Below are 56,021 nucleotides of genomic sequence, written 5' to 3' on the forward strand. Positions count from 1 at the left end.
CAGGCGCCGGTCTCCTGCCCGCGCCGCTCGATGAACTGCTTGAACCTCTGCAGGTCACCCTTGGCCCGCCGGTCGACCACGCCCAGCTTGTCGCCGGCCTGTTCGATCACGCCGTGCGGGTCGAACTCCAGTTGCAGGCTGACCCGGCTGCTGTTCTCGTCCAGCCGGTGGAAGGTCACCACCCCGGCGTGCTGGGTGCCGCCGGTGGAGCGCCAGGCCACCCGCTCGTCGGGCAACTGCTCGGTGATCTCGGCGTCGAACTCGCGCTTGATTCCGGCGATCTCCACGGTCCAGTGGGTCATCGTGTCGGAGAGTTGGCGTACGGACTCCACGCCCTCCATGAAGTGGGGGAACTCCTCGAACTGAGTCCACTGGTCGTACGCCGTCCGCACCGGGACGGCCACGTCGACATGTTCGGTAACGCCACTCATCAGCATCCCTCCCTGCGCCGGCGGGGGTGGCGGGCCGGGGCGGCCCGCCTCACCAGCGCGTCGTCTCGTTCTTGTGACCCAGCGCCGCCCACACCTCGGACACCGTCTGGTACCGGGTGCCGTCCGGCAGGCGCTCCAACGCGGCGAGCACGTCGTCGGGTGCCTCGTTCTCCCGCGCGTTGGCGAGCAACGCCTCCCGGTCGCCGGGCAGGGCGGTCATCGTGATGAAGCGCCCGAGCCGGCTACGCGCCTCGACGTCCTCGGAGGTCATTCCCTGTGGGGTGCCGCTGCGCAGGTCCCCGGCCGGAGCGGTGGTGGCCTCCGGCTGGTCCTCGCCCGCGGGTTCGGGCACCCGGAACTCGTCGACTCGCGAGCCACCGGTCCCCGGGCCCTGTACCAGGCCGTTGACCTCCTGGCTCATCTGCTCGTCGACTCTCGGTGCGTGCTTGCTGCTGCCGCGATCCATGCCTTCTGCGCTACCCGGCGGGGCGGGTGGTAAACCCGGCAACCAGTCACGAACCGGCTGGTGACCTCGGTGGCAGCACCGGCTCCTCGGGGTCGCCCGCGCCGGACTGGAGCACCCGGCCGCGTTGGAGTTCGGCGTTGATCTGGACCCCGAGCATCAGCGCCGAGTTGGACAGGTAGAGCCAGACCAGGAACGCGATGACCGCGCCGAGGCTGCCGTAGGTGGCGTCGTACGAGCCGAAGTTCGCCACGTACAGGCCGAAGCCGAAGGAGGAGAGCATCCAGACGAGCAGGGCCACCGCGCCACCGGGAGTGAGCCAGCGGAACCGGGGTTGACGCACGTTCGGCGCCGCCCAGAACAACAGGGACAGCAGCAGCATCGCGATCACCGCCAGGGCCGGCCACTTGGCCACCGCCCACGCCGTGCGCGCCGCGCCGCCGGCACCGAGCAGGTCACCGACCGCGTCCGCGACCGGGCCGCTGACGATCAGACCGGCGGCGACCGTGGCGAGCAGCACCAGCGACAGGGCGGCGAGCCCGATCTGCATCGGACGTAACCGCCACACCGGCCGGCCCTCGGCCACACCGTAGATCGCGTTCGAGGCGCGGGTGAACGACGCGATGAAGTTCGAGGCCGACCAGAGGGCGCCGAGCAGGCCGAAGCTCAGCAGCACCCCAGCCGAGCTGTTCTGCTCCACCACCGCCCGCACCACGCCGACGAAGCCCTCGTTGCCCACCACCGCCCCGGCACCGACGCCCCGGGCCAGGTCCAGCACGGTGTCGACGGTGCGTTCGCCGTCGGAGACGAGCCCGACCAGGGCGACCACCACGACGGTGGACGGAAAGAGTGCGAGTACCCCGTAGTAGGTGAGTGCGGCGGCCCAGTCCGTGCAGTTGTCCCGCAGGTAGTTGCGGCCGCTGCGGATCAACACACCCCGCCAGGTCGACCAGTGCAACTGCCGGATCCGGCGGGGCAGCGGCGACACCGGTGCGTCGGCGGACGGGGCGTCGGGGTTCGTCGTCGTCATCACCGCTCCCTCACGAAGCGACCCGGCACCGGCGGCACGGTTGGCCCGGCCGGTACCCCACCTCGCGCGCCGGCAAACCGGCGGCCGGTTTACCGCCGGCGCCAGGGGGAACGTCATCCGGAACGCTCGCAGACGGAGGAGGACGAGATGCCCGGGCGCGAGGTACTGCCCAGCACGCTGCGGCGCTCCCCGGAGAAGGCCCAGCGCACCTGGGAGAAGACGCACGATTCCGCGGTGGAGACCTACGGCGAGGGGGAGCGGGCGCACCGTACCGCCTTCGCCGCCGTGAAGCACCAGTTCGAGAAGGTGGGCGACCACTGGGAACCGAAGGGCCGCAAGGGTCCCAGCGACCAGCAGGCCGCCGGCGGCGGTCCGGCCCGCCGGGCACCCACCGCCGGTGGGGTGGACGCGAACGCCCTTAAGGAACACCTCATGGAGGTGGCCCGGAAGCTGGACGTGCGGGGACGGTCGAGCATGACCAAGCCGGAACTGGTCAAGGCCATCCAGAAGGCCAACGACCGGCAGACCCGCAAGGCGCGCGGCGACTGAGCCGTGGCGAGGGTCCCGGTCGGCTTTCCGACCGGGACCCTCGCGTCCGCGCTCACCAGTGCCCGCCGCCGGGCGCCTCGATGTGTACGGCCTTCGTGGCGGTGAACTCGTCGAGCAACTCCGGTCCGTAGCCGAAGCCCTGACCGCTGCCCCGGCGCGGATGGGCGGCACCGGCCGGGGCACCACCGAAGACCGCGTTCACCTTCACCGTGCCCACCGGCAACTCCCGCCAGGCCCGCTGGGCGTGGCTCATCGACCCGGTCAACACCGTGGCGGCCAGCCCGTACGGCGAGTCCGCGGCACACCGCAGCGCCTCGCTGAACGAGTCGACCACCACCACCGGCGCGACCGGCCCGAAGGTCTCCTCGCGGACCAGCGTCATGTCGTGCCGGCAGTCGTCCACCACGGTCGCCGGGTAGAAGGCGCCGGGGCCGTCGGGCAGCGTGCCGCCGGTGCGGATCCGCGCCCCGTCGGCCGCCGCCGCGGTGACCTGCCCGTGCACCTGGTCACGGTGGCGCCGGTCGACCAGCGGGCCGAGTTCGGTGCCCGGCTGGCGTCCCGGCCCGATCCGCAGCGCCACAGCTCGCTCGACCAGCGCGGCGACGAAGTCCTCGGCGATGTCCCGGTGCGCGTAGATCCGTTCCACCGCCACGCAGATCTGTCCCGCGTTGGCGAACGCACCCTGGGCAGCCTGGCCGGCCGCCCAGATCGGGTCGACGTCGGCGTCGACGATCATCGGGTCACTTCCACCGTTCTCCAGCAGTACCTTGGCGCCACCGGCGGCCGCGGCCGTGGCGATCGCCCGGCCGGCGGCGGTGGAGCCGACGTGCGCCACCACGTCCACCTCGGCGGCGGCCAGCGCCGCGCCGGTCTCCGGGCCGCCGGAGAGCAGCGACAGCACCCCGGCGGGCAGCGCGGCGTCGAACGCGCGGGCCAGCAACCATCCGGTGGCCGGGGTGCGTTCGCTCGGCTTGTGCAGCACCACGTTCCCGGTGACCAGGGCCGCGCCGAGCAGTCCGCAGGAGACGGCCACCGGATCGTTCCACGGGGTGATCACGGCGACCACTCCGCGCGGTTCCGGGGTCATGAAGTCGATGGCAGCGGGATCGCCGTGCAGGGTACGGCCACCTCGGGTGGCGGCCAGTTCGGCGTACTGCCGCAGGGTGGCGATGCCGGCATCGACCCCGGCGCGGGCGTCGGCCAGGGGCTTGCCCATCTCGGCGGTGGTGGCCTGGGCCAACTCGTCGGCGGCCTCGGCCACCGCCTCGGCGGCCCGGTGCAGCGCCGCCGCGCGTTCCGTCGGGGCGGTAGCCGCCCACTGGGCGGCCGTCCCACGGGCCGCCGCCACGGCCTTGCCCACCTCGTCGGCCGTGGCTACCGGTGCGCTGGTCACCTGAGTGCCGTCGGCCGGGTCGAACACCACCAGTTCGCCGCCGTCCCCGCCCGCTCCCCACACCCCGCCGATCAGCTGCGCAACCGTGTACATGTGCGCTGGATGCCCCGACCGGGGCCCGGCAAACGTTTCGCCCGGTTGCCTGCGGGGTAGCGTCCCTGGATGATTTCGCCGGGTTCCACCGGTTCCGAGCGGGCTGATGCCGTCGTCGTCGGAGCAGGACACAACGGACTGGTTGCCGCGAACCTTCTCGCCGACGCCGGCTGGGACGTGCTGGTGCTGGAGGCGACCCAGGTGCCCGGCGGGGCGGTGCGCTCGGCCGAGGTGACCGCGCCCGGCTACCTGAGCGATCTCTACAGCTCCTTCTACCCGCTCGGCTATGTCTCGCCGGTGCTGCGCGCACTGGACCTCTCGCGCTACGGGCTGACCTGGCGGCAGGCCCCGGACGTGTTGGCACACCTGTTTCCCGACGGGCGGGCGGCCGTGCTCAACCGTGATCCGGCGGTCACCGCGGCCTCGCTGGAGGAGTTCGCGAGCGGTGACGGCCAGCGGTGGCTGACCGCGTACGACCAGTGGCGGCAGGTCGCCGATCCGATGATCGGCGTGGTCACCACACCGTTCCCGCCGGTCCGCGGTGGGCTGGACCTGCTGCGCCGGTTGCGGGTCGGCGGCACCTTGCGGCTGGCCCGGCGGATGGTGCTGCCGGTACGCCGGCTCGGTGAGGAACTGTTCGCCGGTGCCGGCGGAACCGCGCTGTTGGCCGGCTGCGCCCTGCACACCGACCTGTCTCCCGAGGAGGCCGGCTCCGGTGTGTACGGCTGGCTGCTGGCGATGCTCGGGCAGCAGGTCGGTTGGCCGGTGCCGGTCGGCGGGGCGCAGAAGATCACCGACGCGCTGGTGGCCCGGCTGACCGAGCGGGGTGGCCGGATCCACTACGGCGCCCGGGTGGACCGGGTGCTGATCGCCCGCGGGCGCGCGGTCGGCGTCCGCACGGCCGGGGGACGGCTGTGGCGGGCCCGCCGGGCGGTGCTCGCCGACGTGCCCGCGCCCGCGCTCTACCTGGACCTGGTCGGCGCCGCGGCGCTGCCGCCCCGGCTGGTGGCTGACCTGGAGCACTTCCGTTGGGACGGCTCGACGCTGAAGGTCGACTGGGCGTTGTCCGGCCCACTGCCGTGGCGCAACCCGCGCCTGTCCACCGCCGGCACCGTGCACCTCGGCGCGGATCTCGGCGGGTTGACCAGGTACGCCGGCGCACTGGCCCACGGCGAACTGCCCCGCGACCCGTTCCTGCTGCTCGGGCAGATGTCGGTGGCCGATCCGAGCCACTCACCGCCGGGCACCGAGTCCCTCTGGTCGTACACCCATCTGCCGTTTCGGCGCAGTTGGCGGGCCGAGGAGGTGATGGGGCACGTGGAGCGGATGGAGGCGGTGCTGGAGGACGCCGCCCCCGGCTTCCGTGAACTGGTCGTCGGCCGGCACGTGGCCGGGCCGGCCGAGCTTGAGCAGGCCAACCCGAGCCTGGTCGGCGGGGCCCTGGGCGGCGGCACCGCCGCGCCGTACCAGCAACTGTTCCTGCGTCCGATCCCTGGCCTGGGCCGTGCCGACACTCCGGTCGACCGGCTCTTCCTGGCCGGTTCGTCGGCCCACCCGGGCGGCGGGGTGCACGGCGCGCCGGGCGCGAACGCCGCCCGGGCTGCCCTGGCCCGCGACGGCGTCCTGCGCGGAGACGTCTACCGATACGCGGTACGCGCCGCGCACCGCGCGATCTACCGCTGAGCCGCGGCGGGTGGCTCAGCGCTCGATGTGGCGATGCCGGGTACGCAGCTTGAACGGCATCAGCGCGCTTTCGATCTTGGTGGCGGTGGTCATCTTCGAGTCGCCGTCGCGCCGCTCCTCGAACCGGATCGGCACCTCAAGGATGGTGTGCCCGAGCTTCGTGGCGAGGTAGTGCATCTCGACCTGGAAGCTGTAGCCGTTGGACTGGACCCGCTCCAGCCCGATGTCCCGCAACGCGTCGGCCCGCCAGATCTTGAAGCCGGCGGTCAGGTCCCGGATCCGCACCCGCAGCAGGGTGTGCACGTAGAGATTGGCCCAGCCGCTGAGGGCCCGCCGGTACAACGGCCAGTTCTCGTCCAGCTCGCCACCGGGGACGTACCGCGACCCGATCACGACGCCGGCCTGGGTGGACAGCAGCGCACCGAGCATGCCGGGCAGCGCCTCCGGCGGGTGCGACAGGTCGGCGTCCATCTGGGCCACGTACTCCGCCCCGCCGTCGAGGGCGCGGCTGATCCCGTCCACGTAGGCCCGTCCGAGGCCCTCCTTGCCCGGCCGGTGCACCACCTCGATCCGCTCGGGGTGCTCGATGGCCAGCTTGTCCGCGACCTCACCGGTGCCGTCCGGCGAGTTGTCGTCGGCGACCAGCACCTTCAGGCCGGGCAGTGGCAGTGCGAGGAGCCGCTCGACCAGGGTCGGCAGGTTGCCGGCCTCGTTGTAGGTCGGCACCACGACAGTCAGGCGCACGTCCCGCCACGGCGAGGGTAACTGGACGGGTTCGATCATGGGGGACATCCTCGGTCTGCGGACAGGGTCCTTCAGAGAGTAGCTACTTGCCCCTTCCGGGGTGAAATGGCTCCCCCGCCCGGTGCCGGCCCGCCGTGCCGCCCGGGTTGCGGCGGCGGGGCTGCGGAAACCGCTGGTCAGTCCGGGGTCTTCTGCCGGCGGGCGATGTCGGAGAGCCGGTTGAGCGTCTCCTCGTTGCGCAGATGCAGCACCAGATCGTTGAGTTTGTTGCGCACCCAGCGCAGCGGGCCGGCGGCGAAGTCCTCGCCGAGCAGCACCCGGGTCGCGTCCGCACCGACCGGTTCGAGGCTGAACACCACGACCGCCTCCCCGGCCGGCCAGAGCTTCACCCGCAGCACGAGCTTGCGTTCCGGCTCGCATTCGAGCACCAGGGAGGAATCCTCCAGGGAGAACGGCCAGGGTCCGGCCCGGTGGTGCAGCCGGGTGCCGATCGCGGGCCAGCCGTCGTCCACGTTGCGCATGTGGGCGGTGCCGACCACCCAGTCGCTGTAGGTCCACCCGTCCGCGAGGACCGCCCACACCTGCTGGACCGGGGCCTCGATCACTCTCTGCACGATCGCCACCGGTGGTCCGTACCCACGCGGGCGCGCCGGCTAACGGTGTCGCCGGGTTAGCTTCTCCGGGGCGACGGGTAAGGCCACCGCGGGCGGCGCCGCGACGTCGCCCGGCGCGCGGCACCCGTCCGCCGCGTCGCGATCGACGTTTACTCCTCGGGGCGCCGGGAACCCGCCGCCCGTGCGAGGGGACCATGGGGAACCGGATCAGCGCAGGTCAGCCGAGGTGCTGGCCGGCGCGCAACGGGCCGGTCCCGGGTCTGCGCTGTTCGACGCGGTGCTGCTGGACCGCGACGGCACCCTGGTCGAGGACGTGCCGTACAACGGTGATCCGGACAAGGTACGCGCCATGCCGGGCGCCCGCGCGGCGCTGGACCGGCTGCGCTCCGCCGGCCTGAAACTCGCCGTGGTGACCAACCAGTCCGGGCTGGCCCGGGGCCTGTTCACCGCCGCCCAACTGGATCGGGTGCACCGCCGGATCGAGGAGTTGCTGGGACCGTTCGACAGTTGGCAGGTGTGCCCGCACGACGACGGCGACGGCTGCGCCTGCCGTAAGCCCGCGCCGGGTCTGGTGCATGCCGCCGCCGACGCGCTGGGCACCGTGCCCGCCCGGTGTGCCCTGATCGGTGACATCGGGCGGGATGTCACCGCGGCGCTGGCGGCTGGTGCGGCGGGCATCCTGGTGCCGACGCCGGTCACCCGGGCCGAGGAGATCGCCGCGGCGCCCTGGGTGGCCGACGACCTGTCGTCGGCGGTCGCGGAGATCCTGCGCCGCCAGGAGGCGCTGCGGCCGACCGTACGCGCCGACGGGAGCCGGACCGTGCTGGTGGTGCGCTCGGATTCGGCGGGCGACGTGCTGGTGAGCGGGCCGGGCATCCGGGCGGTCGCCGCCGGGGCCGAGCGGGTGGTGCTGCTCTGCGGCCCGCGCGGCCGGGCCGCCGCCGACCTGTTGCCCGGGGTCGACGAGGTGGTGGAGCACCGGCTTCCGTGGATCGATCCGACGCCGGCGCCGGTCGACCCGGCGGAGATGGCCACGCTGGTCGCCCGGCTCGCCGCCGTCGCCGCCGACGAGGCGGTCATCTTCACCTCCTTCCACCAGTCGCCACTACCGCTGGCCCTGCTGCTGCGGATGGCGGGTGTCGCGCGGATCGCCGCGATCAGCGACGACTACCCCGGTTCGCTGCTCGACGTGCGGCACCGGGTACCGGCCGGTGTTCCGGAAGCCGAGCGGGCCCTGTCGCTCGCCGCCGCGGCGGGTTACCCGTTGCCGCCCGGCGACGAGCCGCGGCTGCGACTGCGGCCGGCATCGCCGCCCCCGCGCGAGGCCGGCGAGCCGGGGTACGTGGTGCTGCATCCCGGCTCGGCGGCACAGGCCCGGGGATGCCCGCCGGAGGTGGCCGAGCGGATCTCCCGGCAACTGGTCGACGCCGGTCACCGGGTGGTGGTCACCGGTGGGCCGCAGGAGCGGGACCTCACCGCGCGGGTCGCCGGCGCCCACGCCGTGGACCTCGGTGGCCGGACCGGGCTGGCCGAGCTGTCCGCGGTCGTCGCGGCGGCCGGCGCGGTGGTGGTGGGCAACACCGGGCCGGCGCACCTGGCCGCCGCCCACGGGGTGCCGGTGGTCAGTCTCTTCGCCCCCACCGTGCCGTTCGGCCAGTGGGGGCCCTGGCGGGTGCCGACGGTACGCCTCGGCGACGCCACGGCAGCCTGCCGCGACACCCGGGCCGCCCGCTGCCCGGTACCCGGACACCCCTGCCTGAGCCGGGTCGAACCCGATGCGATCCTCACCGCGCTGCGGTTGCTGGACGTGCCGGTCGGCGGCGGGAGCGGTCGATGAACATCCTGCTCTGGCACGTGCACGGCTCCTGGACCACCTCGTTCGTGCACGGCAAGCACCGCTACCTGGTGCCGGCCACCCCGGACCGGGGGCCGTACGGCCTGGGTCGGGCCCGCACGTACACCTGGCCGGACAGCGCCGCCGAGGTGAGCCCCGAGCAGTTGCGTACCGCCGAGGTGGACGCGGTCATCCTGCAACGCCCCGAGGAACTGGACCTGGCGACCGAGTGGCTCGGTCGGCGGCCCGGCCGGGACGTACCGGCGATCTACGTGGAGCACAACACCCCGAAGGACGGCGACGTCCCACACAGCCGTCATCCCATGGCCGACCGGGACGACCTGCTCATCGCCCACGTGACCGCGTTCAACGAACTCTTCTGGGACACCGGTTCGACCCGGACCACCGTCGTCGACCACGGCGTCGTACCGCCGGCCGTGGAGTACACCGGCGAGCTGGACCGGCTGGCCGTGGTGATCAACGAGCCGGTACGCCGGTGGCGGGTCACCGGCACCGACCTGCTGCCCCGGTTCGCCGAGATCGCCCCGCTGGACGTCTTCGGCATGAAGGTGGCCGGGCTGGCCGAGCATCTCGGGCTGCCCGCCGATCGCGTCACCAGCCACGACGACGTACCGCAGCACCGGATGCACGCCGAGCTGGCGCGGCGCCGGGCGTACCTGCACCTGTGCCGGTGGACCTCGCTCGGACTGAGCCTGATCGAGGCGATGAACATCGGCATGCCGGTGGTGGCGCTGGCCAGCACCGAGGCGGTGATGGCGGTGCCGCCGGACGCCGGTGCGCTGTCCACCCGGGTCGACACCCTGCTGGAGGCCGCCGGCCGGTTCGTCGCCGAGCCGGAGCGGGCCCGCCGGGCGGGTCTCGCGGCACGCGTCGCCGCCCGCGAACGCTACGGCCTCGACCGATTCCTCGCCGACTGGGACCGGCTGCTGGAGGAGGAAGTATGCGGATAGCGATGATCTCGGAGCACGCCAGCCCGCTCGCCATCCTGGGCGGCGAGGACGCCGGCGGCCAGAACACGCACGTCGCGGAGCTTTCCGCCGCGCTCGCCGCCGCCGGGCACGACGTGCGGGTCTACACCCGGCGCGACGCGGTCGACCTGCCGGTGACCGTACGCAGCCCGGACGGCTACGACGTGGTGCACGTTCCGGCCGGGCCGGCCGAGCCGGTGGCCAAGGACGCGCTGCTGCCCCACATGCGACCCTTCGGCGCCTGGCTGGTGGACCGCTGGCGCGGCGGCGACTGGGCCCCCGAGGTGATCCACGCGCACTTCTGGATGAGTGGACTGGCCGCCGTCGCGGCCAGCCGGCAGACCGGGATACCGGTGGTGCAGACGTACCACGCGCTCGGCACGGTCAAGCGCCGCTACCAGGGTGTGCAGGACACCAGTCCGGCCCGCCGGATCGGCTACGAACTCCAGCTCGGCCGGTCGGTGGACCGGATCATCGCGCAGTGCCGCGACGAGGTCGGTGAGCTGGTCCGGATGGGGGTGCCCCGGTCGGCGATGACCGTCGTGCCGTCCGGGGTGAACCTGGGCACGTTCGCCCCGCTGGGCCCGGCCGCTGAGCGGGAACCCGGCCGGGCCCGGATCCTCACCGTGGGCCGGCTGGTGGAACGGAAGGGATTCCAGACCGTGGTGCGGGCCATGGCGCACGTACCCGACGCGGAGTGCGTGGTGGTGGGTGGGCCACCGGCCGGGTTGCTGGAGGCTGACCCGTACGCCCGCCGGTTGCGCGCCCTGGCCGGCAGCTGCGAGGTGGCCGACCGGGTCCGGCTGGTGGGTGCGGTGCCCCGGGAGGAGATGGGCCGCTGGTACCGGTCGGCGGACATCCTGGTCGCCGCCCCCTGGTACGAGCCGTTCGGCCTGACCCCGCTGGAGGCGATGGCGTGCGGGGTGCCCGTGGTGGCCACCGCCGTCGGTGGCCTGCGGGACACCGTGGTCGACGGGGTGACCGGGGACCTGGTGCCGGCGCGGGATCCCCGGGCGTTGGGCGAGGCGCTGCGGGACCTGCTCGACGACCGGATCCGCCGGTTCGCGTACGCGGGCGCGGCCCGCGCCCGGGTCCGGCGGCACTACTCGTGGACGGTCACCGCGGAACGGCTCGCCGAGGTCTACGCCGAGGTGGCCGCCGTACGCCGGCCGACCCGGGTGGTGGCCTGATGCCGGCGGCCAACCTGGTCGAGCGGCACCTGGCGAACCTGGCCGCGGCGCTGCCGCCGTACCAGCGGTGCGAGCCGCTGCTCGCCCGGTGGGGCGCGACGCTGGCGCAGCGGCTCACCGCCGGTGGGCGGCTGCTGGTGGCCGGCAACGGCGGCAGCGCCGCCGAGGCGCAGCACCTGACCGCCGAGTTGGTCGGCAAGCTGCGCGACGACCGGCAGCCGCTGTCCGCGATCGCCCTGCACGCCGAGACCTCGGCGCTGACCGCGATCGGCAACGACTACGGCTACGACGAGGTGTTCGCCCGGCAGGTCCGGGCCCACGGCCGGCCCGACGACGTGTTGCTGTTGCTCTCCACCAGCGGCGGCAGCGGCAACCTGCTCGCCGCCGCCCAGGCGGGGCGGGAAGCCGGCCTGCGGTGCTGGGCCTTCACCGGCCCGGCGCCGAACCCTCTCGCCGACGCCTGCCACGAGGTGCTCGCCGTGGAGTCGCCGGACAGCCAGGTCGTGCAGGAGTTGCACCTGGTCTCCAGCCACCTGCTCTGCGAGTACGTCGAACAGGCGATGCCGGCCCACCTGGAGGCCACGACGCCACGCTACGTCGAGCCGGAGGTGCCGGCGGCGGGCCCGGTACGGGCCGGTGTCGAGGTGGTGTTGGACGGCGGTGCCGGACGGCCGGTCGAGGCGTAAGGAGGCGAGCGTGACAGGACCCGTGGTAGTGCTCGGCGACACCCTGCTCGACCGTGACGTCGAGGGCGTGGTCAACCGGCTCTGTCCGGACTCACCGGTGCCGGTGCTCGACGAGATCGCACACGTCGACCGGCCGGGCGGCGCCGGGCTCGCCGCCGTCTTCGCCGCGGCGCAGGGTGCCGAGGTGGTCCTGGTCACCGCGCTGGCCGACGACGCCGGTGCGGCCCGGCTGGGCGTGCTGCTGGCCGCCGCCGGGGTGCAGGTGTATCCGTTGCGGCTGGCCGGCGCCACTCCGGAGAAGATCCGACTGCGGGCCGGCGGGCGGGTGCTGCTGCGCCACGACCGCGGTGGCGGTGCCCGTGAGCCGGGGGAGCCCGCGGCGGCCGTGCTGCGGGTGCTCGACCGGGCGTCGGTGGTGCTGGTCAGCGACTACGGCCGGGGCGTGGCACGGCAGCCGGCGTTGCGGGCGGCGCTGGCCGGCACCCGGGCCCCGGTGGTCTGGGATCCGCACCCACGCGGTCCGGCGGCGGTGCCCGGGGTGCACCTGGCGACGCCGAACGAGGCGGAGGTGCGGGAGCTGGTGGAGGCGCCGGCCGGGGCCACCCGGCTGGCCACCGCCGCCGAGGGTGCCGAGCGGCTGCGACAGCGGTGGCGGGCGGGCGCGGTCGCGGTGACGTTGGGCGCCGACGGGGCGCTGCTCAGTCAGGCCGGCTCGACCCCGCTGGTGGTGCCCGCACCGGTCGCCGCCGAGGGGGACACCTGCGGGGCCGGCGACCGGTTCGCCGCCACCGCCAGCCTCGCCCTGGCCGGCGGGGCGCTGGTCTCCGAGGCGGTGCGGGAGGCGGTGACCGAGGCGTCGGCGTACGTGGCGGACGGGGGTGTGGCCACCGCGCTGCCGGCGCCGGTGCGTCAGGCCCCGCAGCCGGTGCACGCCGCCGGTGCCGGCGACCGGGTCGGGGTGGCCGCGGCCGCCGCCGTGGTGGCCCGGGTCCGGGCCGCCGGTGGCACGGTGGTCGCCACCGGCGGCTGTTTCGACCTGCTGCACGCCGGTCATCTGGCCACCCTCCAGGCCGCCCGCCAGCTCGGTGACTGCCTGGTGGTGTGCCTCAACTCCGACGCCAGTGTCAGTGGCCTGAAGGGTCCGGACCGGCCGGTCATCGGGCAGGCCGACCGGGGTCGGCTGCTGGCCGCGTTGAGCTGTGTCGACGCCGTCATGATCTTCGAGGAGTCGACCCCGGCGGCGGCGCTGTCCTGGCTGCGGCCGGACATCTGGGTCAAGGGCGGGGACTACGCCGCTGGCGGTGCCGACGGGGAGGCGCTGCCCGAGGCGGAGATCCTGCGCCGTTGGGGCGGACACACCGTGGTGGTGCCCTATCTGGATGGCCGCTCGACCACCCGGCTGATCGCCGCGAGCCGGGCCACCGGAGCACTGGCATGAGCGCCGGTACCGCCCGGACGGTGCTGGTCACCGGCGGGTCCAGCGGCCTCGGTGCGGCGGTGGTCGCGGCGGTGGCCCGGTCCGGCGGCCGGCCGCTGGTGCTCGACCGGCAGGCTCCGGCGGACGGGGTGCCGTGGATCGAGTGCGACCTCGCCGACACCCGGGGTGCGGAGGACGCCACCCGCCGGCTCGCCGAGCGGGTCGGCGGACTGGACGCGGTGGTCACGGCGGCGGGCATCGACGTGCCCGGACGGCTGGCCGACGTGCCCGGCGAGACGTGGGACCGGATCGTCGCGGTCGACCTGTTGGCGACCGTCGCGGTGATCCGGGCGGCGTTGCCGTTCCTGGAGGCGTCCCGGGGCAACATCGTCACGGTGGCCTCGACGCTCGGGGTGAAGGCGGTCAGCGACGCGACCGCCTACTGCGCGGCCAAGTTCGGCGTGGTCGGGTTCACCCGGGCGCTCGCCGCCGAGTTGGCCGGCACGGTGGGGGTGACCCTGCTGGTGCCGGGCGGGATGCGTACCGCCTTCTTCGACGACCGGGACGCGCAGTACCGTCCGGGGCCGGACGCGGTCCTCAACGAGCCGGCGGACACCGCTGCCGCGATCATGTTCGCGCTGTCCCAACCCGCCGGCTGCGCGGTCCGCGAACTGGTCGTCTGCGCGGAGCAGGAGACCTCGTACCCGTGATCGTGGCCCTGCGTGCCCTGGGCGTCGGTGACCTGGCCACCGGGGTGCCGGCGTTGCGGGCGTTGCGGGCGGCGTACCCCGATCGGGAGTTGGTCCTCGCCGCGCCGGCCTGGCTGGGCCCGCTGGTCGAGCTGGTCGGCGGGGTGGACCGGCTGTTGCCGACCGCCGGGCTGGACCGGCTGGCCCGGCCCGGGACAGCGGTCGAGGTCGCGGTCAACCTGCACGGTCGGGGACCGGACTCGCACCGGTTGCTCGGCAGTGTCCGCCCCGGCCGGTTGATCGCCTTCGCCAACGCCGCCGCCGGGCACCTCGACGGGCCGGCGTGGGACGACGACGAGCACGAGGTGACGCGCTGGTGCCGCCTGCTGGCGGCGTACGGCATCGCGGCCGACCCGACGGACCTGGACCTGCGCCGGCCGGGGCCCGCGAAGCTGCCCACCGGGGCGACGGTGCTGCATCCGGGCTCCAAGGAGCCGGCCAAGCGCTGGCCGCCCGGGCGGTACGCGGCACTGGCCCGGACGCTGACCGCGCGGGGACACCGGGTCGTGTTGACCGGCAGCGCGCGGGAGCGCGGCACCGTCGAGTGGGTCGCGGCCGAGGCCGGCTTGCCGGCCGACGTGGTGTTCGCCGGCCGGACCGACGTCGCCGGGTTGGCGGCGCTGGTCGCGGACGCCCGCCTGGTGGTCAGCGGGGACACCGGCGTCGCCCACCTGGCCACCGGCTACCGCACCCCCTCGGTGGTGCTCTTCGGCCCGGTCCCGCCCACTCGCTGGGGGCCACCGCCGGAGCGGCGGCGGCACCGGGTGCTCTGGGCCGGCCCGGGGGAATGGCCGGACTGGGACGGGGTAGGTAGCCACCCCACGATGGCCGCGCTCGGTCTCGCCGAGGTACTGGCGGCCGTCGACGAGGTGGAACGGGCGGTGCGTGCGGACCGTGCGGTTGCGGCGTAGCGATCCGGGCCGGCCGGGGTATGGACGCCGCCGGCGCGGCCAGGGCTGGTCGTACCTGGGCCCGGATGGCGATCCGGTTCGCGACCCCGAGGAACTGGCCCGGTTGCGGGCGCTGGTCGTCCCGCCGGCCTGGCGCGAGGTCTGGATCTCGCCGTACCCCAACGGGCACATCCAGGCCACCGGGATCGACGCCGCCGGCCGTAAGCAGTACCTCTACCACCCGGTCTGGCGGCAGCGGCAGGATCAGGCGAAGTTCGACCACGTGCTGGAGGTGGCCCGTCGGCTGCCGGTGCTGCGCGAGCGGGTCGGCCGCGATCTGACCGGGTCGGGGTTGCGCCGGGAGCGGGTACTGGCGACGGTGACCCGACTGCTGGACATGGGCACCTTCCGGGTCGGCAGCGACCAGTACGCCGCCGGGGACGACCCGACGTTCGGGGTGGCCACCCTGCGCCCCGAACACGCCCGGTCCCGACAGGGCTGCGTGGTCTTCGAGTTTCCCGCCAAGGGCGGCATCGAGCAGGTACGGCTGGTCTCCGACCCCGAGCTGTGCCAGGTGCTGACCAACCTGCGTCGTCGGCGACGCTCGGCGGACCGGCTGTTCGGCTACTGGGACGGGCGGGACTGGCGCGACGTGCGCGCCGACGAGGTCAACGACTACCTGCGCGAGGCCAGCGGTGGGGAGATGACCGCGAAGGACTTCCGTACCTGGCACGCCACCGTGCGCGCGGCCACCGAGCTGGCCACGCTCGGGTCGCCCCGATCGCTGACGGCCCGGCGACGGGCGGTGGCCGGGGTGATGCGGGCGGTGGCGGAGTTGCTGGGCAACACCCCGACGGTGGCGCGTACGTCGTACGTGGATCCGCGGGTGGTCGACCTGTTCCACGACGGTGTGCTGGCGCCGGTGACCGTGGAGATGCCCCGTGACCAGGCCGAGCGGGCGGTGCTGACGCTGCTGGAGCGGGCCTGACGGCGGGTCAGCGCCCGGCGGGGTCCTGCGTGGCGCGGCTTTCGATGAGTACCTCGACGCCGTCGAGCACCCGGCCGAGGCCGAAGCGCCACTCCGCGTCCTCGTCGTCGTCCTCGTCGCCCGTCTCGGTCAGCAGCTCGTGGATGGCCGGGTACGGGCCGGGCGCGGTGACCACGGTCAGGTTCCGCCAGTAGCGCATGCCCACCTCGTCGGGGGTCTGCCCGGAGCGGGCGGCGGCCTCGGCGAGGTCCAGGCTGAGCGTGGCCCAGCTGCGCGCGTACCCGTTGACCAGCATGATGGTGGAGATCCGTTCGGTGGCGCGTAGCCCGGTGCCGCGCAGCGCGTGCAGGCCGTACTCGAGCCAACGCACCTGGTTCGGGTTGATCGGTGCGCCGTTGATCGGTACGTGCCGGATCCAGGGCTGCCGGCGGAGCGCGGTGAGGTGGCCCTCGCCCCAGCGGGCCAGCGCCGGTCGCCAGCCCTCGCCGGGGGCGCGGGGCTGCGGCGGCGGGCCGAACGCGGTGTCGACCATGAGATCGAGCAGGTCGTGCTTGGTCGGCACGTACCGGTACAGCGACATCGTCGACACGCCCAGTTCGCTGGCGACCCGGCTCATCGAGACCGCCGGCAGGCCCTCGGCCTGCGCGACCTGAATCCCGGCGGCGACCACCTGTTCCAGGCTGAGGCTGCGCTTCGGGCCCCGGCTCGGCCGATCGCGCAGTCCCCAGGCGAGCGCGATGTTCTCGGGCAGTTCCTCGTCCGCCAATTGCGCCTCCCGCCGCCGACCTTGACCGTCATCCTATCTTCTGCGTATGGTCTACGCATTAAAGCGTATGTCGTACGCAAATAGCGGAGGATGCTCATGGTGAACGGACCACCAGCGGTCGAACTGGTCGACCTGCGCAAGACCTATGGCAACCTCGTGGTCCTGGACCGGCTGACCATGCGGGTGGCCACCGGCGGCGTGCACGCGCTGCTGGGACCCAACGGGGCGGGCAAGACCACCACGGTGCGGATCCTGGCCACGCTGACCCGGCCGGATTCGGGCATCGCCCGGGTCGCCGGCCACGACGTGCTGGGCGAACGACGGCAGGTCCGGCGGACGATCAGCCTCGCCGGCCAGCACGCGGCGCTCGACGACGGGCAGAGCGGCATCGAGAACCTGACCATGCTGGCCCGGCTGACCGGACTCTCCCGCCGCGCCGCCCGCCAGCGCGCCACCACCCTGCTGGACCGCTTCGACCTGGCCGGGGCCGCCGGGCGGCGGGTGCGGACGTACTCCGGCGGCATGCGGCGTCGGCTCGACCTGGCGGCCAGCCTGGTCGGCACCCCTTCGGTGATCTTCCTGGACGAGCCCACCACGGGTCTGGACCCGCGCAGTCGGCAGGGCCTGTGGGAGGTGATCGGCGAACTGGCCCGGGCCGGGGTCACCGTGCTGCTGACCACGCAGTACCTGGAGGAGGCGGATCGCCTCGCCGACCGGATCACCGTGCTGCACGACGGCCGGCTCGCCGCCGAGGGGACCGCCACGGAACTCAAGCAGCGCTTCGGCGCCCAGCGGCTGGAGCTGACCTGGCGGGACGCGGCCGGGTTCGGCCAGGCGGCGGAGCGGCTGGGCGACCGGGTCGTCCACCGCGACCCGGCCCGGCTGGAACTCGCGGTGACCACCGACGGCAGCGCGCCGGACATACGCCGGTTGCTCGACGAGATCGACCCGGACCGGCACGGGGTGGTCCGGTTCACCGTTCGGGAGGCCACCCTGGACGACGTCTTCCTGACCCTCACCGGCCGCCCGGTGACCGCCGACCGGGAGGTGGCGAATGTCTGAACTGGCCATCCGGGGGACGCAGACCGCGGTGATGATCGGCCGTTCTGTCCGGCTCTCCCGGCGCAACATCGACGCGCTGCTCGTCTCGCTGGTGCTGCCGGTGCTGCTGATGCTGCTCTTCGTCTACCTCTTCGGCGGGGCGATCGAGACCGGCTCGGCCTACGTCACCTACGTCGTGCCCGGCGTACTGCTGCTCTGCGCGGGCTTCGGCGCGGCGGGCACCGCGGTGAGCGTGACCACCGACCTGACCGAGGGGATGATCGAGCGACTGCGCACGATGGACATCAGCGCCACCGCCATCCTGGCCGGACACGTGGTGGCGAGCGTGGCCCGCAACCTGGTCTCCACCACGCTGGTGCTGGCGGTGGCCGTCGCCATCGGGTTCCGGCCCGCCATCGAGCCGCTGCGCTGGTTGGCCGCCGCCGGGCTGCTGGTGCTGTTCCTGCTGGCGGTGTCCTGGATGTCGGCGGCGTTCGGCCTGCTGGCCCGCACCCCGGAGGCGGCCAGCGGCTACACCTTCCTGGTGATGTTCCTGCCCTACCCGAGCAGCGCGTTCGTGCCGGTGGAGACGATGCCCGGCTGGCTGCGCGGCTTCGCGGAGCACCAGCCCGTCACGCCGGTCATCGAGTCCCTGCGTGGGCTGCTGCTGGACACGCCGGTCGGATCGGCGCCGGCCCGCGTGGTGGCCTGGTTCCTCGGCATCCTGGTCGTCGCGGTGGTGCTCTCCGCGCTGCTGTTCCGCCGACGGGTCGCCTGACCCGTCGACGCGATGTGCCTGCCCCGCGTACGGCGGCGCCGCCCGGCGCCGCCGTACGCCCGGTCAGTCGTTGAGCACCTGGGCCAGCCGGTCGCGGAAGCGTCGCTCCGACGGGCTGACCACGCTGCCGCCCAGGCCGAGTACGCCGCCACTGCTGGCCGCGCCGACGACCTGCTCGGCGATCTCCACGAGCCAGTGCCGGTACGCGCCGGCCTCGCCCTCGTCCACCTTGGCCGCCAGCAGCGTGGTCGCCTCCTTGGCCCGGGCCAGCACGTCCTCGGCGTAGGCGCGGGGGTCGCCGGGCGCGATGGCGGGCAACTCCTCGCCGGCCTCCGGGTCGCCCACCCGGGTCACCAGCTCGCCGGCCACCGCCGCCACCAGCGGGCTGGCCGACTCCCGGCCGGCGGAAATGCTCTCCAGGCCGGCGGCGCTCTCGGCCATCGTCGCCTTGGTGCCGTCGGACTCGGCGGCGCTCGCTGCGGTGAGCACCGACTGTGGCAGGCCGACCAGCAGCCCCCACTCCTCGTCGGTGAAACCGAAACCGGTGTACGCCGGCTCTTCGATCACGACTTGCCCCTCCCGCTCGTCGTCGGTGTCCCCGCCGGTCGCACCGCCCGGGTGCGGTCGACGGCTGGCCCAGGTTAGTCCAGCGCCAGCAATCCCTGTTCGGACACCACGCTGACCGACAGCGTCTTGTACCCGACCTCCTCGAACAGCACCGTCATCCGACCCTCCTCGTAGCTGAGGACCAGGCCCGCACCCCACTCCGGATGCCGGACCTGGCTGTGCACCGGGAACGGACCCACCGCGCCGTCGTCGGCGACGCTGGTGCCGGCGTGGCAGTTGTCGCAGTGCCCGCAGATCGCGCTCATCTGCTCACCGAAGTAGGCGAGCAGGGTCTGCCCCCGGCAGGCGCTGGTCTCGGCGAAGGCACGCATCATGTCGGTACGCGAGCGGGTCAGGTTCTGTTGCCGCTCGGCCTCGCCCAGGGCGGCGGCCGCGGCCTGCACCGGGGTGGGGGAGTAGCGGGGTGCGCCGACCCGCTGTCCGGCCCGTGGTGACGCCGCGCCCACCTGCTCCAGCAGCGCGAGGTACTGCCCGAGCTTGCGTGGCCCCAGCCCGGTGACCTCGCGTAGCTCCTTGCGGGTGCTCGGCTCCCGGCGCAACAGCGCCGCCAGGTCCCGCAGCTCGGTGGCGTCGGGCAGGCCACCGCTGAAATACCGTTGCAGCCCGACGTCCTCGGCCTGCCAGAGCAGCAGCACCCGGGCGGACTGGCCGTCCCGCCCGGCACGACCGATCTCCTGGAAGTAGCTGTCCGGTGAGTCGGGCAGCGCCATGTGCACCACCCAGGCGATGTTGGGTTTGTCGATACCCATGCCGAACGCCGAGGTCGCCACCATGATCGGCACCTGGTCGGCGAGGAACGCCTCGTGCAGCCGGGCGCGGGCGCTGCCGGACATCCCGCCGTGGTAGTACCGCGTCGGGAAGCCTGCCCCGGTGAGCCGGGCGGCCAGTTCCTCGGCGGCCCGGCGGGTGGGCACGTAGATGATCCCCGGCCGCTTGTCCTCCTCCAGCAGCGCGATCAGGCGCCGCCACCGGTAGTCCTCGGTGGGGCAGTGCGCCACCTCCAGGAACAGGTTGGGCCGGTCCAGCCCGGAGACCACGATCTCCGGCTCGCGCAGCCGCAGCCGGGCGACGATGTCCTCGCGTACCGGCGGGGAGGCGGTGGCGGTCAGCGCCACCACCGGCGGCCGGCCGATGCCCTCGATGAGCTGGCCGAGCGCCAGGTAGTCGGGCCGGAAGTCGTGTCCCCAGGCGGAGATGCAGTGCGCCTCGTCGATCGCGACCAGGGCCGGCTTCAACTCGCGCACCTCGGCCATGCGCTGCGGGTTGGCCAGTTGCTCCGGGGTGATGAAGAGGAACTCGGCCCGCCCGTCGCGGATCTCGGTGATCGCCTCTGCCTGCTGGGCCGGCGTCTCGGCCGAGCTGATCCGCACCGCGCGCAGTTCCGGTCGCTGCCGTTCGTTCAGGGCGGCGATCTGGTCCTGTTGCAGGGCGAGCAGTGGCGATATCACCACGGTGGGACCGGGGATCAGGCTGGCCGGGATCTGGTAGATCGCCGACTTGCCGGCACCGGTGGGCAGGACCACCAGGGCGTCGCGGCGCTTCATCACGGCCCGCATGGCGGCGAGCTGGTTGGGCCTCAGGGCGGTCCAGCCGAACAGGCTGCGCGCCGCGCGGCGCAACGACATCGAGTGCGTGGTCAGCTTCATCGAGGGCCGCAGGTACCCGGCCGACACGATCACCAAACCGTCCCTGATGGACGCGGCAGTCCCACGCCGTGCCGCTGTCAGCGGGGCCGGCGGTAACCCACCACGCTGCTCACCCCGGCGGCGCTCAGCGCCGGAACATCGCCCGGATCGCGACGAGCAACAGCAGGCCGCCGACCACCAGACCGAGCAGGCGTACGCCAGGGATGTCGGCCGCGCTCGTCGCGTCGGCCAGCAGCGGCTCCATACCCGCACTCTTGTCGGGCAGCGCTCCCAAGGCAACTGTAAGGTTTATTGACTATTCGTTGGCGCGGTGTGACCATGTCTGCACCGCCCGCTGGCGGGACCATGGCCGAGAAGACGGGGTGCAACGACCGGCATGAGCGAGCGTCAGCGAGCGAATCATCAGTTCAGTGCGTCCACCCAGCGGAGCGGAGAGCGGGCATGAGCGCGTCCAACGGAAACCTGGCGGCGCTGGCGACCGCGGTCCTGCAGCCCGGTTTCGTCGGCACCGTGCCGCCCGCCTGGGTCTGCCGCTGGCTCGGTGACGGGCTCGGGTCGGTGGTCCTGTTCAGCCGTAACGTCGTCGATCCGGAGCAGGTCACGGCCCTCACCGCCGCGTTGCGGGCGGAGCGGCCGGACGTGATCGTCGCGATCGACGAGGAGGGCGGTGACGTCACCCGGTTCGAGTCGGTGCGGGGCAGCTCCCGGCCGGGCAACCTCGCCCTCGGCGTGGTGGACGACCCGGCGCTCACCGAGGAGGTGGCCCGTGATCTCGGTGTCGAACTCGCCGCCGCCGGGGTGACCCTGAACTACGCGCCGGACGCCGACGTCAACTCCAACCCGGACAACCCGGTGATCGGGGTCCGCTCGTTCGGCGCCGACGCGTCGCTGGTGGCCCGGCACACCACCGCCTGGGTGCGCGGCCTGCAGTCGAGCGGGGTCGCTGCCTGCGCCAAGCACTTTCCGGGCCACGGCGACACCCACGTCGACTCACACCACGATCTGCCCCGGATCACCGCCGACCGGGCCCGGCTGGACGCCGTCGAGCTGGCCCCCTTCCGGGCCGCCGTCGCCGCGGGCGTACAGGCGGTGATGACCGGGCACCTGCTGGTGCCGGCGCTGGATCCGCAGCTGCCGGCCACCTTGAGCGAACGGATCCTCGGTGGCCTGCTCCGCGAGGAACTGGGCTTCAACGGGGTGGTGGTGACCGACGGGATCGAGATGCAGGCGGTGGCGGGCCGGTACGGCTTCGCCGGTGCCGTGGTGCGGGCCCTCGCCGCCGGCGCGGACGCGATCTGCGTGGGCGGGGAGCACGCCGACGAGGAGACCGTCCGTCATCTGCGGGACGCCATCGTGGCCGGGGTCGTGGCCGGGGAACTGCCGGAGGAGCGGTTGGCCGAGGCGGCGAAGCGGGTCGGCCAGCTCGCCGCCTGGACGGTGGCCGCCCGGGCGGCCCGGCCCGCGTCGGTCGGCGGGGCGGCCGACGGTTCGACGGTGGGACTGGCCGCCGCGCGTCGTGCGCTGCGGGTCACCAGCACCGGCGGGGAGGTCGTCCTGCCGCTGGTCGGCGCCGCGCACGTGGTGGAGTTCGCGCCGCCGCACAACATCGCGATCGGTGTGGACACCCCGTGGGGGGTGGCCGCCCCGCTGGCCGAGTTGGTGCCCGGCACCACCGGTGCCCGCTACACCGAGAGCACGACGCCGGTCGACCCGAGCGCCGACGCCGCCGGCCGTCCCCTGGTTCTGGTGGTGCGGGATCTGCACCGGCACTCCTGGATGCGCGCCGCCGTCGACCGGGCACTGGCCACCCGACCCGACGCGGTGGTGGTGGAGCTGGGACTGCCCGCGCTGGTCATCGGCCCGGTGCACGTCGCCACCCACGGCGCCACCCGGGCCGCCGGGCGGGCCGCGGCCGAACTGCTCAGCGGCGCCGCCGTCACGCCGGGCTGGTGACCAGGTCGGCGTACTCGGGGTGGCGTTCGATGAACGCGGCCATGAAGGGGCACTGCGGCACCACCCGCTGGCCCTGGGCCCGGACCTGGTCCAACGTGCCGCGCATCAGCGCCGAGCCGACGCCCATGTTCTGAAAGTTCGGATCCACCTCGGTGTGGGTGAAGACCAGCACCTCCCCGCGGGGCAGGTACGCGGTGAACCCGGCCAGTGCGTCGTCGACCAGGATCTCGTAGCGGTGTTTGGCGGAGTTCTCCTCGACCAGCATGCTCACGTCGCCCATTGTCCACCGGCCGGTGCGCCCCCGATGGTGTTCGCCGGCGTCTCGTACCCTGGGCGGCGTGATGAACCGACCCCCCGCCGGTAAGACCCCCCACACCTCCGCCCGCAGGGCGGCCGGCCTGCTGGCCGGCCTCGCACTCGGCGCCGCCCTGTTGGCCGGGTGCAGCTCGGAAGGGGCCAGCACCAACTGCGGGCTGGACTCCTGCACGGTGACCTTCGACCGTGGTGTGGAGGCCAGCGCCAACGTCCTCGGCGTCGAGGCCCGGCTGGTCGGTGCCCAGGACGACCAGGTCACCATCGAGGTCGCCGGCGAGCAGTTGACGCTGACCGTCGGCCAGCAGGCGGCCGACGTCGGTGGCCTCGCGGTCACCCTGGACAGCGTCACCGACTCCGAGGTGAAGGTCCGCATCTCCCGCTGACGGTTTGCGGACGTCGGCGGCCGGTCCGCCGACGTCCGCCGATAGCGGTGCGGGCGTCACGTTTGGCGATCTCCGTGGGCGGAGATTGAGGGCCCATGTCTCTCACCCGGAACGCCGAAGCCACCGCCGCCCGTACGGCCGACAGCCGGTGGCTGGAACTCCTCGCCCGGGCCGGCTTCGTCGGCTACGGGATCGTGCACCTGCTGTTCGGCTGGCTGGCGTTGCAGATCGCGTTCGGCAACTCCGCCGACGACGGCGACCAGTCCGGCGCGCTGCGTACCCTGGCCGCGCAACCGATGGGCAAGTTCCTGGTCATCGCGATCGCCGTCGGCATGGTCGCGATGGCGATCTGGCAGGCCCTTGAGGCGGCCGTCGGGCACCGCGCCGAACGCGGCAACGACCGGATCAAGGAACGGGTCGTCTCGGCGGCCCGTACGGTCATCTACCTCTGGCTGGCCTGGACAGCCTGGAAGGTGTTCTCCAACGCCAACTCCGACAGCGCCTCCCAGCAGGAGGAGCTGACCGCCCGGATGATGGAGTCCACCGGTGGCCGCTGGTTGGTCGGCCTGGCCGGGCTGGTGCTCGCCGGCGTCGGCGTCGGCATGGTCATCTACGGGGCGAAGAAGAAGTTCATGAAGCGGCTGAAGACCGGCGAGATGAACGCCCGGACCACCCAGCTCGCGCGCCGTCTCGGCATGGCCGGCTACCTCTCCCGGGGCGGCGCGTTCGCCGTCACCGGTCTGCTGGTCGTGCTGGCCGCGGTCAACTACGACCCGGAGAAGGCCCGAGGGCTGGACGCCGCGCTGCGGACGCTGCGTGACCAGTCGTACGGCGCCATCCTGCTCACGCTCATCGCGTTGGGCATCGCCGCCTTCGGCCTCTACTGCTTCCTCCAGTCCCGCTACCGCAAGGTCTGATCCTTCCAGCCGGCCACCGCGCCTCAGCGGTGGCCGGCGACGGCGATCCGAGGCAAAATTGCCCCTTTGCGTGGATCTTGCCGTCGCCCTGGAAGGAGACGAACACGTGCACAGCTACCTGGTAACGGTCGTCGCCGCGCTCGCCGCGGCGACGACCGCCGTCGTGCTGGTCGAGGTGGTACATCGGCTGATCAGGCGGTGGGGCCGCCGCTCACTGCTGCTGACCGAGCTGACCGAGCACGCGCACCGGGCGGTCCAGGTGGCCGCGACGGTGCTCGCCGTGCAGTTCGCCGTGCGCTTCAGCACCGGGTACGCGGTCGGCGCCCCCTGGCGGCAGGTGCTGCTGCATCTGCTGGTGCTCGCGGTGATCGCCGCCAGCGCCTGGCTGGTCGCCTCCCTGCTGGTGGTGGTCGAGGACACCGCGCTGGCCCGGTTCCGGGTCGACGTGCCGGACAACCGGCACGCGCGCCGGGTGCGTACCCAGGTGGTCATGCTCCGTCGGGTCACCATCGTGGTGATCGTGATCCTCACGCTCGGCGTGATGCTGATGACCTTCCCTGCCGTACGCGGCATCGGTGCCGGCGTGCTGACCAGTGCCGGTGTGGTCGGTATCGTCGCCGCGTTGGCCGCGCAGAGCCTGCTCGGCAACCTCTTCGCCGGGCTGCAACTGGCCTTCAGCGACGCGGTCCGCCTCGACGACGTGGTGGTGGTCGAGGGGGAGTGGGGCCGGATCGAGGAGCTGACGCTCAGCTACGTGGTGGTGCAGATCTGGGACGACCGCCGGTTGATCCTGCCCACCTCCTACTTCACCAGTACGCCGTTCCAGAACTGGACGCGCACCGAGGCCGCCGTGCTCGGCACGGCCGAGTTCGAGGTCGACTGGTCGGTTCCGGTGCAGGCCATGCGGGAGGAGTTGCGCCGCCTGGTGGAGAACACCGAGCTGTGGGACGGCCGGGTCTGCGTACTGCAGGTGACGGACGCGACCGGCGGCATGGTCAAGATCCGGGCGCTGGTGAGCGCCGCCAGCGCGGGCGCGTTGTGGGATCTGCGCTGTCTGGTGCGGGAACACCTGGTGGCGTGGGTACGCGACCAGCGGCCCACCGCGATGCCCCGGTTGCGTGCCGAGGTCGGTGACGGTGCGGGCGCCCTGCCCTGGCAGTGGGTGCGACCCTCGCGTACGCCGCGCCGTGCCGCCGAGGGAGAGGTTCCGGACGACGCGCGCCTCTTCGGGGGTAGCGACGACGGCGAGGCCCGTAGCGAAGCGTTCGTCGGCCCCGACGAACCCGCCGAGGCGCGCCGCTGATCCGCCGCGCCGATCCCGAGCCGGGGCCCGGTCGGCAATTTCATGATCAAGAAAAGTGATCGGCCCCGCAATCGTTTGCCGCCGGGTTTTCTGGGGACCTGCTGCGGGACGCTTCTGTCCCTTCTCGGTGGCTGCGCCGGGCGCGAGTCGACCACCCCCGGGCAGGATTGACGGACGGCGAGTTCGGGCATACAGCGCGGTGATGACGAGAGGGGGACAGCATGGCTGACGTGGCGAACATCCGTACCTCCCACAATGGGAGCGAACCGTCCACCGCCGAGCTGGTCCAGCGGGCGGCCGAGCAGGTCTCCCGCCTGGTGCGCGACGAACTCACGCTCGCCCGCGCCGAACTGACCGAGAAGGGCAAGCACGCCGGCATCGGCATCGGCCTGCTCGCCGGCGGCGGCGCGTTCGCGTTCTTCGGTCTCGGTGCGCTGATCACCGCCGCGATCCTGCTGCTGGCCCTGGTACTGCCGGCCTGGGCGGCCGCGCTGATCGTGGCGGTGGCCGTCTTCCTGATCGCCGGTGTGCTGGCCCTGATCGGCCGGCGGCAGGTCAGCCGGGCGGTCCCGCCCGTGCCGCAGGCGACCGTGCGTAGCCTGCGGGCCGACGTCGACGTGGTCAGCGCCGCTGTCAAGGACAGGGGGCGGGCATGACGCGCAACGGCACCGGCGACACCGAGGCGCTGCGGGACGAGATCCGGCGTACCCGGGTCGAGTTGGGCGAGACGATGGAGGCGCTGGCCGCCAAGGCCGACGTCAAGAAGCGGCTCAAGTCCTCTGCGGACCAGGCCCGGGAGCGGGTACGGGACCAGGCCGCGATGACCGTCGCCCGGGTCCGCGCGCAGACCGGCCTCGGCCGTGAGGCGGCGGGTACCGGAGGGCGGCCCGGCCCGGCACCGTTCGTCGCCTTGGCCGCCGGGGCGCTGGTCGCCGCAGTGGTCCTGGCCATCATTCAGGGGAGGCGTCGGTGAGCAAGGGCATCGGCAGGGTCGCCTACAAACCGGTCGGTGTGCTGATGGGCATCGCCGCCGGTGCGATCGCCGGCACCATCTTCCGCCAGGTGTGGAAGGTGGCCGCCGGAGATGGCGAGGCCCCCAACGCGACCGACGAGGACCGCCGCTGGGGCGAGATCCTCGCGGCGGCGGCCCTGCAGGGCGCCATCTTCGCCATCGTCCGGGCCGCCGTGGACCGAGGCGGTGCGGTGGGCGTACGCCGGTTGACCGGCCGTTGGCCTGACTGAACCCCGTTTGGCGAGGGGCCTTTCGACTCGGGCGCAGCCGCCACCCAGCGGGCCCGGCGTATCCGTCAGGTCACATGTCGGAGAATTTCGTCGGGTAGGCTGTGCAGAGTTTTTGCGTACGTGGTTTGCTGTTCCACGCTGTTGAGAGATGGCGTGGGTTGAGAGAAGTCTCCTTCACCGGGGGCCGCCTCAGGCGCCGCTGCTCGAAAACGGCCAATCGGCCGCACGGCGTGCTTGGCCGCCAGTTTTAGAAGGAGATACAGATGGCGCAGGGAACCGTGAAGTGGTTCAACGCTGACAAGGGCTTCGGCTTCATCACCGTCGACGGCGGGGGTGCTGACGTGTTCGTCCACTTCTCGGCCATCCAGTCCAGCGGCTACCGCACGCTGGAGGAGAACCAGCGGGTGGAGTTCGAGATCGCCCAGGGCCAGAAGGGTCCGCAGGCCGAGCAGGTCCGCCCCCTCTGAGAGCACCGGTCGGCGGCTGCCGGCCAGTGGCGAGGCCGCCCCCCAAATCGGTGTGAAGCCCCGCGTTCCGACAGGACGCGGGGCTTTCCATATCCGCCGGCACCCGACCAGCGTCGGGTGCCGGACCCGGTTCAGCGGTGGTTGCGGGCGCGAACGCCGAGCCAGAGCAGGACCACGCCCGCCAGCATCAGCACCGGGCCGATCAGCGCCCAGACCCGGTGGCCGGCCATCACGCTCTCCTCGACATAGCCCAGCCCCTGCACCGTGCAGGCCGCGCCGAGGACCACGGCCAGCAGGCCGAGCGTGAGCCGGAACCAGCCGCTCATCGCGATCTCACTGTCGGCTGGCCGACCGGCGGTGGCGCCGGTCGGTGCGTCGTTCACCATCGGTGATGCACCTGCGGGCGGATCAGCTCGTCGTAGACGGCGGTCACCTCGGCCAGTTCCGATGTCGACAGTGGAGGCTGACCGGCGGCGGCGACGTTGGCGTGGGCCTGCGCCGCGTCCCGGGCGCCGGGGATGACCACCGTGACGCCCGGCTGGTCGAGCACCCAGCGCAGCGCGAACTGGGCCATCGTCCGGCCGTCGCCGACCAGCGGGGCGAGCCGGCGGACGGCGGCCAGGCCGGTGGCGTAGTCGACGCCGGAGAACGTCTCGCCGACGTCGAACGCCTCCCCGTGCCGGTTGTAGGAGCGGTGGTCGTCGGCGGCGAAGGTGGTGTGCTCGTCGTAGCGGCCGGAGAGCAGACCGCTGGCCAGCGGCACCCGGGCGATGATGCCGACACCGGCGCTCGCGGCGGCCGGCAGCACCCGCTCAAGCGGCTTGTGGCGCAGCGCGTTGAGGATGATCTGGACGCTGGCCACCCCGGGGCGGGCGATCGCGGTCAGCGCCTCGTCGCAGGTCTCCACGCTGACCCCGTACGCGGCGATGCGCTTCTCGTCGACCAGCGTGTCGAGGGCGTCGAAGACCGCGTCGTCGGCGAAGACCACCGTCGGCGGGCAGTGCAGCTGCACCAGATCCAGGGTGTCCATCCCGAGGTTTGCCCGGGACCGGTCGGTCCAGCTGCGGAAATTGTCCAGGGTGTACGCCTCGGGGGTCTGCGGCACGCGGCGGCCCATCTTGGTGGCCACGGTCAGCTGGGCGTCCGGGTGGGCCGCCCGGAAGCGCCCGATCAGCTGTTCGCTGCGTCCGTCGCCGTACACGTCGGCCGTGTCCAGGAAGTCGACGCCGGCCTCGACAGCGGCGCTGAGCACCGACATCGCGTCGTCCTCGCTGACCGTGCCCCAGTCGGCACCCAGCTGCCAGGCGCCCAGGCCGACCACGCCGGCCTGCCGGGAAAGTCGGGGGAAGGTGCGTTGCTCCATGGAACGAGCCTAGTGGCCGCGCTCGCTGCGGCCCGGACCGGGCCGCAATGCAACCGGACGCTCGTACGGTTTTCCCCTGATGGCGGGTGACATGCCAGCAGCGCCCGGCCTTTTGGAAGACTGCCTACGTGAACCTGGAACCCGTGACCGACCTGCGTACCTTCATCGCCGGACTCCCCAAGGTGGAGCTGCACGTGCACCACGTCGGGTCCGCCTCGCCCCGGATCGTGGCCGAGCTGGCCGCTCGACACGAGGGGCGCAGCCCGGTGCCGGCGGATCCGCAACTGCTGGCCGAGTACTTCGTCTTCCGCGACTTCGCGCACTTCATCGAGCTGTACCTCAGCGTCGTGGACCTGATCCGGGACCAGGAGGACGTCTGGATCCTCACCCACGAGGTGGCCCGGGAACTGGCGCGCCAGCAGGTCCGCTACGCGGAGCTGACCGTGACGCCGTACTCGCACGTGCGGCGGGGCATCCCGGCCCCGGCGTTCTGTGAGGCCATCGAGGACGCCCGCAAGCGGGCCGCCGCCGACTTCGGCATCGAGCTGCGGTGGTGCTTCGACATTCCCGGCGAGGCGGGGCTGCCGGCCGCCGAGGAGACGCTGCGGATCTGTCTCGACGAGCGCCCGGAAGGGCTGGTCAGCTTCGGTCTGGGCGGGCCCGAGATCGGCGTGCCGCGTCCGCAGTTCAAGCCCTACTTCGACCAGGCCCGCGCGGCGGGACTGCACTCGGTACCGCACGCGGGTGAGACCACCGGCCCGCAGACCATCTGGGACGCGCTGCGTGAGCTGGGCGCCGAACGCATCGGCCACGGCATCTCCGCCGCGCAGGACCCCGAGCTGCTGGCCTATCTCGCCGAGCGGCAGATCCCGGTGGAGGTCTGCCCGACCTCCAACGTGCGAACCCGGGCGGTGGCGGCCATCGAGGAGCACCCGCTGCCCCGCCTGGTCGAGGCCGGGCTGCTGGTGACCATCAACTCCGACGACCCGCCGATGTTCGGCACCACCCTCGACGACGAGTACGCGGTGGCCGCCCGGCTGTTGAACGCCGGCCCGACGCAGGTGGCGGAGTTGGCCCGTAACGCCGTGACCGCGTCCTTCCTGGACGACACCGGCAAGCGCCGCATCACCGACGAGATCGACGCCTACCTCGCCTCCGCCTGATCATGCTGGCGGGCAGAGGTGCGGCTGCGGAGTGGCGCGCGGCGGGAGGAGGTGTGGGGGGACCGTGTCTCCCGCCGCGCGCACGGCTCCACCGGCCCCGGTGCGCTGGGAGCGGGGGGCCGGTGGAACTGCTGGGTTCGAAGGAATCCTGACAGTAGCCGGCCGCCACTGGGCTCCGGTTAATCCGGATCTAAGGAAGACTTGTGCCGGGGCACAGTCCGTTCATGCTCGCGGTCGGCGTACGCGGTGGCTCAGGTGTCCGTCGGTCGCTGCCGGGGCCATCGACGCCCGCTGCTCTTCTGCTCCCGGGCCATCCGGCCCACCAGGCCGAACCGGCTGACCTGACGTGGCGTGGCCTCCGGGTCGGCGAGCAGCATCACCACGCTGGCCCCGCCGAGGCGAGCCCGGTCGATGCTGACCGAACCGCTGGCCTGCAACGCCACCCGCTTGGCGATGTCCAGCCCGAGTCCGGTGGAGCCCTGGTCGCTGGTGCCGCGACGCAGCGCCCGGTCCGGGTCGGCGATGCCCGGTCCGGCATCGTCGATCCGGATGGCCACGTACCCGTCGCGTCGGGAGACGGCCACCTCGAAGGCGGTGCCCTGCGGGGTGTAGCGGAACACGTTGCCGATCACCGCGTCCAGCGCGGCGGCCAGCTCGGCCCGGGGCACCGGCGCGGGGATCCGCAGCTGGGCGCCGGTCACCCGGTGCGGACGGTTCTGGTCGCCCGCCAGCGCCGCCCAGAAGACCATCCGGTCCCGGACCACCTCGCTCACGTCGCAGATGGCCGGACCGGCCTCGGTGGCCACCGCCTTACGGGTGGTCTTGATCAGCACGTCGATCTCACCCTCCAGGGTGACGATCGCCTGCCGGATCCGCCGGATCCCACGCAGATGGTCCAGTTCCGCCTGGCTGAACGAGCCCACGCTGGTGTCGTCGGACTCCAACGCCTCGGCGTCCAGCCGCAGCACGGTCAGCGGCGTGCGCAGCCGGTGCGACAGGTCCGCCACGAGTTCCCGCTCCTCGGTGCGGGCCGCGACGAAGCGTTCGGCCATCCGGTTGAAGGCCAGGCCGGCCTCGGCAAGTTCGCGGGGACCGCTCGGCTCGACCCGTACGCCCAGTTCGCCGTCGCCCACCGCGAGGGCCGCCTTGACCAGGTCCCGGGTGGCGTCCACCGCCCGCACGGCGACCCGGTCCACCACCAGCATCGTCGCAGCCAACAGGGCGACGGCCACGCCGGTCAGCAGCAGCCACCGGCTGCCGGCGCCCCCGCCGAGGGCGGACTCCGGTATGAACACCTCCACCACGGCGGTCTGGTCGCCGAGCACCACCGGGTCCAGCCGCAACACGCCACCGTCGACGTCGAGCACCACGGAACGCCGCTCGGAGCGGGCCTGCGCCAACTGCTCGGCGTCGGCTCGCCCGCTGGCGGAGTCACCGTCCAGGCCGTGCACCACCGGGCGGGTGGCCGGATCGTCGCCACTGGCCTCGATCGCGCGGGCCACCACGTCCGGCTCGGTGCTCACCGCGAGCGCCCCGGTGACCAGCGCGCTGCGGCGGGCCGCGTCGGCGATCGCCTCCTCGCGGGCCTGCCCACCGAGGACCAGGCCGAGCGGAATCAGGAAGGCGAGCGCCAGCAGGGCGCCCATGCCGGCCGTCGACAGGGCCAGCGACCGCCTCAGTCCGGCGCCACCAGCCGGAAGCCCACCCCCCGCACGGTGCGCAGGTAGCGCGGCTTCGCCGCGGACTCGCCCATTTTGCGCCGTAGCCAGTACAGGTGAACGTCGATGGTCTGGTCCTCGCCGACCGACGGTTGCCGCCATACCTCCTCCAAGAGCTCCCGCCGGGACACTACCCGGCCAGGGCGTGCGGCGAGATACGCCAGCAGGTCGAATTCCTTGCGGGTCAGCGCCAGCGGCTCCCCGTCGAGATGGGCGCTGCGTTCGCCGATGTCGACGCGCAGCCCGCCCACGCTGTGCACCACCGGCTGCACCGCGCGGCTGGCTCGTCCCACCCGGCGCAGCACGCTGGTGATCCGGGCGTCCAGGTGGGCGCCGGTGAACGGCTTGACCATGTAGTCGTCGGCCCCGGCGCGTAGCAGCTTGACCACGGACTGCTCGTCGTCGCGGGCGGTGGCGATGATGATCGGCACGTCGGTGATGCCGCGCAGCATGCGCAGGGCGTCCGATCCGTCCAGGTCCGGCAACCCCAGATCGAGTACGACGAGGTCGGGTGTCTCGGCAGCGACCCGGCGCAGCGCGTCCAGGGCGGTGCCCACCGCGTGTACCGCGTGGCCCCGATCGGTGAGGGAACGAAGCATCGCGCCGCGTACGACGTGATCGTCTTCGACCAGGAGGACGGTGGCCACCCCCGCACGGTACTCGGCACGGCAAGCCGAACGTCATTGCGGCCCACCGGGGAACCCGCCAAGCTGGTACAACCATGACGTTCACCCTCTACCCGGACACCCGGCTGGCGTTGGCCCGGGACAGCCTCGCCGGCCTGTCGGTCGGCGACGCCCTCGGATCCCAGTTCTTCGTACCCGGCCGGCGGCCGGCCGACCTGGCCGCCGGACTGCTCCCGCCACCGCCGTGGCAGTGGACCGACGACACCGAGATGGCCTGCTCGGTACTGGCGGCACTCGGGGAGGCGGGCAGTATCGACCGGGATGCCCTGGCCATCGCGTTCGCCGAGCGCTGCGAGCCGTACCGGGGTTACGGTCCGGGCGCGGTACGCATCCTGCGGCTGATCCGTACCGGTACCCCGTGGCCGGTCGCCGCCGCGGCCGCCTTCGACGGTCAGGGCTCCTGCGGTAACGGCGCGGCGATGCGGGTCGGGCCACTGGGCGCGTACTTCGCCGACTCGACCACCCGGGCCGCCGCGCAGGCGCGGGCATCGGCCGAGGTGACCCACGCCCACCCGGAGGGGATCGCCGGTGCGGTCGCGGTGGCGGTGGCCGGGTCGCTGGCCGCGCGGGCCCGCCTGGACGGCGACCGGCCCACTCCGGCCCGGCTGCTCGCCGGGGTGGCCGCCGCGCTGGACCCGGCGACCGAGGTGCATCGAGGCGTACGCCGGGCGGGCGGGCTGCTCGGTCGCCCGCTGGGCGAGATCGTGGCGGCGCTGGGCAACGGTGCCCGGGTCACCGCGCAGGACACCGTCGCGTTCACCCTCTGGGTGGCCGCCACGCACCTGGACGACTATCCGGCCGCCGTACGGGCCTGTGTCGAGGCGGGCGGGGACGTGGACACCACCGCCGCCATCGTCGGTGGGGTGGTGGCCGGATACACCGGAGTGGGCACCCCGGGCGGGGTGCCCACCGACTGGCTGGCGGCGCGGGAGCCGCTACCCGACTGGGTCGGCTGAGCCGACCTGCCACCCGGACCGTTCAGCGTGCGGCACCCGCCGGCTGCTCCTGCTCGGCGGTCGGTTCGGCGACCCGCTGCCGGGCCCCGGTGCCGGGCTGCTCCGGCTCGGTGACCGGTCCCGCCGGTTCCCCGGTGCCGGGCGTGGCCGGCTCCTCGTCGAGCACCGAGCGGTCGACCTCCTCGGCGTTGCGGCGGCGCCGGCTGATCAGCCAGCCCACCACGGCGCCGCCGCCGAGGCCGGCGACCAGGCCGGCGGCGAGCAGACTGTTCGCGTTCGGTCCGTCGCCGGCGGCGGTGGCCGGGGCCGGCGGGGCGTCGGCCGGAGCGCCGCCGTGCCCGCCACCGTGGGCGCCCGGGTAGGCCGGATCGCCGGGCGTCAGGGTCAGCGGGGGCAGTGGTCGCTGCCCGGGGCCGCTGCCCCAGTGCACCTGTAGGCCGTCGGCGTAGGTCTGGGTCAGCTCGAAGGGCAGTTGGTCGGTCTGTGGCAGTGGGGCCATCGAGAAGACCAGTCGGGCCGGGCCTTCGTCGGCCGAGCCGGGTGCGCGGGACCAGGTCAGCGCGGCGGTGACGACGTCGGTGGCCGGGCCGTGCATGCCCGCCACCGGCACGTCGAGCTGGCGGGTGGTGATCGCGGGAGCCCACCCCGACACCGACAGCGGGTACACCTCGGCGATCGGCGGGTCCGCCGGCATCCGGATCTCGATCCGTTCGGTACGCACCCCCGGCCGCTCGTCCGGCACCGTGAACTCCATCTTCACCGAGTTGCCCTGCTGTGCCTCGGTCGGGGTGAAGGTCACACCGTCGGCCCACGCCGCCGCCGGCCAGAGCAGCACCATGGCGGTGGACAGCGCGGCCACCGCTCCGCCCCGGCGTCGACGGCTCCCGCCGCGCGTCATCGCCATCCTGGGTCCCCATCCCTGTCGTCCTGGCCGGAACGGGCTCCGGCCACACCTGGTAGTTCGGATCCGAGGACGAAAAGGTTCAACGCCTGGTCCGATCTCCGTGCCGCCGATATCGGGCGGCAGTGCTCAGCGGGCGACCGATAGCATCACGGTGAGCCAACATTGGCACTTTCCTGATACCACTGCTGCGAGGAGTCTCCCGTGTCCGCACCCCGTACCCCCGCCGTGGCCGACCCCGTCGTCGTTGCCGCCGGGACGACGGCGGCCGACGCGGTGGCCGCGGCCGGCCTGCCCGCCAACGGACCGAAGGCGATCGTGGTGGTCCGCGATCCGCAGGGCGTGCTGCGCGACCTGGACTGGCGCCCGTCCGAGGAGACCTCGGTCGAGCCGGTCGCCCTCGACTCGCCGGACGGCCTGAACGTGCTGCGTCACTCGACCGCGCACGTGCTCGCCCAGGCGGTGCAGGACATCTTCCCCGAGGCGAAGCTCGGCATCGGCCCGCCGATCGACAACGGCTTCTACTACGACTTCGCCGTCGAGAAGCCGTTCCAGCCGGACGACCTGGCCAAGCTCGAGAAGCGGATGCAGGAGATCGTCAAGTCCGGTCAGCGGTTCCGGCGGCGGCGCTTCGACAGCCTGGACGAGGCCAAGGCGGAGCTGGCCGCCGAGCCGTTCAAGCTGGAGCTCATCGACGTCAAGGGCGAGGGGCTGGACTCCGCCGAGGTGATGGAGGTCGGCGGCGGCGAGCTGACCATCTACGACAACCTCGCCGCCGACGAGGACAAGGTCTGCTGGTCGGACCTGTGCCGGGGGCCGCACCTGCCGAACACCCGACTGATCGGCGCGTTCAAGCTGATGCGTTCGGCCGCCGCGTACTGGCGGGGGAGCGAGAAGAACCCGCAGCTGCAGCGGGTGTACGGCACCGCCTGGCCGACCCGGGACGCGCTCAAGGCGTACCTGAAGCTGCTGGAGGAGGCGGCCCGGCGCGACCACCGCAAGCTCGGCGTGGACCTGGACCTGTTCAGCTTCCCCGACGAGCTGGGCTCCGGCCTGGCGGTCTTCCACCCCAAGGGCGGCATCATCCGCCGGGAGATGGAGAACTACTCGCGGATCAAGCACGAGCAGGCCGGGTACGACTTCGTCAACACCCCGCACATCACCAAGGGTCACCTGTACGAGGTCTCCGGGCACCTCGACTGGTACGCCGACGGCATGTTCCCGCCCATGGAGGTGGAGGGCGCGAACTACTACCTCAAGCCGATGAACTGCCCGATGCACGACCTGATCTTCCGTTCCCGGGGTCGTTCCTACCGGGAGCTGCCGCTGCGGATGTTCGAGTTCGGCACCGTCTACCGGTACGAGAAGTCCGGTGTGGTGCACGGCCTGACCCGGGTCCGTGGCATGACCCAGGACGACGCGCACATCTTCTGCACCGAGGAGCAGATGGCGGGGGAACTGAAGTCCCTGCTCGCCTTCGTGCTGGAGTTGCTGCGCGACTACGGGCTGGACGACTTCTACCTGGAGTTGTCGACCCGTAACCCGGAGAAGTCGGTCGGCACCGACGAGAACTGGGAGCGGGCCACCGAGGCGCTGCGCTCGGCCGCCGAGGAGTCCGGGCTCCAGTTGGTGCCCGACCCGGGGGGCGCGGCCTTCTACGGCCCGAAGATCTCGGTGCAGGTCAAGGACGCGATCGGTCGGACCTGGCAGATGTCCACCATCCAGGTCGACTTCAACCTGCCGGAGCGGTTCGGTCTGGAGTACCAGGCGGGCGACGGCACCCGGCAGCGTCCCGTCATGATCCACCGGGCGTTGTTCGGGTCGATCGAGCGGTTCTTCGGCGTGCTCACCGAGCACTACGCCGGTGCCTTCCCGGCCTGGCTGGCTCCGGTGCAGGTGGTCGGCATCCCGATCCGCGAGGACCACGCCGACTACCTGCACGGTTTCGTCGCCGCGCTGCGGGCCGAGGGCATCCGGGCCCAGGTCGACGCCGGTGACGACCGGATGCAGAAGAAGATCCGTACCGCCCAGCAGCAGAAGATCCCGTTCATGGTGATCGCCGGGGACGAGGACGTGGCCGCCGGCACCGTGTCGTTCCGGTACCGGGACGGCTCGCAGCGCAACGGGGTGCCGCTGGCCGAGGCGGTCGCCCACGTGCTGGACGTGGTGAACTCTCGGACCAACGTCGGCCCGTCGGCCGCCTGACCACCGCGACGCCGGCCCCGCCTCTGGCGGGGCCGGCGTCGCGGCGGGCGATCAGATCCCGCAGTTCGGCGCCGACCAGGAACGGCTCGGTGGGCTGCCCAGGTGGGTGTGGTCGTGGTGCCCCGGGTAGCCGGGGCCGAGGATGTTGTTGAAGCCGTGGTTGCGGGCCTGCTGGGCGAGCGCGCAGAGGGAGTGCGAGCCGACCAGGTCGATCCCGTCGCCGTAGAGGTGCCGGCTGTTGCTGGCCCCGCCGACCGCGCTGTTGCAGGCATAGCTGCGGAATCCGCTGCTGAGGTAGAGCGGTGCGTTGCCCATGGCGCGGCGCATGGCCTGGAGTTTCCACATCGAGACCAGGGCGTTGAAGCGAGCGGTGCTCGCCGGGACGGCACCGCCGGACCAGTCGCTGTTGCAGCGGTTCCACTCGGCGTAGCTGAAGCTGACCGGGGTGCAGTCGGCGTCCTGCAACGCGTAGATCTGGTTGACGGTCTGCGGCCCGGCGACCCCGTCGGCGGCCAGGCCGTACGCCTGCTGGAAGCGGATCACGGCCGACCGGGTGGCCGGGCCGTACGCCCCGTCGATGGTGAGCACCGCGCCGTAGCCGGGGTAGCCGGCGACGCGGATCTGTAGCTGGCGTACGTCCTCGCCGGTCATTCCCGAGGACAGGGTGCGGCCCCAGGTGTAGCAGGCGTCGGCCTGGGCGGCGGTGCCGGTGGCGGTCACCGCCGTCAGGCTCGCCACCGCGGCCAGCACGCAGGCGGTCAGGGCCCGTACCAGGCGTTGCCGGACGGAACGTCGTTCCACGACCACTCCAATCGACGATCTTCGAAGCAAGAGGACTGAAAGTTTCGCCTACGTCGATGTAACAGTCAAGAAATCTTTGCCGCATTCTGCAAGCGGGCGTCACCGTGGCCCGGCAGCATGCCCGCCGGTGGCCGGCGGTCCGGTCGCCGGTGGTCGGCGGTGTGGCCGGCGGCTGCGGTGCGGGTGGCCTACCCGCGCCGCGCGGTACGTAGGATCGCCGGTGTGACTGGGGCGGACGAGCACACCGACAGGGACATGGCCGACGGGCTGGACCGGCTCTGGACGCCCCACCGGATGACCTACATCTCCGGCGCGGACCGACCCGAGGGCGGCTACGAGAAGCCGTCCGGATGCCCGTTCTGCCTGGCCCCGCGCCGACCGCCGGAGGAGAGTCTGGTGGTCGCCCGGGGCGAGCACGTGTTCGTGGTGCTCAACCTGTACCCGTACAACCCGGGCCACCTGCTGGTCTGCCCGTACCGGCACGTGGCCGACTACACCGACCTGGACGGACCGGAGACGGTCGAGTTGGCCTCGCTCACCCAGACCGCCATGCGGGTGGTCCGCAAGGTCAGCAACGCGCACGGCTTCAACCTGGGGATGAACCAGGGTGGCGTGGCCGGTGCCGGCATCGCCGCCCACCTGCACCAGCACGTGGTGCCCCGGTGGGGCGGCGACGCCAACTTCATGCCGGTGATCGGCCGTACCAAGGTGCTGCCGCAACTACTCGGCGACACCCGCGACCTGCTCGTGCGCGCCTGGCCCGCCTGACTCGCCGCCCCCCACCCGGCCCGGCGCCCCACTCCGCCCGGCCCGGCCCGGTCTGGTCTCGCTGCCGCGCCGCGCCGAGCCGGCCCGTCCGGTGCTTGAGCGCTTTGCTCTGCTTCAACCGGCGCAACACTCGACGGCCGAAACCAGTGCGTCCGGTGAAGCAGAGCAAAGGGCGGCGAAGTGGGGAACCGGTGAGCCTGTGGACACCCTCGGTCAACATCGGGTCGCGGTGTGGTGCGCCCGCAGCCGGCCCTGAGCTGGGGTGGGGAGGCCGCGACGGGGAACGGAGGTGCAGCGGGGCCGGCTTCGGGTGATCCGTCCACTCCGGTCGTTCGTACGGATGATCGTGATGGATCTCTGCGAAGTTTCGCCCCCAAGATGGCACGATGCGCCGATGGTGGAGTCGACGCGGATGCTGGGCCGCAGCGGCATCGAGGTCAGCGCCCTGGGCATGGGCTGTTGGGCGATCGCCGGCCCCTGGGCGGAGGGGCGTACCCCGCTGGGCTGGGGCGCCGTTGACGACGCGGAATCGGTCCGGGCGATCCGCCGGGCGCTCGACCTCGGCGTGACGCTTTTCGACACCGCCGACACGTACGGTGCCGGGCACGGCGAGCGCCTCCTCGGGCGGGCCCTGGCCGGTCGACGCGACGAGGCGGTCATCGCCACCAAGTGGGGCTACACCTTCGACGAGCAGGCCCGGCAGGCCACCGGGACGGACGCCTCACCGGCCTACCTGCGGCGGGCCGTACGGGAGTCGCTGCGTCGCCTCGGCACCGACCGGATCGACCTCTACCAGCTGCACCTGGCCGACCTGTCGGTGCCCCGGGCGCAGGCGCTGATCGGCACGCTGGAGGAGTTGGTGACCGACGGCCTGGTCCGGGCGTACGGCTGGAGCACCGACCGGGCCGACCGCGCCACCGCCCTCGGCCAGTACGCCCCGCACGCCGCCGCCGTGCAGCACAGCCTCTCCGTGCTGCGCGATGCCCCCGACCTGCTCGGCATCTGCGAGAAGTACGACCTGGCCAGCGTCAACCGGGGACCGCTCGGCATGGGCCTGCTCACCGGCAAGTACCACCCCGCCTCGACGCTGCCCCACGACGACATCCGGGGCATGACCTCGGGCTGGTTGGAGTGGTTCCGGGGCGGCCGGCCCGCCCCGGAGTGGCTGCGCCGGGTCCAGGCGGTCCGGGCGGCGTTGACCGCCGACGGGCGTACCCTCGCCCAGGGCGCGCTGGGCTGGATCTGGGCCCGCAGCGACCGCACGATCCCGATCCCGGGCTGCCGCAGCGTCGCCCAGGTCGAGGAGAATGCCGCCGCGTTGGCCCTCGGCCCCCTCGCGCCCGACCACTTCGCCGAGGTCGAACGCCAGCTCGCCGCGCTGCGCCGCGCCGCCCTGCTGGAGGCCGACCGACCCTACTGGCCCAGCCCGATGCTTCCCACCGCCCGTCCCTGATCGCCCCTGCCGTCAGGCGTGCTCCTTGCGGATCTGGTCCGCGAGGTGATCGGGCATCGGGTCGTAGCGGACGAAGTGGCGGCGGAAGGTGCCCGCGCCGTGGGTCAGCGCGCGTAGCTCGATGGCGTAGCGCAGCAGTTCGGTGGCGGGCACCTCGGCACGTACCAGGGTCCGGCCCTCGGACTCCGGGTCGGGCTCGGTGCCGAGCACCCGGCCGCGTCGGCCGGACAGGTCACCCAGCACCGTGCCCACGTTGCCGTCGGGCACCCGTACGGTCACCTCGTCGACCGGTTCCAGCAGCGCCGGCTGCCCCTTGGCCGCGGCGTCGCGCAGGGCCAGTGCGCCGGCGGTCTGGAACGCCGCGTCGGACGAGTCCACGCTGTGCGCCTTGCCGTCGACCAGGGTCACCCGCAGGTCCACCACCGGGTGGCCGGCGACCAGGCCGCGTTCCAGTTGGGCGCGTACCCCCTTCTCCACGGAGGGGATGTAGTTGTGCGGGACCGCCCCGCCGACCACCCGGTCGACGAACTCGAAGCCGGCGCCGCGCGGCAGCGGCTCCACCTCGATGTCGCAGACCGCGTACTGGCCGTGCCCACCGGACTGCTTGACGTGCCGGCCGTGCCCGGCGGCCGGCGCCGTCAGGGTCTCCCGCAACGCCACCTTGACCGGTTCGGTGTCCAGCTCGACCCCGCCGGCGTGCAGCCGGTCGAGAACCACGTCGGCGTGTGCCTCGCCCATGCACCACAGCACCAGTTGGTGGGTCTGCGGGTTGCGCTCCAACCGCAGGGTCGGATCGCCGGCCACCAGCCGGGACAGATTGCGGGCCAGGGCGTCCTCGTCGGACCGGGACCGGGCCACGATCGCCACCGGCAGCAGCGGCTCGGGCATCTCCCACGGGGCGATCAGCAGTGGGTCGTGCTTCGCGGAGATGGTGTCGCCGGTCTCCGCGCTGCCGGACTTGGTGATCGCGCAGATGTCGCCGGCCACCGCGACGTCGACCTCCCGCAGGGTGGCGCCGAGCGGGCTGTACAGGTGGGCGATCCGCTCGTCGGCGTCGTGGTCGGGGTGGCCACGTTCGGCCAGCCCGTGCCCGCAGATGTGCACCGTCTGGTCGGGGCGCAGCGTGCCGGAGAAGACCCGGACCACGCAGACCCGCCCGACGTGCCGGTCGACGGTGGTCCTGACCACCTCGGCGACCAGCGGACCGTCCGGGTCGCAGGTCAGCGGCGGGCGAGGTGAGCCGTCCACCCCGGTGACCGGGGGCAGGTCGTGCTCCGGCGGCGACGGGAACCCGGCGGTGAGCACCTCCAGCAGGGCGTCCACCCCGACCCCGGTGGCCGCGCAGACCGGCACCACCGGGTAGAAGTGTCCCCGGGCGACGGCCTTCTCCAGGTCCTCGACCAGGATGTCGGCGTCGATCTCCTCGCCGCCGAGGTACCGGTCCATCAGGGTCTCGTCCTCGCTCTCGGCGATGATCCCCTCGATCAGCTCGTTGCGGGACTCGACGATCGCCGGCAGGTGCTCCGGGTCGGGCTGGCGCACCTGCGGCGGCAGCCCGTCGGTGTAGTCGAAGACCCGCCGGGTGATCAGCCCGAGCAGGCCGACGGTGGAGACCCCGTCGTCGCCGAGCATCGGCAGGTAGAGCGGGAGGACGTTGTCACCGAAGACCCGCTGGCAGAGCGCCACCGCCTCGTCGAAGTCGGCGCGCGGATGATCCAGCCGGGCGACCGCGACCGCCCGGGGCATGTCGACGGCCGCGCACTCCTCCCACAGCGCCGCCGTGGCGGCGTCCATCCCGTCGACGGCGGAGACCACGAACAGCGCGGCGTCGGCGGCCCGCAGGCCGGCGCGCAACTCGCCGACGAAATCGGCGTAGCCGGGCGTGTCCAGCAGATTGACCTTGATTCCGTCGTGCACCAGCGGCGCGCAGGCCAGCGAGACCGACCGTTGCTGGCGTACGGCCGCCGGGTCGTGGTCGCAGACGGTGTTGCCGTCGGTGACCGAGCCGGCCCGGGTGATCGTGCCGGTCGCCGCGAGCAGCGCCTCGACCAGGGTCGTCTTGCCCGCACCCGAGCGCCCGACCAGCACCACATTGCGGATCTTCGCGGGATCGGTCACCGCCGGTACCCCGGTGACTGCCTTGTCCTGACTCCTCTGCGCCATCGGGCGCACCTCCCTCAGCCGGTGGTGGTGGCGACCGCCGCGCGCGACGGGATGCGGCCCGAGCGGGGTACTGCGGCGATATCCTCCGGTGGATCGCTCCGAACCGGGCAGTCAACGGGCGGTCTGGTGAGCTGGGTCACCCTCTCGGCTCGATCTCACACCCGATGACGAACAGACACAACCCTCCGTGCTCGGACCGGCGCTGTCGCCGGCTCAGGACCGACCGTTATCGTGGGACCGCCATGGCGAAGATCTTCCAAGTGTCGGCCCGCGCGGGGATGACCCGCGTCGTGGAGCCGATCGCCCGTAGCCTGCTGCGCGCGGGCGTGTCCCCCAACGCGGTCACCGTCGCGGGCACCCTCGGGGTGCTCGTCGGCGCGCTCGGCTTCGGCGCCCGCGGCCACCTGGTCGCCGGAGCGCTGATCGTGACGGTCTTCGCGCTCACCGATCTGCTCGACGGGACGATGGCCCGGATGAGTGGCGGCTCCACGAAGTTCGGCGCGTTCCTCGACTCCAGCATGGACCGGGTCGCCGACAGCGCGGTGTTCGGCGCGGTCGCGTTCTACCTGGCCGGCGTCGGCGACCGCGCGGGCGTGGCCGCCGCGCTGATCTGCCTGGCCGCCGGCGGTCTCGTCTCGTACGTCAAGGCGCGCGCCGAAGGGCTCGGGATGAGCGGCAACGTCGGCATCGCCGAGCGCACCGAGCGGCTGCTGATCGTGGGCGTCGGTGGCCTGCTCACCGGCCTCGGCGTCGAGCCGGCGTTGCCGATCGCGCTGTGGCTGCTCGCGGCGGTGTCACTGTTCACCGTGGGACAGCGGATGCGATACGTGTACCGCCAGGCCCAGCAGGTGGACGTGCCGGGCGGCCGCGGGTGACCGGCACAGTCCGGTCACGGGTGACCGGCACGGTCCGGCGGCGGGGGCGCCGGTGAACCTCACCGAACTGGGCTTCGTCGCCGGCTGGCGGCTGGTTCGCGCGCTGCCCCAACCGGTCGCCGCCGCGGCGTTCACCGCCTTCGCCGACCGGGCCTACCGCCGTGGGGGCCCCAGCGTCACCCGGCTGCGCGACAACCTGCGCCGGGTGGTCGGGCCCGACCTGCCCGAGGCCGAGCTGGACGACCTGGTCCGCGCTGGCCTGCGGTCGTACGCCCGGTACTGGATGGAGGCGTTCCGGCTGCCGTCCCTGCGTCACGAGCAGCTGCTCACCGCGTTCAGGCTGGACGGCGCCGACCTGCTCGCCGCCGACGTGGCCGCCGGGCGCGGCGCGGTGGTGGCGCTGCCGCACGGCGGCAACTGGGACGCCGCCGGCGCCTGGGTGGTGGCCAACGGCTGGCCGCTGTCCACCGTCATGGAGCGGCTCAAACCGGAGGGCGTCTACAAGCGGTTCGTGGCCTTCCGGGCGAGCCTGGGCATGGAGATCCTGCCCACCACCGGCGGTAGCCGGCCGCCGCTGGAGGTGCTGACCGAACGGCTCGCCGCCGGTGCGGTGGTGCCGCTGCTCGCCGACCGGGACCTCTCCGCCCGCGGCGTCGAGGTGGACTTCTTCGGCGGCCGGACCCGGATGCCGGCCGGCCCGGCCCTGCTGGCGCTGCGTACCGGCGCGCCCCTGTACGTGGCCTCGATGTGGTACGAACCGGATGCGGCATGCGCCGCGCTGGAAGGCCCGCTGCCGGTGCCGGGACCCGAGGAAGGCACGCTGGACGGGCGAGTCCGGTCGCTGACCCAGCTGATCGCCGACAGTCTCGCGGCGGGCATCGCCCGGCATCCGCAAGACTGGCACATGTTGCAGCGGATGTGGCTGGACTGAGGGGGACGGGCGCAATGCGGATCGGCATCGTCTGCCCGTACTCCTTCGACGTACCCGGCGGGGTGCAGAACCACGTCATGGACCTCGCCGAGGCGCTGATCGGGCTCGGGCACGAGGTGAGCGTGCTCGCCCCGGCGGACGAGGACTCCACCCTGCCGTCGTACGTGGTGCCGGCCGGCCGGTCGGTGCCGCTGCCGTACAACGGCTCGGTGGCCCGGATCGCGTTCGGGCCGGTCTCCACCGCCCGGGTACGGAGGTGGATCACCCGGGGCGACTTCGACGTGCTGCACGTGCACGAACCGTTGGCGCTGAGCCTGTCCATGCTCGCCGTGCTCTCCGCCCGGGGGCCGGTGGTGGCGACCTTCCACACCGCGATGACCCGATCCCGGGTGCTCTCGGCCGCTCAGGGCGTGCTCCAGATCGTGCTGGAGCGGATCACCGCCCGGATCGCGGTGAGCGCGCTGGCCCGCAAGGTGCAGGTCGAGCACCTCGACGGGGGTGCGGTGGAGATTCCCAACGGGGTGGCGGTGGCCAAGTTCGCCGGGGTCGAGCCGTTGCCCGGCTGGCCGGGGGAGTGCTCGCCCGGTGCCGACGGCACGCTCGGCTTCCTGGGCCGGTTCACCGAGCCGCGTAAGGGCTTCCCGATCCTGCGGGACGCCTTCGTCGAACTGGCCGAACAGCGCCCCGGGCTGCGCCTGCTGGTGGCCGGCCCCGGTGACCGCGACGACCTGTTCGACCGGTTTCCGCCCGGGCTTCGGGATCGGGTCACCTTCCTCGGCCTGGTGTCCGAGGCGGACAAGGCCCGCATGCTGCGCAGCGTGCATCTCTACGTGGCGCCGAACACCGGCGGTGAGTCGTTCGGCATGATCCTCACCGAGGCGCTCGCCGCCGGTACCACGGTGGTCGCCAGCGACCTCGACGCCTTCCGCCGGGTGCTGGACAACGGCCGGGCCGGGCGGCTGTTTCCCACCGGCGACGCGGTGGCGTTGCGTGCGACGCTTGCCGAACTGCTCGACGACGCGGCCCAGCGGGCGGAGCTGACCGCCTGCGGTGATCAGGTGGTGGCAAATTTCGACTGGCCGGTGGTTGCCCGCCGCGTTCTGGAGGTATACGCAGCGGCGATCGAGGCGACCGACGGGCGGGTGATCGACCAGGAGTGGGTGGGGTCGGACTGATCGGGAGGAACGGGAGCAGCACTACGATGCCGGGCATGTGGTGGGTGGTGGGCGGGACGCTGGTCGTCGCCCTGGTGGCGGCGTACCTGATCTGGACCGCCGGCCGGGTCGAGCGGCTCCAGGCCCGCGCGCAGCTCGCGGCCCGGGCCCTGGACGCCCACCTGCTGCGCCGCGCCGCCGCCGCCGCGGTGCTGGCCGAACGCCGCTACGGCGTGGAGCTGTACGCGGCGGCCCGGATCGCGCTCGACGCACAGCCGGACGAGCGGGAAGCGGCCGAGAACGACCTGACCCGGCAGCTGCGGGCCGTTCGACTCGATCCCAGCGACCCGGACTGCGAGGCGGTCATCGCGGCCAGCCGGCGGCTCGCCCTGGCCCGGCAGGTGCACACCGACCTGGTCCGCGACGCTCGTACGGCGCGCGGCCGGCCCCTGGTACGCCTGCTGCGGATGGGGCGCGGGCACACCTGGCCGCGCTACTTCGACATCGACGACCCGACGCTCACCGTCCCCGCCGCCGACGTCCCCACCCGCTGACCTGGGCTGCGGCGGCCCGACTGGCACAGCGTGACGGCGGCCACACCTAAGGCCACCACGGGTCTGATTGGCTGTCGGAACGGCGTTGCGGCGGTCGTAGCATTTCGCTGCCCCGCCCGTGCGCCCTCAAGGAGCGATGACCCGTGTCCGAGACGACTTCCCCGAACGCCAGCGACACCACCCCGGTCGTCGGCAGCGCCCGCGTCAAGCGGGGCATGGCCGAGATGCTCAAGGGCGGTGTGATCATGGACGTGGTCACTCCCGAGCAAGCCAAGATCGCTGAGGACGCCGGCGCGGTCGCGGTGATGGCGCTTGAGCGGGTGCCCGCCGACATCCGCGCCCAGGGCGGGGTGTCCCGGATGAGCGATCCCGACATGATCGACGGCATCATCGACGCCGTCTCCATCCCGGTGATGGCCAAGGCGCGGATCGGCCACTTCGTCGAGGCGCAGATCCTCCAGGCGCTCGGCGTCGACTACGTCGACGAGTCCGAGGTGCTGACCCCGGCCGACTACGCCAACCACATCGACAAGTGGGCCTTCACCGTGCCGTTCGTCTGCGGCGCGACGAACCTGGGCGAGGCGCTGCGGCGGATCACCGAGGGCGCCGCCATGATCCGCTCCAAGGGCGAGGCGGGCACCGGGGACGTCTCCAACGCCACCACCCACATGCGCAAGATCCGTCAGGAGATCCGTCGGCTCCAGACCCTGCCGACCGACGAGCTGTACGTCGCGGCGAAGGAGTTGCAGGCGCCGTACGAGCTGGTCAAGGAGGTGGCCGAGGCCGGCAAGCTGCCGGTGGTGCTGTTCACCGCCGGTGGTATCGCCACCCCCGCCGACGCGGCGATGATGATGCAGCTCGGCGCCGAGGGGGTCTTCGTCGGCTCCGGCATCTTCAAGTCCGGCAACCCCGCCCAGCGGGCCGCCGCGATCGTCAAGGCGACCACCTTCCACGACGACCCGGACGTGCTGGCCAAGGTCTCCCGGGGTCTCGGCGAGGCGATGGTCGGCATCAACGTCGACGACATCCCCGTCCCGCACCGCCTCGCCGACCGCGGCTGGTGAATCGAAAGGAAGGGCCCCCTGTTAACGCCTCCGGTAGAGCAGGGGTCCCTTCTTAACATCTCGGAGGAGCACACGTGACGGCACCCGTGATCGGCGTGCTCGCCCTTCAGGGCGACGTCCGCGAACACCTCGCCGCCCTGACCGCCGTGGGCGCGCAGGCCCGTCCGGTACGCCGACCGGCGGAACTGGACGCCGTCGACGGCCTGGTCATCCCCGGCGGGGAGTCCACCACGATCAGCAAACTGGTCGACATCTTCGAACTACGTGAACCGATCGACAAGCGGATCGCCGCCGGCCTGCCGGTCTACGGCTCCTGCGCCGGCATGATCATGCTGGCCGCCGAGGTGCTCGATGGCCGACCGGACCAGCGCGGCTTCGACGGCATCGCGATGACCGTGCGGCGCAACGCCTTCGGCCGCCAGGTCGACTCGTTCGAGGCACCCGTGGAGATCACCGGCATCGACGGTGGCCCGCTGCACGCGGTCTTCATCCGGGCGCCCTGGGTCGAGCGGGTCGGCGCCGGGGTCGAGGTGCTCGGCACCGTGCTCGACGCTCCCACCGCGCCGCCGGCGGCTTCAGGGCGGCGGCACGACGCCCCCGCGCCGGTCGGCACCCGGATCGTGGCGGTGCGCCAGGGCAACCTGCTCGCCACCTCGTTCCACCCGGAACTCACCGGTGACCTGCGGCTGCACCGCTACTTCGTACGCCTGGTCGGCGCCGTGAGCTGACTGGTCGCGCCGTGAACTGAGTTGGCCCGCGCCGTGAGCTGAGCCGGCGCGGCCGGCCCGGTCACACCGGCAGTCGTACAGCCCTCGCGCGCTGCTCGCCTGCGTCCCGGCGCGGCCTGCCGCCGCGATCTCCGCTTCCCTGTGCGACCAGCGGAGGACGAGCGGCGGCCGGGGTCGTTGCCGGTTCCTGGCGGGCCGCCGGTGGCCGCACCAGCAGCAGGGCGATCAGCAGCCACACCACGGTGGTGACCCGGTTGGACGTCAGGGTGGACAGCCCCATCGATCCGGCGACCACCACCATGACCAGCCCGGCGCCGAAGCGTACCGCCGCCGGATCGGCCCATTTGCGGGTCTGTAGCCAGCAGGCGACCAGGACCGCCATGATGGCGCCCTGGAGCAGGAGCCCGAACACGCCGGCCATCACCAGCGCCTCCACCCACGCACTGTCGTAGGCGACGCGGATCCCGCCCAGACCGAACCCGAACCACGGGGAGTGGTCGAAGACCAGGCCGGCGGCGTCGGCCAGGGTGGAGTTCTCGCCGAGCCGGGAGGCGGTGTAGAAGGAGAGCAGGCTGCCCTTGCGGCCCTGCGGGTTGAACCAGGCGTCGAGCAGCACCCCGCCGATCGGCGAGTCCGGCTGCCGGGCCTGGTAGTCGAAGACGACGAGTACGCCACCCAGGGCAAGGACGGAGCCGACCCGGCTGCGCCATGGCGCCCCGCGCCAGGTCTGCCAGAGGGCGATCGGTAGCCCGATCAGCAGGAAGATCTTCGATGCGGTGAGCAGGCCGCCGATGGCGAGGACGATGCCGATCGCGGCGAGGCGCAGCGGGCGGTGGCGCAGCAGGTACACCGCCGCGATCAGCCCGAGGGAGTACATGACGCCGGCTTCCGCGGGCTGGTTGAAGATGCCCGAGTACCGGCCCATCGTCGCCGCGCGCTCCGCGGTGCTGGTCTGCCCGCTGCTGTTCCACCACCGTGGCAGCAACTCGTCCAACGGGCTCGGCCCCAGCAGCGTCAGATAGGCGGCGACCGTGTTCAGGGCGAGGAGGACGACCAGCGTCATCGCCGCGACGCGAATGAGCCGGGCGCGGTCGGCAGTTCCGGTGGCGACGAGGTACCCGGCGACGAGTACGGCAATGGGTAACAGCAGGTTGTCGAGGCCGGCCCAGAGACCGACGGGCTTGTACCCGACGCCGGCCGTGGGGTCGCCCAGGGAGGCGAATCCCGCAAGCGCGACATATGTGGCAATGAGGGCGATGAGCAGCGTGACCAGCGGCGGGATCGAGGCGAGGAGGTGGGCGCGGGTGAGGAACGCCAGCGCGGCGACGGCGACGACAGCGACCTGTTCGGTACGGACGCCGGGCCCGATGTACGGGCCGAACGCGGCGAGGATGAGCAGGACCATCACCAGTTCGGACGTACGCTGACGTGCGGTGAGCCTGTGGCGGTGGGCCGGCATGTCGCCCCTAGGTCGTCTCGTATCGCATGAACTTCAATGACGTGCACCATTCATACCAACTTCTCCCTCTGTCGATCGGTGGTTTCCGACTTCTGGTGGGATGCGGTGCGGAGCGGGCGGCATGAGGATTTTTGTCTGCTATGCGGTGAGCCGGGTGATTCGTCGGCCTGCTGACGTGCGGCGGGTGACGGGCGCCGCACGTACGTCGGTAGGATTGCCGAGATTCGGCAGGGCCATCTGGCCGCCACGGCTTCCACCAGAGCTGACCGGCACCACCGCGTGCGCGGGTGCGGAGCGAGGCGTGCGCGGTGCGGTCGATGCAGACGGCGGGTAGCAACGGAGGTAACAGATGTCCGGCCACTCAAAGTGGGCGACGACCAAGCACAAGAAGGCGGTCATCGACGCCAAGCGCGGCAAGATGTTCGCCAAGCTGATCAAGAACGTCGAGGTCGCGGCGCGGACCGGCGGCGGCGACCCCGCCGGCAACCCGACCCTCTACGACGCCATCCAGAAGGCCAAGAAGAACTCGGTTCCCAACGACAACATCGACCGCGCGGTCAAGCGCGGCTCCGGCCTGGAGGCCGGCGGCGCCGACTACCAGACGATCATGTACGAGGGGTACGGCCCGAACGGCGTCGCGCTGCTGATCGAGTGCCTGACCGACAACCGCAACCGGGCGGCCACCGAGGTACGCACCGCGCTGACCCGCAACGGCGGCTCGTTCGCCGACGCCGGCTCGGTGTCGTACATGTTCTCCCGCAAGGGCGTGGTGATCGTGCCGAAGGCGGGCGCCACCGAGGACGACGTGATGCTGGCGGTCCTCGACGCGGGCGCCGAGGAGGTCAACGACCTGGGCGAGGCGTTCGAGGTGGTCTCCGAGCCGGGTGACCTGCTGGCGGTACGCACCGCGCTACAGGACGCCGGCATCGAGTACGAGTCGGCCGAGTCCTCGCTCGTCCCCAGCGTCACCGTGCCGCTGGACGAGGAGGGCGCCCGCAAGATCTTCAAGCTGATCGACGTCCTGGAGGACAGCGACGACGTGCAGAACGTCTACGCCAACTTCGACGTCTCCGACGAGATACTTGCACAAACGACCTGAGAGTCAGGCTGCTCGGTGAGTACCTCAACAAGGGCCTGAGTCATTTTCAGCTCTAAACGGCAGTGGCCCCCATCCTGTTAGGACGGGGGCTTTTCTGCGTTCTACAGCCTCCTGAGGCCGTTCTTCAGGACGTACAGAGCCCTCCGCTCAGTGGCGTCACCAGCTGCGTTGAGCTGGTATCCCTCAATCCAGATCCACCCGTCATAGGTGGGCCGATCAAGGACTTTGATTACGCAGCTCCCGCCCGGCTGGCAGCAGGAACACGGATTGCCGTTGTGGCTGTCGACAGTCGTCCAGCTGAGTTGGACACGAAACGGGACCTCTGGCCGGACGTCAGGAAGCGCCACGGTGGGGCTTCTGGTTACCGCCTGGACGACTGCCGTACCGGCGCTGGTTCAACCGGCCCATGGCGAAGCTTGAGCGCCACCAGCCGGCACGAGTCATCAACGGCCTTGTCGGCAGCAGCATCGTTGGGCCGTCCCAGGCTGGACGAGGCTGACCATCCTGCCTGGCGTACCTGGTGGCTGCTCCCACCGTGTCTACGGGCTCAGTCGGGCGCTGAAACCACTTCACTCTCACTGCTACCTCCCAGAGTCGTTGAGGGCAACCGGCACGGGGCACCTACCCCTAGATCACTCTCCGTGCCGGTTGCATTGCTACGGTAGAACCTGTCTAGGCGACCTGTCTATACAGGCTCGCCGGCCGGGTGCGGCGAGGATGAGACTCCGGAAGATCGGCGGTACGGTTGGGCGTGCCTACCCCGCACACGGAGCCAGCCCGCTATCGGGTCGTGGCAGACGAACTGCGTCGCCGGATCCTCTCCGGCGTGATCCCGCCTGGGTTGCTGCTACCCAGCGAATCGACCCTGATGGCTGAGTTTTCCGTCGCGCGCGGAACGGTCCGTGAGGCCCTGGCGCTCCTGCGCGCCGAGGGCTTGGTGGTGACGGAGATGGGTCGAGGCACGTATGCCCGGCCTGTAATGCCCGTCCGTCGTCTCGGCTCCGACCGCTACCGCAAAGAGCTTGATCAGGTCCGATCCGGGGAACTGGGGACGTCCTTCACCGCTGACCAGCAGATCGGATGGGCGGCCTACGCCCTCGACAAGAAGTTCCGTGAGGTGCCTGCGACCCAGGCCGTGGCCGAACTTTTCGAGGTGGAGCCAGGGACGATGTTGCTTGAGCGGCGATTCGTCTTCCGGAACTCGGGCGTACCGCAGCAGATGTCGACGTCCTATCTGCTGCTGGAGACGGTCGCCGGGACGCCCGTTGCTGATCCCGCCAACGAGCCCTGGCCCGGCGGCAACACGTCCCAGCTCTACAGCCTCGGTTACACGATCACGTCGATACGGGAACAGGTCCGGGCGAGGATGCCTGTTGCTGACGAAGTCGACACCCTGAAGATTCCCGGCGGAGTGCCGGTTGTGGTCATCACGCGGCAGACGTACGTCAACAGCCAGGTGATGGAGGTTGCTGAGATCACGATCCCTGCCGATCGGGTCAGCTTGGATTACCAGATCGACCTGACATGAGCTGAACGCGCTCTAAGGAAGCTACCTGAGGGCTGCTTCTGCCGGCTGCACATGGAAGCCGATGAGGCCCCTACCCAGCTGCTGGGGCGATACGCCACCAGGCCGAGTGCGCCCACCAGCAGAGACCCGATGGCGGACCACTTGGCGAACCGGCGTGCCCGGCCCGCGACCGGGCCCGACAACCACGTCCGCAATGCGTACGCGACGTCGACCTCTACCCCGATCGGCAACGTGATCGCGGTGTTGATGCTGAAGTCGTCCCAGGGGTGCAACCACCCTGAACCCGGTGAGCCCGCCCAGGCCCACCCAGCCGGCTCACTTCATCACCTCCCCTCGCAGAGCAACCTTCACGTCCTGCCCGCCAGAGGGCAGCGCACCTGACGTGCGACTGAGGGGGTGATTAGGTTTGGTGAGTGGGTTTGTGCTGGTCGCGGGCCTGAGCCGCCAGCCCGCGTACGCGCCCTGATTCGCGTGCACGGGGTGCCCGCGGTGGAAGCGCCGCAGGGGGTTGCTAGAGAAAGCTTTCTAAAGCATTCTCTACTATATGAGCGACGAGGTGCCGCAGCGGGCCATCAGAATCACCGACCCACGCGCCCTGCGGGCGTACGCGCACCCGCTGCGGATGCGCCTGATCGGGCTGCTGCGCGGCGAGGGCCCGATGACCGCCACCCAGGCGGCTGCCCGGCTCGACGACAACGTGCCGAACTGCTCGTTCCACCTGCGGCAGCTCGCCAAGTACGGGTTCGCCGAACGGGTTCCCGGGGCGGACGGCCGGGAACGGCCCTGGCGGGCCACCACGCAGTACACGTCCTGGGACGACGACTCCGACGACCCGGTCATGAAGGCCGCCGCGGACCAGCTCAACGGTGTGATGCTCGCCCTCTACCTGCAACGCGCGCAGGACTACCTCGCCATCCGCGCCGACGAACCCGTGCAGTGGCGGGTCGCCGCCGGCTTCGGCGACGCGTTGCTGCATGTCACCGCCGCCGAGCTGCGTGAGGTCACCGAGCAGATCGACGCGTTGCTGGCCCGGTACGACGAGCGGATCGCCGACCCGGCGAAACGCCCAGCCGGGTCCCGCCCGGTGATGGTCGTCCAGATGGCGCTGCCGCGTGGCCCCGTACCCGCCGAGCGGCCAGCGGACGAGAACCGGCCATGACCGAACCTCTCGTCCTGGCCGAACCGGCACCACCGGGCCGGCCGCGCGTCCCCCGGCTACTCCAGCAGACCGTCCCCCGGCTACTCCAGCAGACCGCCTTCCGCCGCTACTGGTCCGCGCAGACCGTCTCCCTCTTCGGCGACCAGATCACCATGCTCGCCGTACCGCTGCTGGCCCTGCTCGCGGTCGGCGCCGGGCCCGCCGAGATGGGCTACCTGACCGCCGCCGCGCTGCTGCCGAACCTGTTCTTCTCGTTGCCGGCCGGCGCCTGGGTGGACCGGCAGCCACGCCGACGCCGAGTAATGATCGTCACCGACCTCGGCCGGGCCGGCCTGCTGCTGGCCGTGCCGCTGCTGTGGTGGGCGGACGTGCTGAACCTGCCGCTGCTCTGTGCCATGGTCTTCCTGATCGGGATCCTCTCGGTGTACTTCGAGGTGGCGCACAGCAGCCTGTTCGCCGCCCTGGTGCAGCGGCCCGACTATGTGGACGCCAACAGTCTGATCAACGGCAGCAGGGCCCTGTCGCACCTGGCCGGTCCCAGCGTCGGTGGCGTGCTGGTGCAGGTGCTCACCGCCCCGGTCGCGCTCTTCTCCGGCGTACTCACCTATCTGACCTCGGCGGTCTTCCTGGCCCGGACCAGGGTCACCGAGCGTCCCGCACCGGGCGGCTCCGGCCTGGGCATGGCCGCCGGCGTACGGTACGTGGCCCGCTCGGCGATCCTCCGGGCGACGCTGCTCGGCACCACCACGCTGAACCTGTTCAACTACATGTTCGCCGCGCTCTTCGTGCTCTACGTGACCACCGAACTGGGCGTCTCCCCGGGCGTGCTGGGTGTGATCATCGGGGCGGGCGCGTTCGGCGGACTGCTCGGCGCGGCGGTCACCGCCGCGATCAGTCGCCGAATCGGCATCGGCCCCGCAGTGCTGCTCGGATTCGTCGTCTTCCCGGCCCCGTTGCTCCTCGTACCGCTGGCGGTGGGGCCGCAGCCGCTGGTGCTCGCGCTGCTGTTCGCGGCCGAGTTCGTCTCCGCGCTGGGCGTCATGATCCTCGACATCGCGACCGGATCGGTGCAGATCGCGGCCACACCGGTGGCGATGCTCGCCGTGGTCGCCGGTTTCCGGCGCACCGTCAACTACGGCATCCGACCGATCGGTGCCCTGGTCGGCGGGACCCTCGGCGCCGCGATCGGGGTCCGTCCCACGCTCTGGATCGCCAGCCTCGGTGCCCTGCTCGGAGTGTTCTGGATCGTCTTCTCCCCGCTTCGCGCCATGCGCACGCTGCCCGAGGAGACGAGTCGGTAGCGGGATCTGAAGCACCGCAGGCGTGGCGGAGCCGGCTGCGGCGGCTCGGATCGGGGAGTATCGGCCGGAGTCGAGGCAGGACTGACCAGGAGGTCCGGGTGCAGGCGGCAGGCGAGCGGTTCAGGCCGGGCGACGTGGTGGTCCGGCGGGAGATCCTGCGTGGTGAGGTCTGGTTCGCCTGCCCGACGATCTGCGTCGAGGATTCTCCCGACCTGCTCGCGCTCTACCTGCCGTCCGGCGCCGAGTTCGGTTTTCCCGAAGAGGGGAGCTTCCCGTGTGGGCGGCACCCCTGGCATGTTGCCGGCCAGCGGGCCTGGACCGGGCATGGCAAGCTGATGCTCCAGCGCCCGGGCGAGGCCCACTCGGTCGACGTGTTCTGGTCCGGCCCGCAGCGGGACTTCGCCGGGTGGTACTTCAACCTCCAAGACCCGCTGCGGCGTACGCCGATCGGGGTGGACACCCTCGATCATGAGCTTGACCTGTGGTGGGCGGCGGACGCCGACCGGTACGTCTTCAAGGATGTGGAGATCTTCGCCCAACGGTTGGTGGAGGGACGCTACCCCGGGATGGGCGAGGCGATCCGCGCCGAGGGGGACCGGATCGCCGCGCTGCTCGACGCGGGCCAACGGTGGTGGGACGAGTCCTGGGCGTCCTGGCGGCCCGACCCGACCTGGCAGACCCCGAGCCTCCCCGCTGGCTGGTCCAGCGTCCCCTGCTGACCCGTTGCGGGCTGGGGAAGGCAATCCTCGAAAGCGTGAGGTGGCCCTCGGCCGGACGCGGCACCGCCGCCTCCGCGACAGCCGCCGTCGGTCAGCCCAGCGTCTCGCGCTCCCGCCAGGCGGTCCGGACCGAGGTGCGGCCGTTGGTACGCAGGAGCGAACCCTCGTACACCCGGGCCCCGGCGAGCAGGAACCCGATCGCCGTCACCAGCAGCAGGGCCAGCGAGACGAACAGCTCCCAGAGCGCGGCGTCGCCGGTGAACAGCCGCAGCGGCATCGCGGTCGGCGCCGAGAACGGCAGGTAGGACAGCAACCGCATGGCGCCGACGTTGTCGCTGAGGAAGACCACCGCGAAGAACGGCAGCATCACCGCGAGCTGCACCGGCATCGACACACCGCCGATGTCCTCCAGCCGGTTGACCAGCGCGCCGGCCGCCGCCCACATCGAGGCGATCAACACGAAGCCGAGCAGGAAGAACGGGATGAACCAACCGATCGCCGGCCCGAGCAGGGAGACCAGCCCGTCGTTGCCGCCGAACGCCATGCCGGTCAGCGCGACCAGGGCGACCAGGGCGATCTGCCCGAGCGCGAGGATCGTGCCGGCGAGCATCTTGCCGGCCAGCAACGCCCGGACCGGTACCGCGGCGACGAGGATCTCCACGATCCGGGTCTGCTTCTCCTCGATGATGCTCTGCGCGATCTGCACACCGAAGGTCTGCGAGGTGATCAGGAAGATGAAGGCGAACGCGAACGGCACCAGGAAGGTCAGCGTCGGGTCCACCGCGTCCGGATTCAACAGCTCGACCGGGGGCCGGGTGCTCAACGCGTTGACCACGTCGTTCGGGGCGTCGTTCATGGCCAGCACGACCGGGCCGGCGACGACTGCGGCATCGACGTCGCCGTCGCGCACCGCCTGCTCCGCGGCGGCGTCGTCCGGCACGGTACGCACCTGAAGCCCCGCCTCGCGCAGCGGCCCGGCCGCCGCCTCGGTGGCCGCCACGGTGGACGGTCCGCCGGACAGCAGCGACGGCAGGATGGTCGCCCCCGCCGCGATGACCAGGAAGACGATCGTGCTGATCAGGAAGGTACGGTCACGCAGCTTGACCCGGATCTCGCGGGCGGCGACCAGCCGGGTGGCGTCGAAGGTGTTCACTGGGTGACCTCTCGGAAGATCTCGGCGAGTGAGGGCGTGACCGGGCGGAACGCGCGGACCGGGCCACGGTCCAGCGCCGCGCGCAGCACCGGCTGTTCGTCCGAGCCGGGCGCGAGGTCGAAGACGGCGCGGGCGCCGTCCAGGTCGACCAGACTCACCCCGGGCTGGTCCCGCAGCCAGCCGGCGTCGGTCTCCACCACCAGTTCGTATCGGGGCGTGGTGTACGACGCGCGCAGCTGCTCGCGGCTGCCGGCGGCCCGGATCGCGCCGTCGGCGATGATCACCAGGTCGTCGCAGAGCCGCTCGACGACGTCCAACTGGTGGCTGGAGAAGAGCACCGGGGCACCGGCGGCGGCTCGCTCGCGCAGCACCGCGACGATGGTGTCCACGGCCAGCGGGTCCAGCCCGGAGAACGGCTCGTCGAGCACCAGCACCTCGGGGTCGTGCACCAGCGCGGCGGCGATCTGGGCGCGCTGCTGGTTGCCCAGCGACAGCGTCTCCAGCAGGTCGTCGCCCCGCTCACCGAGCCCGATCCGGTCCAGCAGCGTGTCGGTGGAGCGCCGGGCGGCCTCGGCGGTCAGCCCGTGCAACCGGCCCAGATAGATCACCTGTTCGCGGACGCTCATCTTCGGATACAGGCCGCGTTCCTCCGGCATGTAGCCGAAGCGCCCCCGGGCCTCCCGGCTCAGCGGCGTACCCTGCCAGGTCACCTGGCCCGCGTCGGCGGCCAGCACGCCGAGGATGATCCGCATGGTGGTCGTCTTGCCGGCGCCGTTACCGCCGACGAAGCCGGTCATCCGACCGGCGACGACATCGAAGGACACATTCTTGAGCACCTGACGGTCGCCGAAGCTGCGGTCGACGCCGTCGAGGCGGAGCACCGTGGTCACGGTCCTCACGCTAGGTCCTCGACGGGCGACTGCCCTCCGCCCGGCGGTG

At 72.3% G+C, this 56,021-nt stretch carries 56 protein-coding genes and 1 pseudogene (1 of these 57 only partly in view); 36 read left to right on the forward strand and 21 right to left on the reverse strand.

Annotated elements, in window-relative coordinates; genetic code table 11:
- The 3 genes in view from E0H26_RS17645 to E0H26_RS17655 are tightly spaced (at most 49 nt apart) and all read right to left on the reverse strand, a layout consistent with a single transcriptional unit that may run on beyond the window.
- On the reverse strand, window positions 1–431 hold the 5' portion of the coding sequence (locus E0H26_RS17645) for an SRPBCC family protein (protein WP_131304869.1). Its footprint begins 31 nt before the window's first position; only the first 431 of its 462 coding nucleotides appear in the window; its start codon is at window positions 429–431; its stop codon lies beyond the left edge, outside the window.
- A gap of 49 nt (window positions 432–480) precedes the next feature.
- Window positions 481–897, reverse strand: coding sequence for a DUF2795 domain-containing protein (locus E0H26_RS17650; RefSeq protein WP_131304871.1), 417 nt, complete (start codon window positions 895–897; stop codon window positions 481–483).
- 46 nt (window positions 898–943) lie between these two features.
- On the reverse strand, window positions 944–1,924 hold the full coding sequence (locus E0H26_RS17655) for a YihY/virulence factor BrkB family protein (protein WP_131304873.1): 981 nt from the start codon (window positions 1,922–1,924) through the stop codon (window positions 944–946).
- Window positions 1,925–2,071: 147 nt separating this feature from the next.
- On the opposite strand from E0H26_RS17655, the gene E0H26_RS17660 reads away from it, so the two are divergent.
- Window positions 2,072–2,473, forward strand: a complete 402-nt coding sequence (locus E0H26_RS17660; RefSeq protein WP_131304875.1) for a ChaB family protein — start codon at window positions 2,072–2,074, stop codon at window positions 2,471–2,473.
- Window positions 2,474–2,525: 52 nt separating this feature from the next.
- Here E0H26_RS17660 and E0H26_RS17665 read toward each other — a convergent pair whose 3' ends face one another.
- Window positions 2,526–3,959, reverse strand: coding sequence for an aldehyde dehydrogenase family protein (locus E0H26_RS17665; RefSeq protein WP_131304877.1), 1,434 nt, complete (start codon window positions 3,957–3,959; stop codon window positions 2,526–2,528).
- A 69-nt stretch (window positions 3,960–4,028) separates the two neighbouring features.
- Between E0H26_RS17665 and E0H26_RS17670 the strand changes: the two genes are divergently transcribed.
- Window positions 4,029–5,642: a phytoene desaturase family protein gene (locus E0H26_RS17670; RefSeq protein WP_131304879.1), complete on the forward strand. Its 1,614-nt coding sequence runs from the start codon at window positions 4,029–4,031 to the stop codon at window positions 5,640–5,642.
- Between the two features lie 15 nt (window positions 5,643–5,657).
- On the opposite strand, the gene E0H26_RS17675 is transcribed toward E0H26_RS17670, so the two are convergent.
- The gene (locus tag E0H26_RS17675; RefSeq protein WP_131304881.1) at window positions 5,658–6,425 is read right to left on the reverse strand and encodes a polyprenol monophosphomannose synthase; all 768 of its coding nucleotides are present in this window, start codon (window positions 6,423–6,425) and stop codon (window positions 5,658–5,660) included.
- Between the two features lie 137 nt (window positions 6,426–6,562).
- Complete coding sequence (locus E0H26_RS17680; RefSeq protein WP_131304883.1) at window positions 6,563–7,009, reverse strand: SRPBCC family protein; 447 nt, start codon at window positions 7,007–7,009, stop codon at window positions 6,563–6,565.
- 217 nt (window positions 7,010–7,226) lie between these two features.
- Between E0H26_RS17680 and E0H26_RS17685 the strand changes: the two genes are divergently transcribed.
- From E0H26_RS17685 to E0H26_RS17720, 8 genes are read left to right on the forward strand one after another with little or no spacing between them, the layout of a single operon-like run.
- Window positions 7,227–8,837, forward strand: a complete 1,611-nt coding sequence (locus E0H26_RS17685) for an HAD-IIIA family hydrolase (protein ID WP_206025215.1) — start codon at window positions 7,227–7,229, stop codon at window positions 8,835–8,837.
- A complete protein-coding gene (locus tag E0H26_RS17690; protein WP_131304887.1) occupies window positions 8,834–9,805 on the forward strand; it encodes a glycosyltransferase in 972 nt (323 codons plus the stop codon). Before E0H26_RS17685 ends, E0H26_RS17690 begins: the two co-directional genes overlap by 4 nt.
- Entirely contained in the window at window positions 9,796–11,013 is a 1,218-nt protein-coding gene (locus E0H26_RS17695; RefSeq protein ID WP_131304889.1) for a glycosyltransferase, read from the forward strand. The genes E0H26_RS17690 and E0H26_RS17695 overlap by 10 nt, the downstream gene beginning before the upstream one ends.
- Window positions 11,010–11,699 carry a D-sedoheptulose-7-phosphate isomerase gene (locus E0H26_RS17700; protein ID WP_131305012.1) on the forward strand — a complete coding sequence of 230 codons (690 nt, stop codon included), beginning with the start codon at window positions 11,010–11,012 and terminating at the stop codon, window positions 11,697–11,699. The genes E0H26_RS17695 and E0H26_RS17700 overlap by 4 nt, the downstream gene beginning before the upstream one ends.
- 10 nt (window positions 11,700–11,709) lie before the next feature.
- Complete coding sequence (locus E0H26_RS17705) at window positions 11,710–13,137, forward strand: PfkB family carbohydrate kinase (protein ID WP_131304891.1); 1,428 nt, start codon at window positions 11,710–11,712, stop codon at window positions 13,135–13,137.
- On the forward strand, window positions 13,134–13,826 hold the full coding sequence (locus tag E0H26_RS17710; protein WP_131304893.1) for an SDR family oxidoreductase: 693 nt from the start codon (window positions 13,134–13,136) through the stop codon (window positions 13,824–13,826). The genes E0H26_RS17705 and E0H26_RS17710 overlap by 4 nt, the downstream gene beginning before the upstream one ends.
- A complete protein-coding gene (locus E0H26_RS17715; protein ID WP_131304895.1) occupies window positions 13,823–14,776 on the forward strand; it encodes a glycosyltransferase family 9 protein in 954 nt (317 codons plus the stop codon). Before E0H26_RS17710 ends, E0H26_RS17715 begins: the two co-directional genes overlap by 4 nt.
- Window positions 14,760–15,743 carry a DNA topoisomerase IB gene (locus E0H26_RS17720; protein WP_131305014.1) on the forward strand — a complete coding sequence of 328 codons (984 nt, stop codon included), beginning with the start codon at window positions 14,760–14,762 and terminating at the stop codon, window positions 15,741–15,743. The genes E0H26_RS17715 and E0H26_RS17720 overlap by 17 nt, the downstream gene beginning before the upstream one ends.
- 7 nt (window positions 15,744–15,750) lie before the next feature.
- Here E0H26_RS17720 and E0H26_RS17725 read toward each other — a convergent pair whose 3' ends face one another.
- Window positions 15,751–16,509, reverse strand: coding sequence for a TetR/AcrR family transcriptional regulator (locus tag E0H26_RS17725; protein WP_131304897.1), 759 nt, complete (start codon window positions 16,507–16,509; stop codon window positions 15,751–15,753).
- 96 nt (window positions 16,510–16,605) lie between these two features.
- Between E0H26_RS17725 and E0H26_RS17730 the strand changes: the two genes are divergently transcribed.
- Together E0H26_RS17730 and E0H26_RS17735 are read left to right on the forward strand one after the other, a co-directional pair.
- On the forward strand, window positions 16,606–17,571 hold the full coding sequence (locus E0H26_RS17730) for an ATP-binding cassette domain-containing protein (RefSeq protein ID WP_131304899.1): 966 nt from the start codon (window positions 16,606–16,608) through the stop codon (window positions 17,569–17,571).
- Window positions 17,564–18,328 (forward strand): ABC transporter permease, encoded by a 765-nt coding sequence (locus E0H26_RS17735; RefSeq protein ID WP_131304901.1) that lies wholly within the window; start codon window positions 17,564–17,566, stop codon window positions 18,326–18,328. Before E0H26_RS17730 ends, E0H26_RS17735 begins: the two co-directional genes overlap by 8 nt.
- Window positions 18,329–18,391: 63 nt before the next feature.
- Here the strand turns inward: E0H26_RS17735 and E0H26_RS17740 are convergent, their stop codons facing one another.
- Together E0H26_RS17740 and E0H26_RS17745 are read right to left on the reverse strand one after the other, a co-directional pair.
- A complete protein-coding gene (locus E0H26_RS17740) occupies window positions 18,392–18,895 on the reverse strand; it encodes a hypothetical protein (protein ID WP_131304903.1) in 504 nt (167 codons plus the stop codon).
- A gap of 74 nt (window positions 18,896–18,969) precedes the next feature.
- Window positions 18,970–20,601: a RecQ family ATP-dependent DNA helicase gene (locus E0H26_RS17745; protein WP_131305016.1), complete on the reverse strand. Its 1,632-nt coding sequence runs from the start codon at window positions 20,599–20,601 to the stop codon at window positions 18,970–18,972.
- A gap of 441 nt (window positions 20,602–21,042) precedes the next feature.
- On the opposite strand from E0H26_RS17745, the gene E0H26_RS17750 reads away from it, so the two are divergent.
- A complete protein-coding gene (locus E0H26_RS17750; protein WP_131304905.1) occupies window positions 21,043–22,554 on the forward strand; it encodes a glycoside hydrolase family 3 protein in 1,512 nt (503 codons plus the stop codon).
- Here E0H26_RS17750 and E0H26_RS17755 read toward each other — a convergent pair.
- Window positions 22,538–22,819 (reverse strand): GNAT family N-acetyltransferase, encoded by a 282-nt coding sequence (locus tag E0H26_RS17755; RefSeq protein WP_240742249.1) that lies wholly within the window; start codon window positions 22,817–22,819, stop codon window positions 22,538–22,540. The two genes, E0H26_RS17750 and E0H26_RS17755, sit on opposite strands and share 17 nt — an antisense overlap.
- A gap of 76 nt (window positions 22,820–22,895) precedes the next feature.
- Between E0H26_RS17755 and E0H26_RS17760 the strand changes: the two genes are divergently transcribed.
- From E0H26_RS17760 to E0H26_RS17790, 7 genes are all read left to right on the forward strand, one after another.
- Window positions 22,896–23,252, forward strand: coding sequence for a hypothetical protein (locus E0H26_RS17760; protein ID WP_131305018.1), 357 nt, complete (start codon window positions 22,896–22,898; stop codon window positions 23,250–23,252).
- Window positions 23,253–23,347: 95 nt separating this feature from the next.
- A complete protein-coding gene (locus tag E0H26_RS17765; RefSeq protein WP_131304909.1) occupies window positions 23,348–24,169 on the forward strand; it encodes a DUF1206 domain-containing protein in 822 nt (273 codons plus the stop codon).
- Between the two features lie 106 nt (window positions 24,170–24,275).
- The gene (locus tag E0H26_RS17770; RefSeq protein WP_131304911.1) at window positions 24,276–25,472 is read left to right on the forward strand and encodes a mechanosensitive ion channel family protein; all 1,197 of its coding nucleotides are present in this window, start codon (window positions 24,276–24,278) and stop codon (window positions 25,470–25,472) included.
- Between the two features lie 221 nt (window positions 25,473–25,693).
- The gene (locus E0H26_RS17775) at window positions 25,694–26,128 is read left to right on the forward strand and encodes a phage holin family protein (protein ID WP_131304913.1); all 435 of its coding nucleotides are present in this window, start codon (window positions 25,694–25,696) and stop codon (window positions 26,126–26,128) included.
- Window positions 26,125–26,445 carry a DUF3618 domain-containing protein gene (locus E0H26_RS17780; RefSeq protein ID WP_131304916.1) on the forward strand — a complete coding sequence of 107 codons (321 nt, stop codon included), beginning with the start codon at window positions 26,125–26,127 and terminating at the stop codon, window positions 26,443–26,445. Before E0H26_RS17775 ends, E0H26_RS17780 begins: the two co-directional genes overlap by 4 nt.
- On the forward strand, window positions 26,442–26,714 hold the full coding sequence (locus E0H26_RS17785; RefSeq protein WP_131304918.1) for a DUF4235 domain-containing protein: 273 nt from the start codon (window positions 26,442–26,444) through the stop codon (window positions 26,712–26,714). The genes E0H26_RS17780 and E0H26_RS17785 overlap by 4 nt, the downstream gene beginning before the upstream one ends.
- A gap of 263 nt (window positions 26,715–26,977) precedes the next feature.
- Window positions 26,978–27,181: a cold-shock protein gene (locus E0H26_RS17790; protein ID WP_013732668.1), complete on the forward strand. Its 204-nt coding sequence runs from the start codon at window positions 26,978–26,980 to the stop codon at window positions 27,179–27,181.
- A 131-nt stretch (window positions 27,182–27,312) separates the two neighbouring features.
- Here the strand turns inward: E0H26_RS17790 and E0H26_RS17795 are convergent, their stop codons facing one another.
- Window positions 27,313–27,507 carry a hypothetical protein gene (locus E0H26_RS17795; RefSeq protein WP_131305020.1) on the reverse strand — a complete coding sequence of 65 codons (195 nt, stop codon included), beginning with the start codon at window positions 27,505–27,507 and terminating at the stop codon, window positions 27,313–27,315.
- Window positions 27,508–27,560: 53 nt separating this feature from the next.
- On the reverse strand, window positions 27,561–28,544 hold the full coding sequence (locus E0H26_RS17800; protein WP_131304920.1) for an aldo/keto reductase: 984 nt from the start codon (window positions 28,542–28,544) through the stop codon (window positions 27,561–27,563).
- Window positions 28,545–28,687: 143 nt separating this feature from the next.
- Here E0H26_RS17800 and E0H26_RS17805 point away from each other — a divergent pair, with 143 nt between their 5' ends.
- Complete coding sequence (locus tag E0H26_RS17805; protein ID WP_131305022.1) at window positions 28,688–29,707, forward strand: adenosine deaminase; 1,020 nt, start codon at window positions 28,688–28,690, stop codon at window positions 29,705–29,707.
- A gap of 251 nt (window positions 29,708–29,958) precedes the next feature.
- Here the strand turns inward: E0H26_RS17805 and E0H26_RS17810 are convergent, their stop codons facing one another.
- Complete coding sequence (locus E0H26_RS17810) at window positions 29,959–31,353, reverse strand: HAMP domain-containing sensor histidine kinase (protein ID WP_206025203.1); 1,395 nt, start codon at window positions 31,351–31,353, stop codon at window positions 29,959–29,961.
- A 29-nt stretch (window positions 31,354–31,382) separates the two neighbouring features.
- On the reverse strand, window positions 31,383–32,072 hold the full coding sequence (locus E0H26_RS17815) for a response regulator transcription factor (protein WP_131304922.1): 690 nt from the start codon (window positions 32,070–32,072) through the stop codon (window positions 31,383–31,385).
- A gap of 74 nt (window positions 32,073–32,146) precedes the next feature.
- Between E0H26_RS17815 and E0H26_RS17820 the strand changes: the two genes are divergently transcribed.
- Entirely contained in the window at window positions 32,147–33,067 is a 921-nt protein-coding gene (locus E0H26_RS17820; RefSeq protein WP_131304924.1) for an ADP-ribosylglycohydrolase family protein, read from the forward strand.
- Window positions 33,068–33,089: 22 nt separating this feature from the next.
- On the opposite strand, the gene E0H26_RS17825 is transcribed toward E0H26_RS17820, so the two are convergent.
- The gene (locus tag E0H26_RS17825) at window positions 33,090–33,965 is read right to left on the reverse strand and encodes a DUF1775 domain-containing protein (protein WP_206025205.1); all 876 of its coding nucleotides are present in this window, start codon (window positions 33,963–33,965) and stop codon (window positions 33,090–33,092) included.
- A 207-nt stretch (window positions 33,966–34,172) separates the two neighbouring features.
- Between E0H26_RS17825 and thrS the strand changes: the two genes are divergently transcribed.
- Window positions 34,173–36,173, forward strand: coding sequence for a threonine--tRNA ligase (thrS, locus tag E0H26_RS17830; protein ID WP_131304928.1), 2,001 nt, complete (start codon window positions 34,173–34,175; stop codon window positions 36,171–36,173).
- 51 nt (window positions 36,174–36,224) lie between these two features.
- Here thrS and E0H26_RS17835 read toward each other — a convergent pair whose 3' ends face one another.
- Entirely contained in the window at window positions 36,225–36,974 is a 750-nt protein-coding gene (locus tag E0H26_RS17835; protein ID WP_131304930.1) for a D-Ala-D-Ala carboxypeptidase family metallohydrolase, read from the reverse strand.
- Window positions 36,975–37,229: 255 nt separating this feature from the next.
- Between E0H26_RS17835 and E0H26_RS17840 the strand changes: the two genes are divergently transcribed.
- Entirely contained in the window at window positions 37,230–37,742 is a 513-nt protein-coding gene (locus E0H26_RS17840) for an HIT family protein (protein ID WP_206025217.1), read from the forward strand.
- A gap of 394 nt (window positions 37,743–38,136) precedes the next feature.
- A complete protein-coding gene (locus E0H26_RS17845; RefSeq protein ID WP_131304934.1) occupies window positions 38,137–39,195 on the forward strand; it encodes an aldo/keto reductase in 1,059 nt (352 codons plus the stop codon).
- A 12-nt stretch (window positions 39,196–39,207) separates the two neighbouring features.
- Here E0H26_RS17845 and E0H26_RS17850 read toward each other — a convergent pair whose 3' ends face one another.
- Complete coding sequence (locus E0H26_RS17850) at window positions 39,208–41,358, reverse strand: elongation factor G-like protein EF-G2 (protein ID WP_131304936.1); 2,151 nt, start codon at window positions 41,356–41,358, stop codon at window positions 39,208–39,210.
- A 242-nt stretch (window positions 41,359–41,600) separates the two neighbouring features.
- Here E0H26_RS17850 and pgsA point away from each other — a divergent pair, with 242 nt between their 5' ends.
- The 6 genes from pgsA to pdxT all read left to right on the forward strand — a co-directional run bounded on the left by pgsA (window position 41,601) and on the right by pdxT (window position 46,664).
- Window positions 41,601–42,233, forward strand: a complete 633-nt coding sequence (gene pgsA / locus E0H26_RS17855) for a phosphatidylinositol phosphate synthase (RefSeq protein ID WP_131304938.1) — start codon at window positions 41,601–41,603, stop codon at window positions 42,231–42,233.
- 52 nt (window positions 42,234–42,285) lie between these two features.
- Window positions 42,286–43,164 carry a phosphatidylinositol mannoside acyltransferase gene (locus E0H26_RS17860; protein ID WP_131304940.1) on the forward strand — a complete coding sequence of 293 codons (879 nt, stop codon included), beginning with the start codon at window positions 42,286–42,288 and terminating at the stop codon, window positions 43,162–43,164.
- 14 nt (window positions 43,165–43,178) lie between these two features.
- Entirely contained in the window at window positions 43,179–44,339 is a 1,161-nt protein-coding gene (locus E0H26_RS17865) for a glycosyltransferase family 4 protein (RefSeq protein ID WP_131304942.1), read from the forward strand.
- 26 nt (window positions 44,340–44,365) lie between these two features.
- Window positions 44,366–44,872, forward strand: a complete 507-nt coding sequence (locus tag E0H26_RS17870) for a hypothetical protein (protein ID WP_131304944.1) — start codon at window positions 44,366–44,368, stop codon at window positions 44,870–44,872.
- Between the two features lie 143 nt (window positions 44,873–45,015).
- A complete protein-coding gene (gene pdxS, locus E0H26_RS17875) occupies window positions 45,016–45,936 on the forward strand; it encodes a pyridoxal 5'-phosphate synthase lyase subunit PdxS (protein ID WP_131304946.1) in 921 nt (306 codons plus the stop codon).
- A 74-nt stretch (window positions 45,937–46,010) separates the two neighbouring features.
- The gene (pdxT, locus tag E0H26_RS17880) at window positions 46,011–46,664 is read left to right on the forward strand and encodes a pyridoxal 5'-phosphate synthase glutaminase subunit PdxT (protein WP_131304948.1); all 654 of its coding nucleotides are present in this window, start codon (window positions 46,011–46,013) and stop codon (window positions 46,662–46,664) included.
- Window positions 46,665–46,725: 61 nt separating this feature from the next.
- Here the strand turns inward: pdxT and E0H26_RS17885 are convergent, their stop codons facing one another.
- Window positions 46,726–48,072: an O-antigen ligase family protein gene (locus E0H26_RS17885; protein WP_131304950.1), complete on the reverse strand. Its 1,347-nt coding sequence runs from the start codon at window positions 48,070–48,072 to the stop codon at window positions 46,726–46,728.
- Between the two features lie 400 nt (window positions 48,073–48,472).
- On the opposite strand from E0H26_RS17885, the gene E0H26_RS17890 reads away from it, so the two are divergent.
- Window positions 48,473–49,222, forward strand: coding sequence for a YebC/PmpR family DNA-binding transcriptional regulator (locus tag E0H26_RS17890; RefSeq protein ID WP_131304952.1), 750 nt, complete (start codon window positions 48,473–48,475; stop codon window positions 49,220–49,222).
- 790 nt (window positions 49,223–50,012) lie between these two features.
- Window positions 50,013–50,750: a GntR family transcriptional regulator gene (locus E0H26_RS17905; RefSeq protein ID WP_206025207.1), complete on the forward strand. Its 738-nt coding sequence runs from the start codon at window positions 50,013–50,015 to the stop codon at window positions 50,748–50,750.
- Window positions 50,751–50,806: 56 nt separating this feature from the next.
- Here the strand turns inward: E0H26_RS17905 and E0H26_RS29985 are convergent.
- Window positions 50,807–51,065: pseudogene (locus E0H26_RS29985) on the reverse strand (ABC transporter permease); the annotation flags it as partial.
- Window positions 51,066–51,294: 229 nt separating this feature from the next.
- Here E0H26_RS29985 and E0H26_RS17915 point away from each other — a divergent pair.
- The 3 genes from E0H26_RS17915 to E0H26_RS17925 all read left to right on the forward strand — a co-directional run bounded on the left by E0H26_RS17915 (window position 51,295) and on the right by E0H26_RS17925 (window position 53,929).
- Window positions 51,295–51,909, forward strand: coding sequence for a winged helix-turn-helix domain-containing protein (locus E0H26_RS17915; RefSeq protein WP_131304959.1), 615 nt, complete (start codon window positions 51,295–51,297; stop codon window positions 51,907–51,909).
- Window positions 51,906–53,210: an MFS transporter gene (locus E0H26_RS17920; RefSeq protein ID WP_131304961.1), complete on the forward strand. Its 1,305-nt coding sequence runs from the start codon at window positions 51,906–51,908 to the stop codon at window positions 53,208–53,210. The genes E0H26_RS17915 and E0H26_RS17920 overlap by 4 nt, the downstream gene beginning before the upstream one ends.
- A gap of 98 nt (window positions 53,211–53,308) precedes the next feature.
- On the forward strand, window positions 53,309–53,929 hold the full coding sequence (locus E0H26_RS17925) for a ribonuclease FAU-1 family protein (protein ID WP_240742245.1): 621 nt from the start codon (window positions 53,309–53,311) through the stop codon (window positions 53,927–53,929).
- Window positions 53,930–54,020: 91 nt separating this feature from the next.
- Here the strand turns inward: E0H26_RS17925 and E0H26_RS17930 are convergent, their stop codons facing one another.
- Together E0H26_RS17930 and E0H26_RS17935 are read right to left on the reverse strand one after the other, a co-directional pair.
- Window positions 54,021–55,082, reverse strand: coding sequence for an ABC transporter permease (locus tag E0H26_RS17930; protein ID WP_131304963.1), 1,062 nt, complete (start codon window positions 55,080–55,082; stop codon window positions 54,021–54,023).
- The gene (locus tag E0H26_RS17935) at window positions 55,079–55,972 is read right to left on the reverse strand and encodes an ABC transporter ATP-binding protein (protein ID WP_131304965.1); all 894 of its coding nucleotides are present in this window, start codon (window positions 55,970–55,972) and stop codon (window positions 55,079–55,081) included. The genes E0H26_RS17930 and E0H26_RS17935 overlap by 4 nt, the downstream gene beginning before the upstream one ends.
- Window positions 55,973–56,021: the final 49 nt, after the last annotated feature.

The sequence above is a fragment of the Micromonospora zingiberis genome, from assembly GCF_004331455.1.
GTDB lineage: Bacteria > Actinomycetota > Actinomycetes > Mycobacteriales > Micromonosporaceae > Micromonospora > Micromonospora zingiberis.

Bases quoted from the DNA above. Each gene is read 5' to 3' on its own strand.
- E0H26_RS17650 (WP_131304871.1), bottom strand. From the start codon at position 897: ATGGATCGCGGCAGCAGCAAGCACGCACCGAGAGTCGACGAGCAGATG.
- E0H26_RS17655 (WP_131304873.1), bottom strand. From the start codon at position 1,924: ATGACGACGACGAACCCCGACGCCCCGTCCGCCGACGCACCGGTGTCG.
- E0H26_RS17660 (WP_131304875.1), top strand. From the start codon at position 2,072: ATGCCCGGGCGCGAGGTACTGCCCAGCACGCTGCGGCGCTCCCCGGAG.
- E0H26_RS17665 (WP_131304877.1), bottom strand. From the start codon at position 3,959: ATGTACACGGTTGCGCAGCTGATCGGCGGGGTGTGGGGAGCGGGCGGG.
- E0H26_RS17670 (WP_131304879.1), top strand. From the start codon at position 4,029: ATGATTTCGCCGGGTTCCACCGGTTCCGAGCGGGCTGATGCCGTCGTC.
- E0H26_RS17675 (WP_131304881.1), bottom strand. From the start codon at position 6,425: ATGATCGAACCCGTCCAGTTACCCTCGCCGTGGCGGGACGTGCGCCTG.
- E0H26_RS17690 (WP_131304887.1), top strand. From the start codon at position 8,834: ATGAACATCCTGCTCTGGCACGTGCACGGCTCCTGGACCACCTCGTTC.
- E0H26_RS17695 (WP_131304889.1), top strand. From the start codon at position 9,796: ATGCGGATAGCGATGATCTCGGAGCACGCCAGCCCGCTCGCCATCCTG.
- E0H26_RS17710 (WP_131304893.1), top strand. From the start codon at position 13,134: ATGAGCGCCGGTACCGCCCGGACGGTGCTGGTCACCGGCGGGTCCAGC.
- E0H26_RS17730 (WP_131304899.1), top strand. From the start codon at position 16,606: ATGGTGAACGGACCACCAGCGGTCGAACTGGTCGACCTGCGCAAGACC.
- E0H26_RS17735 (WP_131304901.1), top strand. From the start codon at position 17,564: ATGTCTGAACTGGCCATCCGGGGGACGCAGACCGCGGTGATGATCGGC.
- E0H26_RS17745 (WP_131305016.1), bottom strand. From the start codon at position 20,601: ATGAAGCTGACCACGCACTCGATGTCGTTGCGCCGCGCGGCGCGCAGC.
- E0H26_RS17750 (WP_131304905.1), top strand. From the start codon at position 21,043: ATGAGCGCGTCCAACGGAAACCTGGCGGCGCTGGCGACCGCGGTCCTG.
- E0H26_RS17755 (WP_240742249.1), bottom strand. From the start codon at position 22,819: ATGCTGGTCGAGGAGAACTCCGCCAAACACCGCTACGAGATCCTGGTC.
- E0H26_RS17760 (WP_131305018.1), top strand. From the start codon at position 22,896: ATGAACCGACCCCCCGCCGGTAAGACCCCCCACACCTCCGCCCGCAGG.
- E0H26_RS17765 (WP_131304909.1), top strand. From the start codon at position 23,348: ATGTCTCTCACCCGGAACGCCGAAGCCACCGCCGCCCGTACGGCCGAC.
- E0H26_RS17775 (WP_131304913.1), top strand. From the start codon at position 25,694: ATGGCTGACGTGGCGAACATCCGTACCTCCCACAATGGGAGCGAACCG.
- E0H26_RS17780 (WP_131304916.1), top strand. From the start codon at position 26,125: ATGACGCGCAACGGCACCGGCGACACCGAGGCGCTGCGGGACGAGATC.
- E0H26_RS17790 (WP_013732668.1), top strand. From the start codon at position 26,978: ATGGCGCAGGGAACCGTGAAGTGGTTCAACGCTGACAAGGGCTTCGGC.
- E0H26_RS17795 (WP_131305020.1), bottom strand. From the start codon at position 27,507: ATGAGCGGCTGGTTCCGGCTCACGCTCGGCCTGCTGGCCGTGGTCCTC.
- E0H26_RS17800 (WP_131304920.1), bottom strand. From the start codon at position 28,544: ATGGAGCAACGCACCTTCCCCCGACTTTCCCGGCAGGCCGGCGTGGTC.
- E0H26_RS17810 (WP_206025203.1), bottom strand. From the start codon at position 31,353: ATGGGCGCCCTGCTGGCGCTCGCCTTCCTGATTCCGCTCGGCCTGGTC.
- E0H26_RS17820 (WP_131304924.1), top strand. From the start codon at position 32,147: ATGACGTTCACCCTCTACCCGGACACCCGGCTGGCGTTGGCCCGGGAC.
- E0H26_RS17825 (WP_206025205.1), bottom strand. From the start codon at position 33,965: ATGACGCGCGGCGGGAGCCGTCGACGCCGGGGCGGAGCGGTGGCCGCG.
- E0H26_RS17840 (WP_206025217.1), top strand. From the start codon at position 37,230: ATGGCCGACGGGCTGGACCGGCTCTGGACGCCCCACCGGATGACCTAC.
- E0H26_RS17845 (WP_131304934.1), top strand. From the start codon at position 38,137: ATGGTGGAGTCGACGCGGATGCTGGGCCGCAGCGGCATCGAGGTCAGC.
- E0H26_RS17850 (WP_131304936.1), bottom strand. From the start codon at position 41,358: ATGGCGCAGAGGAGTCAGGACAAGGCAGTCACCGGGGTACCGGCGGTG.
- pgsA (WP_131304938.1), top strand. From the start codon at position 41,601: ATGGCGAAGATCTTCCAAGTGTCGGCCCGCGCGGGGATGACCCGCGTC.
- E0H26_RS17865 (WP_131304942.1), top strand. From the start codon at position 43,179: ATGCGGATCGGCATCGTCTGCCCGTACTCCTTCGACGTACCCGGCGGG.
- E0H26_RS17870 (WP_131304944.1), top strand. From the start codon at position 44,366: ATGCCGGGCATGTGGTGGGTGGTGGGCGGGACGCTGGTCGTCGCCCTG.
- E0H26_RS17890 (WP_131304952.1), top strand. From the start codon at position 48,473: ATGTCCGGCCACTCAAAGTGGGCGACGACCAAGCACAAGAAGGCGGTC.
- E0H26_RS17915 (WP_131304959.1), top strand. From the start codon at position 51,295: ATGAGCGACGAGGTGCCGCAGCGGGCCATCAGAATCACCGACCCACGC.
- E0H26_RS17920 (WP_131304961.1), top strand. From the start codon at position 51,906: ATGACCGAACCTCTCGTCCTGGCCGAACCGGCACCACCGGGCCGGCCG.